Here is a 57,671-nt window from a genome sequence, read left to right on the forward strand (position 1 = left end):
GAATGGCGAGCGCCATATCAAGATTTCCTGAAAAACTAACGTATCCAACTGCTCCGGCGTATACATTTCTTTTTTCATTCTCTAGCTCATTTATAATTTCCATCGCTCTAATTTTCGGAGCTCCCGACACTGTTCCTGCTGGTAGGCAATACGCTAATGCATCAAATCCGCTCATTTGTTTCCGCAATATTCCGTAAACTTCAGATACAATGTGCATAACGTGAGAGTATTTTTCTACTTTCATATATTTATCTATCGTAACCGAGCCGATTTCGCTCACTCTACCAATATCGTTTCGCCCAAGATCTACAAGCATCATATGCTCTGCTCGCTCTTTCTCATTGCCTAACAGTTCTTTTTCGATTTCCTCATCTTCCCTTTTCGTTTTCCCCCTCGGTCTTGTACCAGCAATTGGATTCGTCATCACTTTATTCTCTCTTACTGATAGCAAACTTTCCGGTGAAGAACCGAGTACAACATAATCTTGAAAATCGATATAGAACATATATGGTGATGGATTTGCAATTCGAAGTTTTCGGTATAACGCGAATGGATCACCAATACATTCACTTTGTAAACGCTGTGACAGTACGACTTGGAATATGTCTCCAGCTCTTATATGTTCTTTCGCCATTTCTACCATCCCACAAAACTCTTTTTCCGTTATAGAAGAAGTGAATGATAATGTGGATTGTATTGCATTTACTTCAGTTTCTTCTCCTTGTAGCACTTCCTCTTTGTATACTCGTAGCCTTTCGTATACTTCCTCATAATCTGCTGAATCATCTTCCCTGCATACATATACAAACGACAACCTTTGGCGTAAATGATCGTAAACGATAAACTCACGATATAGTAAGAGGTGTACTTCCGGAATATTTAATGGGTCGTGTAAATCCGCTCCAATGTTTTCATACTGCCGAATGACATCATATCCAATATAACCAACTGCTCCTCCGCAAAATGGAAATGGGCTGTCTACTTGTGATGGTGCGATTATTTCTTCTAACACTTGTAGTACGTTACCTTGTAACTTTTCTGCCCGGCCGAAAATCGTTCGTTCTACTTCCGTACCAACGCTTTTTACTTCTTCATAAGGATTACATCCTAAGTAAGAATAACGCCCTTTATCTTGATGAAGCTGTGAACTTTCTAATAAAAATTTCTTCTTTCCTTTCATACGTCTATATAAAGAAATTGGCGTAATGCTATCTCCTTCTTCTTCAGTAATTACTAAAAATGTCTTTCTCTCTCTTTTTTGTTTTATAAATTCTTCTTTCGTCATCATGTCCTTCACCTCACTCTGAAAAATAAAAAAGTCCCCTACATATCGAAAATATGTAGAGGACGATAAATATACCGCGGTACCACCTCGTGTTGGATGCAAAAGCATCCCGCTTTGTTCAGGTACAAATTTTATACCTTATCCTTGTAACGGCGGAACCCGGGTTGCCTACTAAAAATAATTGTTCAGCATACCTCTCGTAAGCCCATTCCGTATATGGCACCGTACCGGGCTCCCACCTATTCCCGGCTCTCTGTAACGTCTCCAATATACGTACTCTTCTTACTTAAACGATTTCATTTATTTAATTTTTTATACACAAAAAGGGAGTACTCATCCTATAGAAAGGACGGGTACTCCCGTGGTGCCACCTTAATTCGTTACAAATGTAACGCACTTTACCGTATCAAAAACAATACGTGTCTCTTGTATCGATGAGATCATGTCGCCAAAGCCTACTTCTTTCGTTTCGGTTTGGAAGCTCCGAAGCCCATTCCACATCAATTCCATACTGATTCGCACCAACCATCAGCTCTCTGACATGTTCATCATGTGTACTCTTCTTCATCAACGCTTGCATTTTTTTAAGTTGCACTCATTATAGACCTGACTTTTTTCACAAGTCAATACTTTTTTAAAAATTTTATTTTTCTTTCCTTTCAATATTATATTGACAAAACAACCTCTTTTTATGTAAATATAATAAATACTCTATTAAAAATAAGGTTTTTTGTATGAATATTATATATTAAAAAAGTAAAATAACATCAAAAAACGCTTACATTTCTGAAAATTCGTATTTCTATATGGATTTTTCAGAATAATCATGATAGATTATAAAGTGAAACTTTAATCAGTAGGGGTTTTGTTCATCCCCCACTTATTATTAGTTGAACTAATCGGGCATTTACGGGCAGTTGATCTCCCACCTAACTTCCTTGCCCATCCAATTTTAAGGTGGGAGTTTTACTGCCCGTTCATGCGGGATAAATATGCATAACGCATCAAAAGACATGACAAAAGAAAGGGGAACTACATGAGTACGCAGATGTTAATTTTAACTTCTATCTCTATTTACATGCTTGGGATGCTAATTATCGGCTATTTCGCTTATAAGCAAACATCCAACTTAACAGATTATATGCTTGGCGGGCGTACACTAGGCCCCGCAGTAACAGCATTAAGTGCTGGAGCAGCTGATATGAGTGGTTGGCTTTTAATGGGCTTACCCGGTGCAATGTTTAGCGTTGGATTAAGTAGTAGCTGGATTGCGATTGGCCTAACATTAGGCGCATATGCAAACTGGCTTTATGTCGCTCCTCGCTTACGTACCTACTCTGAAATTGCAAATAACTCTATTACTATCCCAGAATTTTTGGAACACCGTTTCCACGACAAATCCCATATGCTACGTTTAGTATCTGGACTTGTTATTATGATATTTTTCACGTTTTATGTAGCTTCAGGATTTGTCTCTGGTGCTGTATTATTCGAAAATTCATTTGGACTCAATTACCATGTTGGTCTTCTTATCGTTGGTGGAGTTGTCGTAGCTTACACATTATTTGGTGGATTTTTAGCTGTAAGTTGGACAGACTTCGTGCAAGGAATCATTATGGTAGTCGCTCTTATTCTTGTTCCAGTCGTAACAATTATGCACGTAAATGGACTTGGTCCAGCATTTGAAACAATTAAATCTATCGATCCGGCATTATTAGATATTTTTAAAGGTACTTCTGTATTAGGAATTATTTCATTATTCGCATGGGGCCTTGGTTATGTTGGACAACCACATATTATTGTACGCTTTATGGCGATTTCTTCTGTAAAAGAAATTAAAAGTGCACGACGTATTGGTATGAGCTGGATGATTTTCTCTGTTGCTGGAGCTATGTTTACTGGCCTTATCGGTATTGCATACTATTCAAAAGCAGGTTTAAAACTTTCTGATCCAGAAACGATTTTCGTTGAACTTGGCACTATTTTATTCCATCCACTTATTACTGGATTTTTATTAGCAGCTATTTTAGCAGCTATTATGAGTACAATTTCTTCTCAACTTCTCGTTACTTCGAGTGCAGTAACAGAAGACTTATATAGAACATTCTTTAAGCGTGATGCTTCTGATAAAGAACTTGTATTTGTCGGTCGTATGGCTGTTCTTGTTATCGCTTTAATTGGATGTGCATTAGCGCTTAAACAAAATGATACGATTTTAGCTCTTGTTGGATACGCTTGGGCTGGGTTCGGTTCTTCATTCGGACCTGCTATTTTATTAAGCTTATATTGGAAACGTATGACGAAATGGGGCGCGCTTGCTGGTATGATTTCTGGTGCCGCTACTGTTATTATATGGACTCAATTCAAATTCTTAAAAGATTTCTTATATGAAATGATTCCAGGTTTCGCTATTAGTTTACTAGCCATCGTAATTGTTAGTTTACTAACACAACCTTCAAAAGAAGTTGAAGAGCAATTTGAGGATTTCGAAAAACAACATCGTCATAATTTATAAAAAAATCTCTGCTGTTATCGTAACAGCAGAGATTTTTACAGTTCGACAATCTTCTTATCAAATTTAACAAATTCTTTATGTTTCGTTAAATTTAACATAACACTACTCCTTTATAGTATGAGTATCAGCACTTATACAGAAAGGGGACTCCAACATGTTAGCAGCTTTCCAGCAACAACAAACACGAAAATTTTCACCTATCACAAATACTTCTGCGTCTTGTTTAAACATGCAACCTAACCCGCCTAAAATTTCAATTGCTCCTTCTGTTATTTCAGTCATCGGTGTTCATATGGAAAAACATAAATTAAAAATAAAAACGGGACAAAACATTGTGTTATCAGCTTCCATTTTGCCAATACAAGCAACGAATAAAGAGCTTATTTGGTCAAATATGAATTCTGATATCATCACCATATATCCAAAAGGTGACACCGTGACAATTACTGGAAAAAGCGCAGGTAGAGCAGTCGTAATTGTCACAACTGCTGAAGGCAAATTCCGTGACCTATGTGTCATTCATGTACAACCTTATATGACAAATCCAAAGTAAAAGAGTGGCTTCGTAGCCACTCTTTTACTTGATTTCAATATTTGAGTTTTTACTTTTTACAAGATTAATAAATTGTTCTTTATTTCTTGGAGAAATACTTTCTGTTTTATGTGTATCGTAAACAATTTCAAGTCGGTCAAATGATAATGCATGGGCTGCTATTGGATTTTTCGTATTTGAAATTTGTTTTATATCTCGTATAAAAATACGTTTTGTAACGAGACCCGATCTAATCGTAATTATTTCTTCCCGGGCAATATATTTTGCCAAAAAACAACTCCAGCTAAACAACATTGCTAATGGAATTGTAAAAAGCAAAAGAAAATATTCTCTCCCTACAAAAATTGGTGCAAAACAAGCACCCAAAACAATAAAAAAAATTGGATATAACCATGTATCTTTTTTTGATGGAAACTCCATTTCCCTTCCCCTTCTACGCCCGTATTTCTATAAAACAAAAAGAGAAGTATCACAACTTCTCTTTTCTCCCCTAACACTATAATTCCTGTGTGTACACCGGCTCGTTTACGACATTTTTTGCTGTTCGCTTTTGTTGCTGCAGTAAGAAAACAGATACACCAAACAATACGAGCATGCTACCGATAATTTGCATTGCATTTAATTTTTCTCCAAGTAAGAAGAACGCAAGTATAGATGCTCCAACAGGTTCTCCTAAAATACTCATTGAAATTGTCGTTGCATTTACATAATTTAATAGCCAGTTATTAATTACATGTGACACTGTCGGCACAACCGCAAGTAAAAGAAAAACGGTCCAATCCCACTTCGTATAACCTGTAAAGGGTACTTGCAATATGACATTATAAATCCCCATAAAAAGACCTGCGAATGCAAAGACTGTAAAGCTATAAATCCAGTGTGATACTTTCTTTACTGTCGTTTGCCCGATAAATAAATAACCGACAACTGCTATTACACTTAGAAAGGATAATATGTCTCCATAAATTGCTTGCTTACTTAAACCTAAATCTCCCCAACCAATGCACATTACGCCTAGAATAGCGATTCCCATCGTTGCAATGGCTGAATATGTTGTTCTTTCTTTAAACAGAAAAAAACCTCCAACTAAAGATACGATCGGTTGAAGTGCCAAAATAATTGTTGAACTAGCAACTGTTGTATGCTTTAAAGATTCAAACCATAAAAGAAAATGAAGTGCTAAAAAGAAACCAGATCCAATTAAAAAGCCCCAATCTTTCATTTGAATCCTATTAAATTCCTCTCTTTTTTTCCATACGATAGGCAGCATAATAAGTACGATAATCCATAAGCGGTACATACTTAATATTGAAGATGGTGCTGAGGACATCTTTACAAAAACTGCTGCAAAGGAAATAGCAATTATAGAAATAGCCAATGGTAGTGCGATTGATTTTTCTTGTTTCAAATCCTGTCTCCCCTCTCACCTGTCAAAAATCCCACTTCATTATATCCGTTTTCTTTCGTAACTTAAATACTAATTTTTTAGATTCTTCGTACCATTATGGTAAAATAGAAATTAAGGCACCAATTAGTGAATATTTATTTCCTTTTTCACTACAAGCGTCGCTCTTACAATCGTTACAGTAAATTTTTATTTAGGGGGATCTACATGAGTCAAACAATAGGGAGAATTGAAGAAATTTCATTTTATAGCGCATCACTTCAAGAAGACGTTACGCTTCTCGTTTATTTGCCAGTAAATTACACACCACTGCACAAACATACAGTTGTAATTGCACAAGATGGTAGAGATTATTTTCAGCTTGGTAAAGCGCACCGTGTAATTGAGCGCCTTCGTGAAACTGAAGAAATTGACCGTACAATTATTGTCGGTATTCCATATAAAAATGTACAGGATCGTAAAGAAAAATATTTCCCAAGTGAAGTGAAAAATGCTGCATATATTCGTTTCCTTGCTCATGAACTTGCACCATATATTGATGAAAATTATCCAACGTACCAAATGGGAAAAGGTCGTGTTTTAATTGGTGATTCTCTTGGCGGAACAGTTTCCTTTATGACTGCACTTATGTATCCGCATACATTCGGTAAAGTCGTTATGCAATCACCATTTGTGGATGAGACAGTGATGAACTTAGCAAAAGACTTCAAAGATCCACAAGCATTAGAACTGTATCACGTCATTGGTACAGAAGAAACGGCTGTAAAGCGTACTGATGGACAAGTATCTGATTTCGTAGAACCAAACCGTGAGTTAAATACACTTCTCACAGATAGAAATTTCATTACGCATTACGAGGAGTTTGAAGGTAATCATACTTGGAAATATTGGCAAACTGATTTACCGAAAGCCTTCTCTCATATTCTATCAATGAAATAATAGAGAGCAGTATTCAGAATAATTTGATATAATAGATAAAGAGATTTATTTATCTCAAAATCTAACTAGACTTACAAAGGGAGGAATTGGAACATGAAATTAGGCATTGTAATTTTTCCATCTAAAATGATTCAAGATAAAGCGAACGGATTGCGTAAGCGTTATGACCCGCACTACGCATTAGTTCCGCCACATATTACATTGAAAACACCCTTTGAGACGCAAGATGAACAATTAGAATCGATTGTAAACGAGCTACATACAATCGCAGGTAAAACGAATCCTTTCACCCTTCATGTTGGGAAAGTTGGTTCATTCGCACCTGTTAATAACGTCCTTTATTTTAAAGTAGAAAAAACACCTGAACTTACTTTCTTAAATGAAGAAATGCATGGCGGGTTATTCACACAAGAACGCGAATATGCTTTCGTACCTCACTTAACAATCGGACAAGGCTTATCAGATGCAGAGCATGCTGATGTATTGGGTCGATTACGTATGAAAGATTTCTATTATGAACAACCAATTGATCGTTTCCATCTTCTATATCAATTAGAAAATGGAACATGGACTGTACACGAAACATTCCACCTTGGAAAGGGGAACAACTAATTTGCACGCACAGATTGTACAAACGGACGAACAACTAAGAGATGCATTCTCTGTACGTAAACAAGTGTTTGTAAATGAACAACGTGTCTCTGCTGAAGAAGAGTACGATGAGTTTGAAGAAACTTCAGCACACGTTGTTATATATGACAATGATGTTCCAGTTGGTGCTGGACGTTTTCGCACCCTTGATGGTATAGGGAAAATGGAACGCATTTGCGTGCTAGGTTCCCATCGTAAAAAAGGTATCGGAAAAATTGTTATGGATGCGCTTGAAGCGTATGCAAAAGAAAATTCGCTACCAAAATTGAAACTTCATGCTCAAACACATGCTGAAGATTTCTATAAAAAACTTGGCTATGTAACGAGTTCTGATGTATTTATGGAAGCAAATATCCCGCACGTCGTAATGATAAAAGAATTGTAATTTGAAAGCAGGAGGTGACCCCTCCTGTTTTTTACATTGCTATTTTCTTTTTCTTCCGCTAAAGTTAAATGTTGATGCTATAGTTTTGAAGGTGAACATATGACACAAGAAAAATTTTCACAAAAATCGTTAACACACGCCGATATTCCGCGTGCGACATATCATATTCCGAAAACATCTACCCATTTAATTATGGAAGAAGATGTAGATGCGGCTTATTTCCGCGCTCTCGAACAACAAAATGTTTTTTTAAATGAAAAACAATTAGAAGCCGTGCGCACAACAGAAGGTCCTGTTCTCACACTAGCTGGTGCTGGAAGCGGGAAAACATCTGTTTTAACAACTCGCGTTGGTTATTTAGTAAATGTAAAACAAGTTCATCCACGAAATATTTTATTACTTACATTTACACAAAAAGCAGCTGAAGAAATCCGAAGTCGTGTTGCGAAGTTACCAGGTATGAATCATGCAGCAAGTAGCTATGTTGTTGCTGGTACATTCCACTCTGTTTTCTTAAAATTGCTTCGTAGTCAAGGGTATAATCAGCAAATTTTAGCAAATGAAAAACATAAACAAATTATGATAAAGAAAATCTTAAAAGAATTGCGTTTAAAAGACGATTATGATGCGGAAACGATACTCGCGATGATTTCACTTGAGAAAAACAAATTAAATCGTCCGAAAGATGTAAAAGCGAAAACACCAGTGGAACAAGAATTTAAAGAAGTATATGAACGTTTTGAAGAAGTAAAACAACGATACAATTATATTGATTTCGATGACATCTTATTGGAAACATATTATATGTTAGAAAATAATGCTCCTTTACTAACTCAATTACAACAACGTTTTCACTACATTGAAGTAGATGAGTTTCAAGATACATCGTATGCACAATATGAAATTGTAAAATTGTTAGCCACACCAAGAAATAATTTGTTCATCGCAGGTGATGATGATCAAGCTATCTATGGCTGGCGAGGGGCAAGTCACCAAATAATTTTATCTTTTCCAAAAGAATTTGATAACACAACAATCATTGCACTAAATACGAATTATCGATCCAATCCCTTTATCGTCGGGCTTGGAAATGAAGTTATAAAATTAAATCAAGAACGTTTTGATAAAGAGCTATACTCCGTTCGTGAGGAAGGTGTACAACCTTTTTATTCAAGACCTGCTACGACTCTTGATGAAGCAAATCAAATTTTACAGCTCATTCAAGAAAAAGTGGATAGCGGTGAACGAAACTATAAAGATTTTTGTTTACTGTATCGCACACATTCTGTAAGCCGTTCGTTACTTGATCAGCTTACCATTCATAAAATCCCGTTTATTAAACACGGGGCGAGCCAATCATTTTATGAACATTCTTTAATTAAGCCTGTATTAGATCATTTAAGACTCGTGATTGAGCCGTTTCGACTAGAATCACTTTCAAACATATTGCCGACGATGTATATCGGACGTGATGATTGTATTTCATTTATTGAGCGTGAACAATGGAAATATGGTGAAGGCCGTTTTCCTTCTCTTCTTCATTTCTTATTATTAAATCCGAGCTTAAAACCTTTTCAAGTGAAAAAAGTAAATGAGCGTATTGATTTTATTAAATTTATTAAAGAATTAGAACCGAAAAAAGCATTAAAAGAAATCATTCATGGTAAAGGAAAATATTTAGAGTACTTACAAAGTAACGATCGTTCTTCCTTTACGATGCATAAAGACATACAAGAAGAAATGTTGGAAGAATTAATGGAGTCTGCAACTCGTTTCACCGATATTCCAGCTTATTTACAATTTATTGACGAAGCAATTCAAGGTCAAAAAGAAATGGAAGCATTAAAAACAATGCCGCAAAAAGATGCCGTTTCACTTATGTCAATTCATAACGCAAAAGGCCTTGAATTTCCATGTGTCTTTTTACTTGGAGCGAGTGATGGGATCCTGCCGCATACTTCTTCTTTAAAAGATGCAAATGATCGTGTTACGGAAACTTCTGAAGCATTAGAAGAAGAACGCCGATTACTTTATGTCGCCATTACACGTGCGAAAGAAGAACTTTACATTTCTTCTCCGCAATTTTTCAGAGGAAAGAAATTAGATATATCTCGTTTTTTATATACTGTGCGAAAAGATTTACCTGAAAAGACATCCACTAAATAAGGATGTCTTTTTTTATAATGCGTTATGTACATCCCTCCTATATAAATTCCTTGTTTTTATCATAAGAATTAACGTAATATCAACCATATCCCACTCATATTGTAATAGTGTATGTCAGAACTCACGAGAAGGAGTGAACATAATGAGCTGCAATTGTAATGAAGATCATCAACATGAGTGTGATTTCAACTGTGTATCGAATGTTGTTCGTTTTATACATGAACTACAAGAATGTGCAACGACAACATGTGGATCTGGTTGCGAAGTTCCATTTTTAGGTGCACATAACAATGCATCAGTAGCTAATACACGTCCTTTTATTTTATACACAAAAACTGGAGAACCTTTTGAAGCATTCGCACCATCTTCAAGCCTTACTAGTTGCCGATCTCCTATTTTCCGCGTAGAAAGTATAGATGATGATGACTGTGCTGTATTGCGTGTATTAACTGTAGTTTTAGGTGATGGTACCGCTGTACCACCTGGTGACGACCCAATCTGTACGTTTTTAGCTGTACCAAATGCAAGACTAATATCAACCTCCACTTGCATTACTGTTGATTTAAGTTGCTTCTGCGCTATTCAATGCTTACGCGATGTTTCTATTTAAAACTAAATAATGAGTTAAGCATGGATTGGGTGGCAGATAATTCTGCCACCCAATCCATGCTTAAAGAGTATTCTTATGTAAATTTCTTAAAATTGGGAACTTGTCTAGAACATAGAACCTGTCCTTTTCATTAACTGAAAGTAGAAACAGATAAAGGAGTGAAAAACATGTTCTCTTCTGATTGCGAATTTACTAAAATCGATTGTGAGGCGAAGCCAGCTAGTACACTACCTGCCTTTGGTTTTGCTTTCAATGCTTCTGCACCTCAGTTTGCTTCACTATTTACACCACTATTATTACCTAGCGTAAGTCCAAATCCAAATATTACTGTTCCTGTAATCAACGATACAGTAAGTGTCGGAGATGGCATTCGAATTCTACGAGCTGGTATTTATCAAATCAGTTATACATTAACAATTAGTCTTGATAACTCACCTGTTGCACCAGAAGCTGGTCGTTTCTTCTTATCATTAAATACGCCAGCTAACATTATTCCTGGATCAGGTACAGCAGTTCGTTCTAACGTTATTGGTACTGGTGAAGTAGATGTATCCAGTGGTGTTATTCTTATTAACTTAAATCCTGGTGACTTAATTCAAATTGTGCCAGTTCAGTTAATTGGAACTGTAGACATCCGCGCAGCAGCATTAACAGTTGCACAAATTAGTTAGTAAAAAGCGGTATTTCTAATACAGAAATACCGCTTTTTATATAATAAAAAACACTCACAGTAGCATGAGTGTTTCATTCTTCATATTGTTTTATTGCGTTCTTCTTTTTCCCACAATTGCATCCCTTTTTCTTCACAAATCCTTGTTGTTGTAATTGTTCTTGATATGCCTGTTGTTGTGCTTGGTGTTGTTGCTGTATATGATACCACTGCTGCAGGTCATATGAATTTTGCCTTGGATTATTGCTCACAGCAAACATCTCCTCTACTGTCAATTCTGTCTATTTACTATATGAACAACTCTTTATTTCCGTTCCCTGATTCTTTTAAACTCCGCTTTTTCTCTTATTATGAAAAAATATTATTCTCCCATAAAATATCCTGTAACTGTTTCAATGATTGCTGCTGCACCTGCAATGGCTAATAATGCAAGTAACGGCTCCGCAATGATAGGAATCCAATTATATAAAACTAATAAAAAAGCACTAACCCATACACCTGTACACCAATAACAGCTTAACAATTCACCAATCCACTTTCTTAATCCTTTACCTTTTACTTTTGTAAATGTTGATACACTTCCATCCGGCTCCGTAATCTCTAATTCATCAATAAATGGTCTTCGCAAAAAGGCTGTTATTTTATCATATACAATTAAACGAGTGAGCCTAAAAGCAGCTAACGCAAAAATAAAAAATAAAAGCCAGCTTGTAAACAGCATAATTCCACCTTCCCTTATCCTCTTTCGCCTATTTAAAAAAAAAGGTCTTGAGATTGTGACCAAATCTCCTCGACTCCAATATCTTATTAATGTAAATACAAACAAGAAGATAAGGAGTGACATTAATGAGTTGTAACGAAAATAAACACCATGGCTCTTCTCATTGTGTAGTTGACGTTGTAAAATTCATCAATGAATTACAAGATTGTTCTACAACAACATGTGGATCTGGTTGTGAAATCCCATTCTTAGGTGCACACAATACTGCATCAGTAGCTAATACACGCCCTTTTATTTTATACACAAAAACTGGAGAACCTTTTGAAGCATTCGCACCATCTGCAAGCCTTACTAGCTGCCGATCTCCAATTTTCCGTGTGGAAAGTGTAGATGACGATAGCTGTGCTGTACTACGTGTATTAACTGTAGTTTTAGGTGACAGTTCTCCGGTACCACCTGGTGACGATCCAATTTGTACGTTTTTAGCTGTACCAAATGCAAGATTAATATCTACAACTACTTGTATTACTGTTGATTTAAGCTGTTTCTGTGCAATTCAATGCTTACGCGACGTTTCTATCGTTAAGTAAACTAAAAAACTATTGGGGTGGTAGAAGCTTTCTACCACCTTTACATATTTAAAAGCCAGCCATACTAATCGATTGGATATCATCTATAGACAACCTAATATCTCTCATACTATTTTGCGGCATAATAGATACAATGCCATTACGATACGATATGATCGATCCAACATAAGAAACTGTAGCTGTTTTTATTCTGCACCTTACTTTCGGAATATAATGAGGGCGGTTTAATAAAAAATGAATTTTTTCATCATTATTCATATCCTTAAATGATTTATTATACGGGACAGTTCTTACTGGTTCTTGTTGTTCTTGCTCTTCTTGTTCTGCGTGTTCTTCTTTTTCTTCTTCTATTTTTTCTTCCCCTTGCTGCTCTTCTTGTTGTTCTTGTTGTTCTTGTTCTGTTACCTCTTCCACAGCACCGCTTACAATATTTTCATGTCTATTACTTTGCTCTTTTTGATCTTCATTTTCAAAGTTTGTCAGGATAATCCTTTTTATTTTCGGTGCAGCAAGTTCTAAACTTACTTGCGCAATATATAACAACGGTTTTCCAACTGTTGAACTTTTATTTTTATTCTTCACACTCGTCCCTCCCACTTCCATACGTAGCTGAATAAATCGTGTACTATTATAGTTATATTCATCACGTGGTAAGAACTTTCGTTAAAAATCGTTCTTTCTCAGAACAAATAAAAAGGACAATCTCAGCATTTAGAGATTGTCCTTTAAAAATTAATATTCTATTTATCCTAGGATATGATACCCTGAATCAACGTGAATGTTTTCTCCTGTTACTCCACGTGCTAAATCACTGAATAGGAATACTGCTGTATCGCCAACTTCTTCTGGAGTTGTTGTACGACGAAGTGGTGCGCGCTCCTCAATTTCTCTTAAGATTGAGTTGAAATCGCCTACACCTTTTGCAGACAACGTACGAATTGGTCCTGCAGAAATAGCGTTGACACGAATACCATGTTGACCTAAATCGTTCGCTAAATATTTCACGCTCGCTTCTAATGAAGCTTTCGCAACACCCATAACGTTATAATTTTTCACAACGCGCTCGCCGCCAAGGTATGTTAACGTTAAAATATTTCCGCCTTCTGTCATTACTTTTTTTGCTTCTCTTGCTACAGCTGTTAAAGAGAATGCACTAATATTTTGTGCAAGTAAAAATCCATCGCGAGAAGTATCTACAAATTCACCTTTTAAGTCATCGCGATTTGCAAAAGCAATACAATGTGCTACACCGTGAATAGTACCTACTTCTTGTTTAATTGTTTCAAAGCAAGCTGTAAGTTCCTCATCATTCGTTACATCACAAGGTAATACAAGTGATTCTTGTCCTTCTAATGTGTCCGCTAATTCACGAACGTTTCTTTCTAAACGTTCTCCTGCATATGTGAATATTAATTTTGCACCTGCATTATGCAAAGAGCGAGCAATTCCCCATGCAATACTTCTTTGGTTCGCAACGCCCATAACAACAAATGTTTTCCCTTGTAATAGTTCCATGATATATCCTCCCAGAAATACTTATACTTGTTATTAGTACCTGATACTATAATTATAGTACCATAAAACCGCTTAAAGGCAAACAAAAAAGTCATTAACAGAAATTTGTTAATGACTTTTGGTTTCTATAAAAAACCGCTCTAATCCTTCTTCCCAAGAAGGCATTTGTGAAAAACCATTTAATCGTAGCATGTTGTGTTGAAAAATAGAATATTTGGGCCTCGCAGCTGCAGCCCCGAATTCTTCCGTTGAAACAGGTAATACATTCACTTTCATATTTGCATACGAAAATATCTTTTGTGCAAATTCAAACCAAGAGCATGAGCCTCTGTTTGATACGTGGTATGTACCGTATAAAGAAGTATGAATGAGCTTATTAATAACCATATTTAAATCCGCCACATACGTAGGCGAGCCAACTTGATCCGCTACAACAGATATTTCATCTCTTTCTTTTCCTAATCGCATCATCGTTTTCACGAAATTATTTCCATATTTACCATATAGCCACGATGTGCGAACGATAAAATATTTATTATGTAACTCTTTGACGAACTGCTCCCCCGCATACTTAGAGGCTCCATATATATTTATCGGCGCTGGACTATGAAATTCGTCGTATCCATCTGGTCTGGCACCTTGAAATACATAATCAGTACTAATATAAACTAGCTTCGCCCCTACTAATTGTGAAGCAACCGCTACATTTCTAGCTCCGATTGCATTTATTCTATATGCAAGATCCTGTTCTTTCTCCGCATGATCTACTTTCGTATAGGCAGCACAATGAATAATTATATGTGGTTTTATTTCTTGTACCACTTGTTGTATTCGGGATATATTTGTCACATCTAATAACTTTTTATCAAATGGATATATATCATATTCTTCAGAGTTTAACTCTTCAAATAGTTGCTTTCCTAATTGACCGTTTGCTCCTGTTATGATAACCCTCTCTTTCATGTAACATGCCCCTTACTGGTCTTTTAGTGGTTTCCACCATTCCTTATTCTTTTCATACCATTTCACCGTCTCTTGTAATCCTTGTTCAAACGTATATTTCGGTTCCCAATCAAATTCATTCTTCATTTTCTCTGCATCAATCGCATAACGACGATCGTGCCCTAAACGATCTGTAACATATTCAATGTCTTTTTTTGTTTTTCCTAAAAGAGTAATAATTTGTTCCACAACTTCTACATTTGTTTTTTCATTATTTCCACCTATATTATATACTTCTCCTACACGTCCCTTATGCAAAACAACGTCAATCGCACTGCAATGATCCGTTACATGTAACCAATCTCTTACATTTAAACCATCACCATATAACGGTAGTTTTTTTCCTTCTAGTGCATTCGTAACCATTAATGGAATTAATTTTTCAGGATACTGGTACGGTCCATAATTGTTAGAACAACGCGTTACTATAACCGGTAATTGATATGTTTTATAGTAAGATAGAGCTATCATGTCCGCGCTCGCCTTACTTGAAGAATATGGACTATTTGGAGCTAACGGCGTTTTCTCTGTGAACTTCCCTGTTTTTCCTAAAGAGCCATACACTTCATCCGTTGATACTTGCACAAATTTTATATGCGAATATTTTTTAACTAGTTCTAATAAAGTGACCGTCCCAATTACATTTGTATCATAAAAAGGAATCGGATTTTCAATACTACGGTCCACATGTGATTCAGCTGCAAAATTTACAATCACTTGTACGTCCCGCTCTTTTATAACGTGTTCTAATAGCTCTCCATTTTGAATTTCTCCCTTTACAAAAAAGTAATTCGGGTGATTCTGAAGAGATTTTACATTATTTAAATTCCCGCTATATGTTAATGCATCGTAATTAATAATTTTATATGTTTCATAACTTTGTAGCATGTAATGAACGAAATTACTTCCAATAAATCCAGCCCCACCTGTTACTAATATATTCATAAACAACGCTCCTACTTAAAAACTATCTTCATATTCCTCTAATAATGGTAATATCTGATCCTTATCGGACAATATAGGATCGGTTACTGGCCAAGGAATTGCTAAATCTTTATCTTCCCAAAGTAATCCAGAGTCATGCTCTGCGCTATAATATTCATCTACTTTATACATAACGATAGTATGCGGGACAAGCGTGCAAAATCCATGTGCAAACCCTCTTGGCACTAGTAATTGCCGATGGTTATCTGCACTTAAAATATACCCTTTCCATTGTTTAAATGTTGGTGATTTTTTTCGTAAATCAACGATAACATCATAAATTGCCCCTTGCATAACTTGAATGAGTTTCGTTTGTGCTTTCGGTTTTTTTTGAAAGTGTAGTCCTCGAATCGTTCCAGCCTTAGCCGAATAAGATACGTTATCCTGTACAAATGAATACGTAATCCCTAATGTTTCTAGCACCTGCTTATTATAACTCTCTGAAAAAAAACCACGCTCGTCTCCAAATAACCTCGGTTCTAACAATTTTGCATCGGTAAAATTTGTTTCTATAACTTTCATATTCTCACCTATTCTCCGTTAAACTGTTTCCCAAAGTTAATATCCCGTGCTAACGTATTCGCCTTTTGAAGCGAAGCATGAGTTCCCGCATCAGTCCACCAGCCGCTCATTTCATTATAAGTAAGTACCCCTCGTTTTAAATACCAATTATTTATATCTGTAATTTCAAGTTCTCCCCGTGCAGAAGGTTTTAATTCTTTAATATAAGAAAAGACTTTCGAATCATACAAATAAATTCCCGTAACCGCATAAGAACTTTTCGGCTCTTTCGGCTTTTCTTCAATTTCAACTATTTTTCGATTTTGAATATGTGCTACGCCAAATCTTTCGGGATCTTCTACAGATTGTAATAGCACTTTCGCACCTTCTTTTTGATTTGCAAACTCTTCAACATACGGAAGAATATCATCTGAAAAAATATTATCCCCTAATATAACTACCATACGATCATTCCCGACGAAATCTTCACAAAGCCCTAACGCCTGTGCGATCCCGCCCGCTTTATCTTGCACACGATACGTAAAGGACACTCCAAATTCATGACCACTCCCTAAAAAGCTAACAACATCCCCCATATGCTCTTTACCTGTAATAATCATAATATCTGTAATATCGCATTGTTTTAGCTTATATACCGCATGATAAATCATCGGATACCGACCAACAGGAAGTAAATGTTTATTCGTTACTTTCGTTATTGGATATAATCTCGATCCAGTACCACCTGCTAAAATAATTCCTTTCACTTTGCATCTCTCCTTTATGATGGAGATAATATATCTTTGTAATGTTCTACAAACACTTTCCGGTACTTCTCATATGTATCCGCATCAAACTCATCCCCGTTGTAATGAATACACCATAAATTTGCTTGATTTGGGATACCGATTAAATAACCAGCCCTTTGAAACTCTAAAGACTGTGATATATCATAAAAGTGAAACCCTTGAAACAAATCTTCTCGCCACGGAATATCATACTGCGTTGCCATAAATAAACCATCAATTGCCTGAACTGACAAAAATGGTTGATTACCATAAAAAACCTGATCTAAATTTAATAATTGATAATTCTGTCTTCTATACTCAATCACTTTCCCTACTAAATTTTTTCCTTCCCACCATATCCCGTTATTCGGTAAAAACTGAGCCCCAGCGACTCCTATTAAACCAAGCTTTTCATTTTCTTTAAAAAGAGATATAAGTGTAGAAAACATGTCTCGATTAATAAGATATGTATCTTGATGTATATACACTTTGTATTTCGCTGGATATGAAAGGGCTCGGTTGTATGCACTTGCCATACTTTGCGCATCTCGTATCGGAAAAATTTGCACGACATAACCAGGGGGAACAAAAATGTTTCTTATTTGGCTCTCACATTGTTTGAAAAGCTCCTCATTATTTACACAAACAACGACTAATATTGTATGATCTTTCATTTTTGTCCCCCCTTTTATTCTTCCTTATTTACATCTGACATATAGTGTTCCACAAATATTTTTCGATACTTTTCATAGTTCGTCATATTCACATCAAAATGATAATGGATACACCAAGCATCGCGCTGTACAGGCACACCGACTGTATATCCTGCTTTTTTAAATTCAAACGATTGAGATACATCATAAAAATCAAATCCGTCAAATACGTCTTCTCGCCACGGAACATCATATTGTGTCGCCATTAATAAACCGTCAATACATTCTACAGGAATAAATGTTTTTGATTCATGATACGGTTGTTCTAAACTTGCCATATAAAACAAATCATTCATATAACCAATGACCTTCCCTACAATTCCACGCCCTTCGTTCCATACACCAGTCGGAGGAACATATTGCGCTCCAACCATCCCAATCATCCCAAGGTGTTCATGTTCCTCAAATAATTGAAGTAATCCGTATAAAAAAGCCCTATTTATAATAAAAACATCTTGATGTAAATAAACTTTATACTTCGCAGGATGCGAAATGGCTTGATTGTATCCACTCGTCATACTTTTCGCATTTCGAATCGGCATAAATTGGACAATATATCCTGGCGGTACTAACAATTGCAATATATGTCGCACGCAGTTTGCATACAATTTCCGATCATTTATACATGTAACAAATAATATTGTTTTGTCTGCAGCACTCATAATTGTGATTTTTCAGCTTCAATAATATACTGAAATACAACTGTCTCAGCCATGAAGCCACTTCCAAGACGATATTTTTTACAAATTCCATATAACTCCTCAATAAGTGGTTCATACATTTTATGATCAACATATACACGATCTACTTTACTAATTGAATATCCTGCTTTTAAAAACATTCTTAGCATTTCATTGAATGTAAAGAAACGAATATGTGTTTTATCTAATAAACCATATTCTGTATACGTCCAATTTCCAGCAAGTAAGGGAGCTAATACTGAAATATGAGCAACGTTTGGTATACTTGCTAAAATCACACCATTTTGCTTTATATATGGCTTTACTTTTTCTATTACAGCCCACGGATCAAATAAATGCTCTAATACATCCCCAAATATGACGCAATCAAATTGCCCCTCCTCATAAAGAAGATCTATTTTTTCTATATCCCCTAAAATAACATGATCTAGTCTTTCTTTCGCTTTTTCTGCCGCCTCTGGAAATGCCTCAATTCCTGATACACGTGTACCATTTTCTTTAATAGCCGCTCCCAATGCACCGCTCGAGCAACCAATATCAAGAACTTCTTTCCATTCCTTTTTTATATGCTTTAATAAATTCGGATTCGCTGCATTATAATAATGCTCGGATTTTTCTTCATATAAAGAACTTTTTTCGCGATTCATTTCACACACTCCTTATGCAAATTGAATTAGAAATATAAATCTCATATGAATTCTATAAAGTGCAGATTTTTTTCATCCCCCAATGATTATTAGCCCGCAAATAGCAGTATAAAATCTTTTATTTATATTGGTTACGTTACTGATACTCTAATATATAACCAATCTATTAGAGTTAGAATAGCGATAAATCATTTCTAAAAAACGAAACCTATTACACTTTATATGGTTTATCAAAAACTCCCCGAAAATATTTACGGTTATATTCAATTGCAGCATTATTCGGAACATAAGAAGCTGCTAATTCATTGTAATAATACGCTTTATCCTGCTCCCCTAACCTGCTATAACAAATACACATTTGTAAATAGGGTAGCCATGTGTAGCTAGCTGGACTATGGAAAGGGCTTTCCGTTGCCATTGGTACTTCCGTAGCAAGTTTAAACCAAAATATCGCTTCATTATATTTTTCTTGTTCCATATATATATATCCTATTCTTGTACAATTCTCTCCTCTAGGGACGTCATACCGAAACGACTTCACACAAGATTCGATTGCCTTCTCCCACATTCCGAGCTTCGCATAGCAATCTCCTAGCTTACCACATGCATAAATTTTTTCTTCATACCATCCTTCGTCTTGATTAAGAAATGTTTCATATAGAAGAACTGCATCATCATATTTTTGGTTATCCGTAGATTCATTTGCGTAATAAAATAAATCTCTCGGACTCAATTCTTCACCTGCAGCTACAGTATTTTGAAAAATTTTCAAATTACGATCTGTTACTTTTTTTTCTTTTTTATGTGTAATAGCAACATTACTACTAAAAACCTCACCAGAAATAGCTAAATACTCATGAACCTTTCCAAACCATTGAAATTGTTTTTCACGCTTTACAAGTCGATTTCTTTTTGTACAATATAAAGGTTTCCCGTTAGAATCCATTGCAAGATGATAAGGCATCGAAACAGCATCAATTTTAGGATCTAATTCTCTTTTTAAAAATTTCAATGCTTCTTGAGCATCTTCTAATAAGACGTCATCTGCATCTAGCCACAATATATACTCTTGCGTCGCTTTTGAAAAAGAAAAATTTCTTGCTGCTGCAAAATCATCAATCCACTGGAAATCATATATGTTAGAAGTGTAGTTCTCTACGATTTCTTTCGTTCGATCGACGGAACCTGTATCAACTACTATAATTTCATCCACAATTTTTTCAACTGTTTCTAAACAACGGGCTATTGTCTCCTCCTCATCTCGAACAATCATACATAAACTAATTGTAATTCCTTGCTTGTTCAACATAATCACCCTCTTCCAAATCAATCATATGTTATACATATACTAAACTTTCCATTTTTTTAAATTGTTCAAGTAGTTTAAGATTTCTTTTCAATAATTCAAATGTCCGTGTCATTTTCTTTCGGTTTTGCATCTACTATATAATGAACGCTTTATGGAGGTGAATTTATGTCAAATAATAATTATTCAAATGGATTAAATCCCGATGAATCTTTATCTGCTAGTGCATTTGACCCTAATCTTGTAGGACCTACATTACCACCGATACCACCGTTTACCCTTCCGACTGGGCCAACCGGGCCTACTGGACCGACTGGACCTACGGGGCCGACTGTACCTACCGGGCCAACTGGACCGACTGGACCTACGGGGCCGACTGGACCGACTGGACCGACTGGACCGACTGGTGTCACTGGGACTACTGGACCTACGGGGCCGACTGGTGACACTGGGGCTACTGGACCTACGGGGCCGACTGGTGACACTGGGGCTACTGGACCTACGGGGCCGACTGGTGACACTGGGGCTACTGGACCTACGGGGCCGACTGGTGACACTGGGGCTACTGGACCTACGGGGCCGACTGGTGACACTGGAGCTACTGGACCTACGGGGCCGACTGGACCTACGGGACCGACTGGACCTACTGGCCCATCCGGACTAGGACTTCCAGCAGGATTGTATGCATTTAACTCCGCTGGAATTTCTTTAGATCTTGGACTTAATGCTCCAGTACCATTTAATACTGTTGGATCTCAGTTTGGTACAGCAATTTCTCAATTAGATGCTGATACTTTCGTTATTGCTGAAACTGGATTCTATAAAATCACTGTTATCGTATATACTGCGGCAATAAGTGTATTAGGAGGGCTTACAATCCAAGTAAATGGGGTATCTGTACCAGGTACTGGGGCTACTTTAATCTCAGTTGGAGCACCTATCGTTGTTCAAGCAATTACGCAAATTACGACAACTCCATCATTAGTTGAAGTAATCGTTACAGGACTTGGGCTATCATTAGCTCTTGGTACAAATGCATCTATTATTATTGAAAAAGTTGCTTAATTTTTTACTTAGCAGTAAAACTGTTATCAGTTTTACTGCTTTTTCAATTTTAAATTCAATCATGAAACATTCGCTATCTACATAATCATATTGTTGTATGACATTTTGCAGGAGGCACAAATATGGAAAGTAAATCTGCTGTTCAGCTTTATCTCGAATTGCTAAAGAAGACAATTTTATTTGAAATATGGTTGGAATATGAGGCATACTTACCCGCATCTCTACATATTTCGAAAGAACTAGAATTCGAACCAGTTACAGTCCCCCTCCCTTTATTCATTAAGCAATATGCTGAAAACCATAACTTAAAAATTGTAAAACCAAATGTTTCAAAAAGTGAACGTCATGATGGAATGGATTGGCCAAGAGCAGCACATAGCATGATTGGTCGAGAACGTATGAACCAATTACAAGAGGCAATGGAAACCGTTGTTCGTGAAAATATAGAAGGAGATTTTATTGAAACAGGTGTATGGCGCGGAGGATCATGCATTTTTATGAATGGTTTTTTACAAGCAAACAACATTACGAATCGTAATGTGTGGGTCGCAGATTCATTTGAAGGTTTGCCAGCACCGAATCTAGAACAATATCCAAAAGATTACGGTGATTATTTACACACATTCGATTACTTACGCGTCTCTTTGGAACAAGTACAAGAGAATTTTAAAAAATATGATTTACTAAATGATCAAGTGAAATTTTTAAAAGGCTGGTTTAAAGATACTTTACCAACAGCACCAATTGAAAAAATAGCAATTGCACGGCTTGATGGTGATATGTACGAATCTACAATGGATGGTCTCGTGAACTTATATGATAAAGTTTCTAAAGGTGGCTATATAATTATCGATGACTACGGGCTACCGCCATGCGCTGAGGCTGTGACAGACTTTAGAAACCAACGAAATTTAAAAGCCCCTATTACTAAAATTGATGTATTTGGCGTTTATTGGAGAAAAGAATAAAAAAAGATTTAATCTATAGGGGATTCTATTTTCATTCATCCTTCTCTCACTTCTAATCCAATTAAGTATTCTTTTTCGGAATCTCCTTACATATAACAATTGTTTTCCTGTGTTCTCTCACTAAAAATTGAAAATTTTATTAATAGATTTACTGCATCTTCTCATACAAGAAAGGGGTATACTCATGAGCGAACTTAACAAAGAAATGACTTTACTCCCCCCTCCTGAACTCGTCCAATATGTAGGTGGTGACTTCAAAAAAGTTGGAAAAGAATTCCTAAAGCATTTTATTCAAATTGGCGCTTTAAAATCAAATGAAAAAGTATTAGATGTAGGCTGCGGCGTCGGCCGAATGGCTGTACCATTATTGAATTACTTAAATGATGATGGAGCGTATTATGGATTTGATTTGTTTAAAGATGGAATTACTTGGTGTCAAAATAACATTTCAACTATGCGTAATAATTTTCACTTTGAACATGTTGACATATATAATCAATTCTATAATCCAGAAGGAAAAGAAGATGCCTCTCAATATCGTTTTCCCTATGAAGACGGGACATTCGATTTTATCTTTTTAACTTCTGTATTTACGCATCTTCTCCCAAAAGAATTAGAACATTACGTATCTGAAATTGTACGTGTATTAAAAAAAGACGGGAGATGTTTCATTACATTCTTTCTTATAAATCCTGAATCGTCCTATTATTTAAATGCAGGACAAAGTACATTAGGTTTTTATCATCGAATTGAAAATTGCTACGTTGTGAATAAAGATATTCCGAATTTTGCAGTTGCTTATCCTGAGACAGATATTTGCAATCTATTGAATAAGTACGGCCTAGAAATAATTAATAAGCCGCATTACGGTTTATGGTGCGGCAGAAATGAATATACAAGTTACCAAGATATTGTTCTTACAAAAAAAAGCTTCTGAAAGGAAGTTATGTATGATGAATGAAAAAAATCCACCTCTCGTTTCCATCCTTATTCCCACTTATAATCGGCCTCATTATTTTAAAATCGCTCTAGAAAGTGCATTGGCACAAACTTATTCAAATATTGAAATCATCATCGGAGATGACAGCACAAATGATGAAACAGAAACTTTAATACGCGAACAATACTTACCAAATTATAAAAATATAACATACATTCGAAATATCCCTACTCTAGGACAATTTCACAATGACCTTATGCTCATAGAAAAATCAAATGGTGAGTATATAAATTTTTTAATGGACGATGACGTGTTTTATAAGCATAAAATACAAAAAATGATGGCCTATTTTGAGCAAGATCTCAATAAAAATCTTGCTCTTGTTACTTCTTATCGAGTACGTATTGATGATCATGGAAATCTAATAGGTGATTCCCATCCAACCCAAAGGTTATATAGTGAAGACACTCCATTAAACGGAATATTTTTAGGTAATTGGATGTTAAAGGGCGGGCACAACATTATCGGTGAGCCTACAACTACTTTGTTTCGAAAAGAATTGCTCACGGATCCTTTTGGTACTCTTAAAAAGCGACAATATTCTTGTAGTGTTGATATGGCCTCATGGATTTCTTTACTTTCTAAAGGAAATGCAATATACATTTCTGAGCCTTTAAGTCAATTTCGCTACCATGCTGGACAACAAATACACAATAAGCTCCTTCAAGGTTGTGAAGATTTCACACACCTCGTTATAACAGCAAAAGAATATGGCTTTTTACAAAATACTACGGACTATAGAGCAGCTCTACTTAGTGCTTACCAATGGTGTAAAAGTTCCTTAAAATACTATCTTCATCAACTAGATATTTTTCCTGACGCACATGTACGTCTTTCCCATTGTTTGGATATAATTATTAAAGAGTTAAACAATTAAATTACTCTGCAAAATTAAAAGTGTATGGGCTATATGCGAATCATTCGTATAGTTCATACATTCTTTCTCATACTATAAAATCCATTACTATAAAGAGCATTAGAAAGGAATACCTACATTGAAAGATCCAAATTCTCAATATCAAATAGACTACGTATTGCTATTTATTTTATTTGCCATTGGGATTGTTAGTTGTTGTGCTATTGCAAGTGCGCAAGCCTCTTTACCGCCATTTTTACAAAACGTCAATTTTGTACTAAAGCAAATCCAATGGTATTTCATTGGATTTATAGCCATTGGTGTTATTATGATTATCGATTTCGATCGTTATCAAAAAATTGCTTGGTATTTGTATAGCTTTGCAATGGTACTACTTATTGGACTAGAACTTCAAGTACCAGGTGCCGTTACAATTAAAGGCGCTACCGCTTGGTACAGGCTCCCAGGCATCGGGAATTTTCAGCCTTCTGAAATTATGAAATTGTTTTTAATTATCGTCATTGGAAGAATTATAGCAAATCATAATGAGAAATATTTTCCCCGAACAATGCGTGATGATTTTTTATTACTTGGAAAAATATTTGCGACAAGCTTGCCACCACTACTACTTATTGCAAAAGAACCAGATTTAGGAAACACAATGGTCATTTCAGCGATGCTTGCAGCAATGATACTAGTTTCTGGCATACGATGGCGTTTTATTTTCGGATTAGTTTCAGGTACTTTCGTTGCTGGATCTACATTAATATATATTTTTTTTACTCACACAGATTTCTTTAAAGCACACATTTTAAAAGAATATCAATTAAATCGCTTCTACGGATGGTTAGCACCTTACAAATATGATGCACAAGGCTATCAATTAAGACAAGCATTCTTAGCGACTGGATCCGGAGAAATGCAAGGAAAAGGGTGGGAAAATGGACAAGTATATTTTCCAGAACCACATACAGATTTTATTTTCACTAATGTCGCTGAACAATTTGGATTTCTAGGCGCAAGTGTCATTATTTCTCTTTTTTTCTTACTCATTTTTCGAATGATTCATATTGCTTTAGAAAGTAATGACCCTTTCGGTAGTTACATTTGCGCTGGTACAATCGGAATGTTTACTTTCCAAGTATTCCAAAATATCGGGATGACAATCGGATTACTTCCCATTACAGGGATAACATTACCTCTTATGAGTTACGGAGGAAGTTCACTGCTTACATACATGATTGCGATTGGATTCATTTTAAATGTTCGCTCAAGAACGAAAATCTTTATGTTTAAATGAACAACACAAAAACGCTATATTTTTATCTCTATCCTTTTTTAGATATACTAATGAAAAATACGATGGAGGTTTAAATATGAAATATGACATTATAGGAGATATTCATGGATGCTTCCAAGAGTTTCAAAATTTAACAGAGAAGCTAGGATATAACTGGAGTAGCGGTCTACCGGTTCACCCTGACCAACGTAAACTTGCATTCGTTGGCGATATTACAGACCGTGGTCCTCATTCATTACGTATGATTGAAATTGTATGGGAACTTGTCATACATAGAAAAGAAGCTTATTACGCTCCTGGAAATCACTGTAATAAACTATATCGATTTTTCCTTGGGCGTAATGTAACAGTCGCTCACGGACTTGAAACAACTGTTGCTGAATATGAGGCACTTCCTTCTCATAAGCAAAACATTATAAAAGAAAAGTTTATCACTCTTTATGAACAATCACCGCTCTACCACATACTAGATGAAAAAAGAGTAATCGTATGTCACGCTGGGATTCGGCAAGATTACATAGGAAGACGAGATAAAAAAGTACAAACCTTTGTATTATATGGCGATATTACAGGAGAAAAGCATGCCGATGGCTCACCTGTCCGTCGCGATTGGGCGCAAGAGTACAAGGGGCAAGCTTGGATTGTATATGGACATACACCAGTAGCAGAACCTCGATTCGTCAATCAGACAGTCAATATTGATACTGGTGCTGTATTTGGTGGCAAATTAACCGGATTACGTTATCCTGAAATGGAGACTATCTCTGTCCCTTCTTCGTTACCTTTTGTCGCTGAGAAATTCCGTCCAATTTCATAACTACCTTACTTAGCATTATTTAGGCAGATTTCATATAAAACTAGGTAAAGTAATTAAAAAAAGATGCAATAAAGTGCATCTTTTTTTAATTACCCTACATATAATGTCGCAGGAGGTGACAGAATGAAGAAAAAATCTTCTAAACAAAAAAGAAAATTTCCCCCTTTATATCTGCCCATGTACGGAATTAACAACTGGTGTAGTATTCGGGCTGCAGCGATAGAAGAACTGGAAGAACAAGAGTCATCAAAAAAAAGCAAAGTAAAACCAACATATGTCTCTTTAGAAAATGCTGTGATGAGCCACATAATCGATCGTAAAAAAATAAAGATGAAACAAAAAAATAAACAGCTCTCAAATCAAAATGAACAGGTACTACATTCTAACCAAACAGAAGAAAAGGCCGAAGAAAATATTTCTGTAGCAATAAATAAAAAAGTGGAACCAGAAATTCCAGCTGCTATTATAAACAAAGTAAAAAAAATAAAAGAGGCATTGGCTTCATCGAATGATATACAAACTGAAAAACCACTCATAATTGAGACACCTACACCTGAAAATACAAAAGTTAAAAGGGGCGGCCGATATGCATATGCGGAGGGGCTTCACTCTCATGCGGAGGGCATGGCAGCACATGCGGAAGGCTTATTAACACACGCAAAAGGTTCTTTCTCTCATGCAGAAGGATCAAACTCAAAAGCAACCGGACATAGTTCGCATAGTGAGGGAAGTGAAACGACAGCAAGCGGTGCTTATTCTCATGCGGAGGGTAAACAGACGATTGCTTTAGGCGAAGCAGCACACGCAGAAGGAACCGCAACTATCGCTAACGGATCCTCTTCTCATGCGGAAGGTCATCATACATCAACAGCTCATTTTGCAGGTAGCCATATTATGGGGCGCTTCGGCACTGCAGAAGAAGCTTATTCTTGGTTTATTGCAAATGGTGTAAACGACACCGACCATAATATCGGGGCTAAATGGCTTGCCCATAATGGAGAAATGTACATTGAGGGCGCGTCTTACAATGCAAGCGGAACGGATTTTGCACAAATGTTTGAAACAGAAGGTCATAAACCTATTGATGTCGGTTATTTCGTTACATTTAGTAGCGAAGAAAAAATTCGGATAGCTACTTCACACGATTCTTTCATTTTAGGAATATCTAGTGCAACCCCTGCACTTATAGGAAATAGCGGGGCTTTAAGTTGGCAAAAACGCTATAAAACAGATAACTTTGGAAAACGCCAATATGTATGGACGGAAACAGAAGAAATACAACCTCTTTTAAATACAGAATGGGATCCAGCTTGCAAATATGTAGCAAGAAAAGATCGCGCCGAGTGGCTTCCTGTCGGATTAATTGGACAAATGTTAGTACGTGATGACGGCACTTGCGAAGCACATGGATATTGTCGTCCAAATGGCAATGGCATTGCTACAAAAGCCGAAAGTGGATTTTTCGTTATAAAGCGTACGGGTGAAAACCAAATTTTAATATTATTCCGCTAAGAAAAAAGGGAACAAAATTCTTTATAATATAAGAATTTTGTTCCCTTTTTAAGTATGCGGCAACACTTCTTGCATATCGCTTGGAAGCTTTATAGTGAAAGACATCTCTTTCTCTAAAATAGGATGATAAAACGTCAAAGATTTACTATGAAGTGCTTGCCGTTTCATTTCATCCCTTCTCCCTCCATATAAGCTATCACCAAGTAATGGATGTCCTATATGAGCCATATGCACACGAATTTGATGCGTTCTTCCTGTCTCAAGCTCAAGCCCTACATGTGTCTTATCATATGTACTATCAATTACTTTAAAATGAGTAACTGCCCTTTGTCCATCTTCACAAACCGTTCGCTCAATAATGCTATCAGATTTTCGACCAATTGGTGCATCAATCATTCCTTCTCGTTCTACAATCTTTCCGTGAACAATTGCTTCATACGTTCGTTTCACAGCTTTTTGTTGATGCTGCTTCGATAAAAGATGATGCACGAAACGATTTTTTGCAATAAGCATAAGCCCTGAAGTATCACGATCTAACCGTGTTACAATGTGCACTGTACTTGCAAGATGCTGCTTATCATAATGAGATAAAATCGCATTGGCAACACTCCCTGTCGGATGTTCTCTAGACGGAATCGTTGACATGTTCGCCTCTTTATCAATGATAAGAACCGCATCATCTTCATATACAATGCATAAAGGGATATCTTCTGCCATCATCCCTTCACTTCTTTCCTCGACTGGAAAAAAGACACTTAATTCTTCACCAGCGCGCAACTGATGACGAACACTCGCATGTTGACTATTTACTTCAATTGCCCCGCCGTGAAACTTTATATCCGTTAAAGCGGCTTTAGAAATACCTTTCGTTTTCAAAAATTCCCTAACTAAAGTTCCCTCTTCAGCCAGCCCTATATCCCATTTCAATGTAAATCTGTTCAAATATATAACCCTTTCTATTTATCTGCAACAAACGAGTCACGAACTCGTTTCCAGAACGGGAACGGGCGGAAACGAACAAATCGTACTTTCTCGTTTGCGACGCGATACTGGATTGATTTCACATCTTGATGGACCATTGTTAAATGATCCACTGTAATTTGTAAGTTCATTCCTGCAGCCGGCTTTAACACACATGTATGATGCTTCGGCAATACGAGTGGCGATCCTACAGTACGAAACACACGATTGTTAATGGACGCCATTTCTGCAATTTGAATCGCTTCAATAGATGGGTGAATAATTGCTCCGCCAAGCGCTTTATTATACGCAGTACTTCCTGAAGGAGTAGAAATACAAAGACCGTCCCCGCGGAATGTTTCAAAATATTCTCCACGTATTTCTACTTCTGTTACTAATGTACCTTCTGCACTTTTTACAGTCGCCTCATTCATCGCTAAATACTGTGACTCTTTACTTCCATTCACATAGCGAATAATAACTTCTAAAAGCGGATATTCCACCACTTGGAATGGTGTTTTTGCAATCGCAATTACTAATTTCTCTACTTCTGTCGGTAACCAATCTGCATAGAAACCTAAATGTCCTGTATGTACACCAACAAATGCTGTTTCATCCAATCGATTATAATAACGATGAAACGCATACAAAAGCGTTCCATCTCCCCCAACAGAAATTACAATATCGGGTTCCTTTTCATCCATTATAAATCCAAAATCTAGCAAGTACTCTTTCATCGTGCTTGCCAGTGTATCTGATGATTGATCTCCCTTTGACATAATTGTAAATTTCATCGCCCAACACCCTTTAGTTTATGATTCGGAATCTTTCGTTTCTTGCTTTCTTGAAAAAGCCTTTTGCGCTTCTTGAATTTCAAGACGAATAGAAGACATTTCTTCATCTAATAAAAACGCCGCTTCAGCTGCACGTTGCAAGCGTATTTTAATATCTTCAGGAAAACGTCCACTATATTTATAATTTAAAGAATGCTCAATTGTTGCCCAAAAGTTCATTGCTAGCGTGCGTATTTGGATTTCTACCAATACTTTTTGTTCACCCTGAATCGTTTGAACAGGATAACTAATGACAACATGATAAGAACGATAACCGCTATCTTTCTTTTGCGTGACATAATCACGTTCTTCCACGATTTCAAAGTCATTTCGTTTTCGAAGATATTCTACAACAGGCTTAATCTCATCAACAAATTGACACATCATTCTAAGCCCAGCAATATCCTGCATATCTTCTCTCAATCGGTCTAGCGGTACATTTCTCTTCTCCGCTTTATCAATAATACTTGCAACCGACTTTACCCTTCCTGTTACAAACTCAATTGGAGAATGCTCTGTTAACATTGCAAATTGAGTACGCATTCCTTTTAGTTTCACTTTCAGCTCTGCCACCGCTTGGTGGTAAGGTGCTAAAAATTCTTCCCAATTTCGATTCATTTCAACCACCACCAAAATCAATCCATTTGCTTATAGAAATACTTTTTCTACAGCAGTTACTAATTCTTCTCCGTAATTTGCATTACCTTCAATATTTTCAACTAAATATTCTACTTCTTCTTTTAATCCTTCTAATTCCATTTCAATGTCATTCACGCTAACGAACATAACCACATCGTTATTCATCGCTTCATGCATTGCTTCCCAGCATGTGTGCGGAATACTTACATAAATAAAAGATGATTCATTTTCTAAGATATATAAAAATGATAAATTGTCTGAGTCTACAAGTACGTGATTACGTGCACTTAACTCCTTTACCTCTATTTCACTATTTTCCGCACAAAAAATAAGAGCATTCTCTCTCTTTTCTACGCTCTTAACTTGGATTTTATTTTGCATGCTCTAACTCCTCCATCTCAACTTCCTGTCTTACTTAACAGTATTATTGTATCATAACATGGACGCAAACAAATAAAACATTGAACCAAATTTATGAAAAAGCGATAATGTGTAAAGAATTATTTTTCAAAAGGAGATTATACAATGACACAAGAAATTGAAATTGAATTCAAAAATATCGTTACAAAAGAAGAATTCGATACATTATGCAAATCGTTTTCTATTGAAGCATTTACGAAACAAGTGAATCACTACTTTGAAACACCTGACTTCTCGTTAAAAGAAGCTGGCTCTGCACTTCGTATTCGTCATAAAGGAGAAACTTATACGTTAACGTCGAAACAACCTGCAGAAATCGGTTTATTAGAAACGCATCAAATCGTAACAGAAGACGAAGCAAAAATGATGATGGAAACAAACACAATCATTCAAGGAGCAGTAGTAGATCAATTACACAAATTACAAATTCCTGTTTCTGCTTTAACATATATGGGTAGTTTAACAACAGAAAGAGCAGAAACATTATTTAAAGGCGGAACGCTTGTCTTTGATCATAGTTTCTATTACAATCACGATGATTATGAAATTGAATTTGAAGTGCAAGATGAAGAAACAGGAAAAGCTGCATTTATTCATTTATTAACGCAACATAACATACCTGTTCGTCATACAAATAACAAAGTAAAACGCTTTTTCCTTGCCAAACAAAACAAAGCACGCTAAAGTGAAAATTCCACTAGTGAATATGTTTCGCTAGTGGATATACCTCACTAAAAAATTTACATCCGTAGAATAGGCAAAGAATCTTTGAGAAGGCTGTTTATTTGCCCTCTCGAACATTCCATTGCTACAATAGATATACATTTCATGGAAAAAGGAGTTTATAAAGGATGAGCAAGCAACCGATGACACCATTTGAAGCAATTGGCGGTGAACAATGCATTGCAATATTAGTAGATACATTTTATTCCTATGTCAGTAAACACCCTGACTTATCTCCCATCTTCCCGGAAGATTTAACAGAAACCGCTAGGAAGCAGAAGCAATTTTTAACACAATATTTAGGTGGTCCTAATTTGTACACTGAAGAACATGGTCATCCTATGTTAAGAGCACGCCATCTTCCGTTTGAGATTACTCCAAAACGAGCAGAGGCTTGGCTATCATGTATGGAGCAAGCAATGGATGATACTGGAGTGCATGGTCATATAAGAGAGTTTGTTTTTGAACGTTTAGCATTAACCGCTCAGCATATGGTTAATACTCCAAACGAAACAGGTGAAGTGTAATGGATAAGCAGGAAGCAAAGCATATAAATATGCCATCTCCTTCCGCATGCGAGCATAAGTCTGTAGAAGCATATTTATTTATTGATCCACTTTGTAAAGATTGCTGGGAAATTGAGCCTTTTATTATTAAACTATGGCTTGAATACGGGAAATACTTCTCTATTCGTCATATCGTAACAGGAAAAGTGGATGGAACGAACGCTTCCTCACACAAATGGAATAAACCTGCTAATATTCGATTTGTGTGGGAAAAGACAACAAGTTTACAAGGTTTTTCATGTGATGGAAAGGTACATATGCAAGAAGCATCGTCAACACCATATTTAGTTTCGATGGCGATTAAGGCAGCGGAGTTACAGGGCCGAAAAGCAGGTTCGAAGTTTTTGCGAAAACTCCAAGAATACATTTTCCTTGAAAATGTATCAACCCCTGACTGCGAACTATTACTTGCATGTGCGAAAGATAGCAATATTGATGTAGAAGAATTTAAAAAAGATCTACATTCTGCTAGTGCAAAAAAAGCTTTCCAATGTGACTTGAAATTCACGAATGAAATGCATATTACAGAAATACCCTCCCTCGTCTTTTTTCATGCGAACTCAGATGAAGAAGGTATTAAAATCGCTGGAAATTATTCCTACGATGTATACGTACAATTATTGAAAGAACTTGTAAAATGTGAAATTGAGCCAGAACCATTACCACCTTTAGAAGTGCTACTAGAAGCAACACAATTTATATCTTCAAAAGAAGTAGCATTTATTTATGACTGTCCGCAACAAGAAATTGAGCGCGAGCTTAAAAAATTACAACTGAAACGAAAAGTACAAATGATTGAAGTAAAATGCGAACGTTATTGGAAATGGATAGCAAAAGAAAAAGACCTGGTGTAAACACCAGGTCTTCTTCTTTACGGCTTATAAAAATATTAAAGGGGATGGGAGAAATTTTCACGTTCAAACAAAGGGGTATATGTTTGTATGTGAATTCGTTCACGCTTATTATATTACAAGATTCGACGTCAGATGACAACCCCTTTTGTCGAATTTCACACTTTTGTCACATTCTAAACGTTTTCATTTTTGAATAAGCTATAAAAAAGGTCATTTAGGGGGTTTATTTATGAAAAAATCTTATATTGCTCTTCTCTTTCTAGCTGTCATCATTTCTTTTTTCTTGTACATCCTCTCTCTACTACAAGCTTTTCCTAAAATTATTGCCTTACCTCTTTTATTCGGAATCATCGTTATCACTCTCTCTTATTTCAATCATAAAAAACGATTTAAAGGGTTTTAATTTCAAAAATCAGCCATAAAACTATCCTTTCAGTTAGAAAAACAAAGAAATTCACCTTGTTTTTTCGACATATATCGACATTTAATCTATTCAAAAAAAGACGAGGATACAATCCCTCGTCTTTTTTCATTACTTTTCTTCAAATAATAATGCTTCTAATTCATTTAATTTCTCTTCAAATACTTGTAGTGCCTCTTTTACTGGTTCAGGAGATGCCATATCTACTCCTGCTTTTTTCAGCACTTCAATTGGGTAATCAGAGCTTCCTGCTTTTAAGAACTCGTTAATATAACGTTCTACTGCTGGTTGTCCTTCTTCTAAAATCTGTTTAGATAGAGCTGTCGCTGCACTAAATCCTGTTGCGTATTGATATACGTAATAGTTGTAGTAGAAGTGTGGAATACGAGACCATTCTAAACCAATCTCTTCGTCGATTACTAAAGCGTCACCGAAATATTTCTTATTTAAATCATAGTAGATTTCCGTTAGCATATCTGGCGTAACAGCATGTCCTTCTTGTACTTTCTTATGAATAATATGTTCAAACTCTGCAAACATCGTTTGACGGAATACAGTACCACGGAATCCTTCTAAATAATGATTTAATAAATATAGACGCTCTTTCTTATCTTCTGTCGTTTTTAATAAATAATCATTTAGAAGCGCTTCATTACAAGTTGATGCCACTTCTGCTACGAAGATGGAATAATCACCATATACGTGCGGTTGTGTTTTTCTTGTATAGTAACTATGCACCGAATGGCCAAACTCATGAGCAAGTGTAAATAAATTATTTACATTATCATGCCAGTTCATTAAAATATACGGATTTGTTCCATATGCACCAGATGAGTATGCCCCGCTTCGTTTTCCTTTATTCTCATACACATCTACCCAGCGATTTTCATATGCCTCTTTCAAAATATCAACATATTCATCACCAAGTACGTTTAAAGATTTTAATAAAAGGTCTTGCGCTTCTTCGTATTTCACATTCATTTTCACTTCTGGTACAAGTGGTGTATATAAATCATACATATGAAGCTCATCAAGTCCTAATGCACGCTTACGAATATCGATGTAACGGTGTAATAAATGTAAGTTGTCATTTACCGTTTCAACGAGTTGATCGTATACTGCTTCCGGAATATTATTATTGCTCAGTGCAGCTTGGCGAGCAGAATCATATTTACGAACACGCGCATTGAAATTATTACGTTTTACTGCTCCACTTAACGTACTTGCGAATGTATTTTTAAATTTCCCATACGTTTCATATACAGCTTTAAATGCATCTTTGCGAACACGAGGATCATCACTTTCTAAAAACTGAATGTAACGACCATGTGTAATTTCTATTTCTTCTCCGTCTTCACCTTTAATAGATGGGAATTTTAAATCTGCGTTATTCAACATACCGAATGTATTGCTTGATGAACTCATTACTTCAGATGCTTCCGCTAATAAAGCCTCCTCAGCTTCTGATAATACGTGCGGGCGTTGACGTGTAATTTCTTCTAATGCATGTTCATATACACTTAAATCTCTATTTTCCTTCAAGAATGTTTGCAGTGTATCTTCTGAAATCGATAAAATTTCAGGCACAATATACGCTGTGCTACTAGATACTTGTGAATATAAATTTGTTGCGCGATCATTTAATGCTTGATATACAGAGTTTGTTGTATCTTGATCGTAACGCATATGAGCATATGTATATAGCTTACCTAATCGCATTGAAATTTCATCTTCATATTGCAATGCCTCAAGTAAATTGTCCGCAGAGTCACCAAGTTTCCCTTTAAATTCAGTTAACTTCGGTAATAGCTCTTTAATAGCCTGGAATTCTTTTTCCCATTCTGCATCCGTTTGGAAAATATCTTCTAATCGCCACGTACTTGCTTCTTCAATCTCGTTGCGATCTGGTAATGCTTTCGCTTTGTTTTGTTCAGACATTCTTTAAGCCCTCCTTTAAATATCTCTACTTAAGTACAATTCGTTTTTTCTTATGTAATTCCTTCACAATCATTCTTTATTATATCCCCTTTTCCTCCTCTCATGTTAAAATTTGCCTCAAATAAAGATAGCGCATGTATTAAGCAAATCTCATCATGTTTCATAATTTCCTCCTCTGTTTTTAACATCACGGCATCCCTTATTTTTCGGTACGTATAACTTCCCACTTTATGCAATACACCTATATAGCATAAAAATGTCATATATTCAGTAACTGCCACTTTCCATGTGTGCTGTGAAAAGTACGGAAGTATCCGCCTTTTCGTATACCTTTTTACATAACTACACACATATTGAAGAGAAATACACTCTCCTACTGCAAGCCCCCCTATACACTTCATATATAGAAAAGCTTGCCATATAAATGTGTTTGTTTGAAAAGCAAATCCAGAAGGGAGTGGAACACCAATTTCAGAAGGAAAGCTCGCTGGGGTAAATTTAAATTGATATAAGAGGCGTAATAATGACTTATAGTTATAATTCCAAATAGGCAGAGCGTTTTGCCGAAAATAATCCTTTCGCTTCTTCCATTCTCGTTCTAATATTTCCTTTTTGAAAGGAACAGGAGAAAAAAGCATTTCAAAAGTAGTCGTTTCAATTGGTAAATATATAATATGTGAGAAAGAGACGCTTGTAGAAAATGAAGTGATAAATGCACATTTCATAAATGATTTTTCTTTCGAACAGAAGAAAATAAGAAATGGTTGAGGATAAGATTGTAAGGAGAAAGCCATAAGTGAGGAGAATTTCATCCAATATGCCGATTGCTTTTTCAATTGATTTCCACCAACGATCCAAATGACCTGTATACCAGCTCGCCAATATGAATAGGTTCTTTTGTACAGCTGCTCTATAGCAAGGTTTGCACATTGGTATTCAATTGCAATTTTTCTGCCCGCCCTCTCTACAAAAATATCTGGTCGTTGCTTAATTTCCGGAAGGTAGTACTCAATATCCACCTGAAAGTTTTGACGTTTGAACCATCTATATAACAATTCTTTACCGTGCATATGATACGTTGATTCCGCTTCATAAAAGGCAAGACATGAATCCACTTTTTTATGAGCAAAATGCCAACTTTTTTGTTTCCCTAATTTCATTTGCACTTCCTTTCCACAAGCTACACAAAAGAATCGTTCCTGTTGGCGCATACGGCGCAAAAGCTCTTCATTACAATTATAGAGTAAATGAATTTTTTCTCCGTTTTCTCTTTTAGCTATAAATATCGGAATCACACCCTTTCAGCTCCTTATATTCTACAATTTATTACAAATTCCTTTTAAAAAAGAGATGTCCCAATTTCGGACATCTCTTTTTATAATAATGGCGATAATAACCGGTACGTTGATTCAACAATTCGTCTATGCAGACGCCTTTTATGAAAACGATCGACGTGAATTTCACTAGATTCTTCTAAATCGTCTTTAAAGTCTTGAACAAGTCTTTTAATGCTATCTGTATCATATAAAAAGGCATTTACTTCAAAATTCAAATGAAAACTTCTCATATCCATATTAGCTGTCCCAATTGAAGCTAAATCAGAATCAACGATGACAATTTTACTATGAAGAAAGCCTTTTTCGTATTCATATATCTTTACTCCTGCGTCTAAAAGCTCCGGGAAGTACGATCTCGATGCGTAAAAGACAGTACGCTTATCAGGTTTACTCGGCATTAATAAACGAACATCAATACCAGCAAGTGCAGCAACCTTTAATGCGGATAAAATATCATCATCCGGAATAAAATACGGCGTTGCAATCCAAATAGATTTCCGAGCAGAAGCGATCATTGCGAAATATAAATGCTTAATCGTTTCCCACTTATTATCGGGGCCGCCTGCGACTAGCTGTACTCCTCCCCAATGATCACCCTCAACTGCTTTTGCTTGTAAATATTCCGGAGCTAGCACAGCCTCTCCAGTCATATAAAACCAATCTTGAAGGAAAATAAGCTGTAAACTTTGAACCGCTTCACCACGTAAATACAAATGCGTGTCTCGCCAAAAGCCAAAATATTTACTTTTTCCTAAATACTCATCACCGATATTTAATCCGCCTACAAACCCTTCGTTCCCATCAATCACAACAATTTTCCTATGATTTCGATAATTAATCTTATCGTTTAAAATCGGAAAGCGCACAGGAAAGAACGGAATCATTTCTACACCTGCATCGTTTAATTCTTCAATATACGATTTCGATAACTTAAAACTTCCAACCGCATCATATAAAAAGCGAACAACAACGCCCTCTTTTGATTTTTGTATTAAAATATCTTTAATTTCTGTTCCTAATTTATCATCACGCACAATGTAATATTCCATATGAATGTGATGTTTCGCTCGTTTTAACCCATTTAAAATGGCCTGAAACGTTTCATCTCCATTTGTTAATGTCCTCGTTTCAGTTTGAAATGAAATATTTAAAGCACCTAATCGATCCGCTAAACGAAATAACAATTCTTGATGCTTATGATTGCGTAAAATTCGTTCTTCGTAATCTTCATGCCCTTTATATTGTAAAAACGCCTGTTCATCAAGTAACGCCTTCTTTTGAAACATTCTTTTTCTCCGAAAATTTTGTCCAAATAATAAATAAGCAAAGAAGCCAAATACCGGAAAAATCCCTAACACAATTAACCATGTAAGTGTTTTAGATGGATGGCGATTTTCTAAGAAAATAACGCAACCAATTAAAAACGCAGATACTGTAAATAAAATACTAATAATACCTAAAATCGAAACATCTTTTATCCCAATCACATCTGAATAAAATGCTACATCAATAAACATACGTAACGAAACAAATAATGCGAACAATAGCAGGATAAAGAAAATCAGCTTTAACGTATTTTTCATCTCTTACCTCCTAACTAAGAAAGCTTTCCTATTCTTCATATAAAAAGCCGATTTCATACTACAGAAATCGGCCTACGTTTTAGCAGGAAAATTATTGCGAATCGTTTCAAGCGCATGCTCTTTCACAATTTGTTTTCCATACTCACTTACACGATGAATTGTTAAAGTTGATTCTTCCCCATATTCTAAAACAATACTTAAAATACGATCGATTTCTTCTTCATCATGTAGCACTTCATCGAATTCCACATATACATAATAGCGGTCCTCAAATGAATACAGCTCATCTTTTATATCTTCAAAGATAAGACGATGACTTAATGAAATGACATCTTCAAAATCATTAAATTTAATTAAAAAGCCAAACGTACCATCTTCATTAAAGTTTGTTCCTGTTTGTTCTTCTACCTCTTCGACTAACTCTTGTTGGAATAATGATTCGATGCCTTCATCTAGAGGAATATCTATAATTTTGTCTACCCCTATCGGTAGTTCCAGCTTTTGTCCGTCCTTTGAAAGCTCTGCTTTCGTGACAAGTACTTCAATCCCTTTATCGACTGCTTGCACTTGAATCCATAACGGCCCATCAATAAAGAAATCGTCATGATCACGAGCTTCGTCCATCATCTCCCAAAAGAGCTCTTCACTTCGTTCGCGATCATACCAAATTTCTTCACGATTAAATCCTCTATCCTCTATATCAATGTACGTAATAAAAAATTTCATCGTATGATCATTAATTCTTTCAATATCCAAAATACAACTCTCCCTTCCTGCTTAGAATTGTTATGAAGGGATTCCCCACTCATATGACAAATCAATAGATTCTTGTACTCTCATTTTATGATAAGATTCTCCAGAATGGAAATAAAATCGATTTATTTTACAAAAATAGTTATATGCCTATCTTTACTCGATTAACTACATAAATATATTATTATAGCGATTTCTTACTTACAAAAAATTTGGACATACATTTCCACATTCCCCCGTACACTGTAATAAAGTGAAACTTCTATTGAAAGAGATTATTTAACAACAACTTTCTGCATCACATACATACAGTTCGCTTATTAAAACATCATAAATGGAGGCAGACGAATGGACTTAGAGTTTTTAACATCCGTACTAATGATTGTCGGTATCGATGTTGTATTAGGTGGTGACAATGCAATCGTCATCGCACTAGCTAGCCGAAATTTACCTGAATCGAAACGAAATAAAGCTATTTTGATCGGTACTCTTTTAGCAATCGTACTAAGAATTATCCTTACTATACTAGCTGTCTATTTACTCGACATTCCATTCCTACAATTGATTGGCGGGGTTTTACTTACATTAATTGCAGTCAATTTATTAACTGATGATAGCAACGACCTTTCTGCCATTCAAGGAAAAACAACTTTATTTCAAGCAGTGCGGACAATTGTTTTCGCGGATCTCGTTATGGGGTTTGATAATGTTATTGCCATTGCAGGTGCAGCTCACGGGAGATTTTTACTCGTCATAATCGGCTTACTCATTTCTATCCCTATTATTATTTGGGGAAGTAAACTTATTTTAATACTTATGGAACGATTTCCATTCCTCATTTATTGCGGTGCAGCAATTCTTGCCTATACTGCAGGGAAAATGGTTACACATGAAGACAGACTTGCTACCTTTTTTCATAACAACCCAAGTTTCACTGCAAGCATTCCTTATTTGTTCATTTTCACTATTTTATGCATCGGCTTTATCGTAAAACAAGTTCGATTACGCAATGTGAAACATTAAAAAAAACCTTCTACTATATAATAGGTAGAAGGTTTTCATATTATTATAATTAATTTACAAGACGTTGTGCTTCACGTAATTGGAACGTTCTTACTGTACGTGGTAAGAAACGGCGAATTTCGTCTTCATTGTAACCAACTTGAAGGCGTTTCTCGTCAATCATAATTGGACGACGTAAAATCCCCGGATAGTCACGAATCATCTTATATAAATCTTGAAGTGGTAAAGATTCTAAGTTTACATTCAATTCTTGGAAAACTTTCGAACGAGTAGAAATAATCTCATCCGTTCCGCTTTCTGTCATACGTAAAATCTCTTTAATTTCCTCAATCGTTAATGGATCTGAGAAAATATTACGTTCTGTATAGGGAATATGATTTTCCTCTAGCCATAATTTCGCCTTTCTACAAGACGTACAGCTTGGAGAACTATATAATGTTACCATACAAAGCTCACTCTCCTTAAAGAGTACAAATTCTGTACTACATACAGTTTTAATTTCTAACTTAAGCAATTTTTCGCGATAACTTGTCTTATTGAAAAGTACAAAAATCGCATTTCATGTAAGCAACAACTTATAATAAACAACAATTACTTTTAATAAGTAACTTCTATAATCATTATACAATAGATTTTGCAAGAAATATACAGTAAATTTCCTGCTAGTTGAGAAAACTCTTCCGTGTATTCCACTGCTATGTAACATGATTACGCTCAATTTAGCTGTACTTGAACAATAACTTTCAACCCTTTTAGTACTCACTTCCTCTAGATTCTTCATATAATATATAGTTATTTATCTATAATCTTCCCTATGAAAAAGAGAACGTTTTCTTACTTTTTCCTGATAAATCAATTAAGAAATGTAAGACTATACAAATGAGAATGAAAAGGAACATTTGTTCTTATTCTAACAAACATTCTCTCTCCTGTCTACACGATTTCTAAAGTAAATTAAATATTTTTCTGACATTTCTTTCTTTTTCATTTTTTATCTCATACAATAAACATACAGACAGGCAAAGGGGGAGTTTTCAAATGATTGCGTTTTTTATTGATTTTATTACGGTTGCTACCCTCATCATCGGAATAACAGCATTAATCGGTGTCATTACAAATAGCATCGGCGAAAAGCTCTTTGGTGGAAAAGAAAAAATGAAGTTTGTTAACAAAAGTTTGGATGTGCAATCCGGCTGGAATCAAGTTGGCGGAAAAGGCATTTATAAGAAACGAACGTATTAAAAAAAGCAGGTGGTTAGCCTGCTTTTTTTAATTTCCTAGGGATGCCCATTTGAAGCTCACATCGGGGCCATATTTATGGTTGTACATATCTTTAATTGTTTCTCTTTGTAAGTATGCTCTACCACGTTGGTATACTGGAACAATCGCAGCGTCATCAAGTAACATTTTTTCTGCCTCAAGTAAGTTTTTCCAGCGAGCATTTACATCGCTTCCATCTTTTTTCGCTTTCATAATGATTTCATCGTATTTCGGATTAGAGTACTTCATCTTATTTTGTGACCCATCTGTTACAAACATATCAAGATATGTAATCGGATCTGGGAAGTCTGCCCCCCATCCAGAGAATGACATGACATAATCACCCGCATCTTCTAATTTTAGTTTTTGTGCGAATGGTTGTTGTTTAATTTTCACTGTTAAACCTGGTAAATTTTTTTCTAATTCACCTTTTAAATATTCACCAGTTTTCTTAGATAACTCTACATCTTCATTTAATAATTCTAATTCGATTTCATTTTTACCAAGTTCTTTTTTGCCAGCTTCCCAATATTTCTTCGCTTCTTTCACGTTTGGTTTTACAATATCCCCGTTTACAGCACGGAAATCTTTTTTATCTGGTCCTTTAATGAAGTTATCAGGAATTAATCCTGTCGCTGCCTTAGAACCGTTATTTAATAATGTATCAACGAACGGCTTACGATCAAAAGCAAGTGAAATTGCTTTACGAATATTTTTATTTGCTAAAGCTGGATCTTTTTGATTTAAGCGTAGGAAAAATACAGATGTCTCTTCTACTGTTTTGAAATCTGGTTTTCCTTTATATTTATCGATGAACTCTGCTAATAACGTCGCTCGATCGATTGCATTTGTTTCATATAAGTTAATTGGCGTAGATGTATCTTTTACAATATTAAAGTTTACTTCTTCAAGCTTCACTTCTTTATTGTCCCAATATGATGAGCTCTTTGTCATTTTAAAACTGCGTTCATGCTGCCAATCGCTTAATGTAAACGGTCCGTTATAAAGTGTTGTATTTGCTTCTAAACCAAACTTCGCACCTTGCTCTTTCACAAATTTCTCATTTACAGGATAAAAGATTGGATATACCATTAAATCTACAAGATATGGAATAGAATTGTCTAATTCTACTTCTAATGTGTAATCATCAATTGCTTTTACACCTAATTGATCAGGACGCATCTCTTTTTTATTAATTTTCTCTGCATTTTTTATATCATACATAATGTATGCTGATTTCGCAGCTGTGTCTGGATTGATCGCTCTTTGCCATGCGTATACAAAATCTTTCGCTGTTAAAGGCTCACCGTTTGACCATTTCGCGTCTTCACGTAATTTAAATGTATATTTTTTACCGTCTTCTGACTTTTTAAATTCTTTTGCTACACCTGGAACTAACTTATCATCTTTTCCAAGGCGGTATAGACCTTCCATCGTGTTGTTCATTACTTTTGAAGAAACTGCGTCAGCTGATAATGCTGGGTCCATCGTTGGAATTTCTTGTGTTTCAATTAAATTAAGAACTTGCTTCGCATCGCTTTTCCCGCTATCCCCTTTTGCGTTTGCTTGCGGTTCATCTTTTTGATAGCTACATGCCCCTAACATCATGCTCATTGCTACTGTTGATACTACAAAAACTGGTATCTTTTTTTTCATACTTCCACCCTCCAAAAAAATGTTAGCCCTTTCATTTTCAAACAGAAAGAAATATATATATGTTCTAACAATTCATATTATACACACAAATATATTTCTTGTATATTTATATTTCTATTTCATTAAAATTTTCTGTTAAAAAATATATGTTTGTAAACGTTTTATACTGCTAATTATCCTTACTAAAGTGCCGAAAATAATTATTTTTATATTTTTCTAAATTATCAAACAAAAACAAATTTTATATTTCATAATACTTTATGTATAATTATCCCACCCTTTTTAACATAAAATAGCAAGCCCTTCATATTAAAAATATGTAGGCTAAAATGAGTGCAAAGGATAAGAAAGTATGTTACGATACATTTTGCTAAAAATAGATATCGGTAAAGAGGGGACGGACATGACAGCAATTCAGGCAAAAAATGGGCCGGCAGAAAAATTAAGTTTATTCTTATTAACATGGCCTATTTTTCTAGAAGTTTTTCTTTTTATGTTGATGGGGATCGCTGATACTTTCATGTTAAGTGCATTATCAGACGATGCTGTATCTGGGGTTGGTGCAGCGAATCAATATCTTCATATCGCGATTTTGGTATTAGAAGTCATCGGGAACGGCGCTGCTATCGTTGTATCTCAATACCTCGGTTCCAAACGCTTTATGGAGGCATCTAAAATATCAGCATTAGCCGTCACATTAAATTTAATAGTCGGGCTCGTTATAAGCGCTGGTTTTCTTTTATTTTCGAAACATATGATGCTCGCAATGAACTTACAAGGCGATGTACTAACGTATGCACAAAACTACTTATCTATCGTCGGAGGGGCTATCTTCCTGCAAGCTATTATTAACTCATTAGCCGCAATTATCCGTGTACACGGTTTTACAAAGCAAGCGATGTTTATTTCACTCGGAATGAATATTATTCATATCGCTGGAAACTACGTACTCATTTTCGGGAAATTTGGTTTCCCTGAGCTCGGTGTACAAGGAGCTGCAATTTCTTCCGCTATCAGTCGATTGATCGCACTTATTGTTTTCTTCTGGTTACTATACCGCGTTATGGAATATCGCGTGAAATTACAATATTACTTCACTTTATCCAAAGAATACATTGGGAAAATTTTAAAAATCGGTATTCCATCTGCATTTGAACAAGTGATGTATCAAGCTTGTCAAATCGTCTTCCTTTATTACGCAACGTACTTAGGAACGGAATCATTAGCTGCTAGACAATACGCTACTAACATTTCCATGTTCACTTATTTATTTGCAATTGCGATTGGTATGGGAACAGCCATTATTATTGGCCGCCTTGTTGGTGGTGGCGAAAAGGATGAAGCATACGAACGCTTATGGAAAAGTGTAAAATGGGCGATTGGTGTAACTCTATGTATGGTCGCTCTCGTTATTACATTCCGTACACAATTAATGGGACTGTTTACAGATAATCCGCACATTATCGGGTTAGGCGCAAGTGTTCTTTTACTAAGTGTACTACTTGAAACGGGACGTACGATGAATATCGTCATCATTAATTCGCTTCGTGCAGCTGGTGATGCAAAATATCCTGTTTTAATCGGTGCATTCTCTATGGTGTTAATGAGTTTACCACTAGGTTACTTTTTCGCCTTTCATTTAGATATGGGGCTCGTTGGTATTTGGCTAGCGATCGCCATCGACGAATGGACGCGTGCCATTATTATGTTCTTCCGCTGGAAAAGCAGGGCGTGGGAACGTTACGCACTTGTGAAACCAGAAGAGCAAGACGAGATTGGTTCTGTTCAGGCACAGTAGTACTTGTTTGATCATGATGTAGTTATTAATAAATGCAATTTATATCGACTTACCGACAACTCATTTATATAGTATAGAAAAAAGCCATCCTTCCTTAAAGAATGGCTTTTTTTATTATTGATAAATCTCTTTATATTTCTTATACTCTGCTTCAGAACATAGTACGAAATGCCCTGGGCGAATTTCACGCATTGTTGGCACTTCGCTACCGTAATCATGCTGCGATGGATCGTATACGATACGTTTACGATTGCGCTCATAATCTGGATCTGGTAGCGGAATTGCTGATAATAGTGATTTCGTATATGGATGAACTGGATTCGCATATAACTCTTCACTTGTTGTTAGCTCAACGATTTGACCACGGTACATTACACCGATGCGGTCACTAATGTATTTTACCATTGATAAATCATGGGCAATAAATAAGTATGTTAGACCTTTTTCTTTTTGTAGCTTTTTCAGTAAGTTTACAACTTGCGCCTGAATCGATACGTCAAGTGCTGAGATCGGCTCATCCGCAATGATAAATTCTGGTTCTACAGCAAGCGCTCGAGCGATACCGATACGCTGACGTTGTCCACCTGAGAATTCGTGCGGGAAACGGTTTGCGTGCTCTTTATTTAAACCAACTGTGTTTAATAGTTCATGAACACGGTCCATGCGCTCTTTTTTACTTTTCACTAATCCGTGAATATCAATACCTTCTGCGATAATATCCCCTACTGTCATACGAGGATTTAATGATGCGTATGGATCTTGGAAAATCATTTGCATTTTACGGTTGAATTTCTTCAATTCTGCGCGTGATTTCTTACCATGTACGTTTTCACCATCGAACAATACTTCACCAGCAGTTGCATCATATAAACGAATAATCGTTCTTCCAGTTGTTGATTTACCACAACCTGATTCTCCTACAAGACCAAATGTTTCTCCGCGGTAAATATCAAATGAAATATCATTAACCGCTTTGACAACACCACCACTCACGTCGAAGTGCTGCTTTACATTTTTTACTTCAATTAATTTCTCACGTTGTTTAGTCATGTTGTTCACCTGCTTTCATTTGAAGAATGCGTTTTTCAACGACTGCCGGTGGTTTTACTTCTGGAGCTTGCTCGTGAAGTAACCAAGTTGCCGCATAGTGTGTATCACTTACTTTAAATAAAGGTGGGTCCATTTCAAAATCAATTTTTAATGCCTGTGGGTTACGTGGTGCAAAAGCATCACCCTTCGGCGGCTTCAATAAATCCGGAGGCGTTCCAGGAATTGCGTATAACTCTTCCTCTGAGCCATCTAAACTTGGCATAGATGCGATTAAGCCCCAAGTATATGGATGTTTCGGATTATAGAAAATTTCATCTACAGTTCCAATTTCAACAACTTTACCAGCGTACATAACTGCCACTCGGTCAGCAACGTTTGCTACTACACCTAAGTCATGCGTAATGAAAATAATTGCCGCTTCTGTTTTTTGCTGAATGTCTTTCATAAGTTCTAAAATTTGTGCCTGAATCGTAACGTCTAGCGCTGTTGTCGGCTCATCGGCAATTAATAATTTCGGGTTACAAGCTAACGCCATCGCAATAACTACACGCTGTCTCATACCACCTGAGAACTGGTGAGGATATTGTTTTAAACGAGCTTCTGGATTTGGAATACCTACAAGGTCGATTAATTCTAAAGCAACTTTACGTGCGTCTGCTTTACTCATCCCTTGGTGTTTAATAAGGCCTTCCATAATTTGATTTCCAATTGTCATCGTTGGGTTTAATGATGTCATTGGATCTTGGAAAATCATCGCGATATCTTTACCACGTACTTGCTGCATTTCTTTTTCTGTTAATTTCGTTAAGTCACGACCTTCAAATACGATCTCACCATTTTTAATGCGTCCAGGAGGATTCGGAATTAATCCCATTAACGCTTTAGAAGTAACTGATTTCCCTGAACCAGATTCTCCTACAATCGCCAATGTCTCTCCTTTTTTCAAATCAAAAGTAACGCCGCGTACAGCTTGCACTTCACCTGCATGTGTATCAAAGGAGACTTGTAAATCTTTTACCTCTAACAATGTTTTCATCTTTGCCTCTCCCCTCTTTTACTTACGCATTTTTGGATCTAACGCGTCGCGTAATCCGTCTGCCATTAAGTTAAACGCTAAAATTAATATACTGATGACAACCGCAGGGATGAACATCATATGCGGATACGTTTGAATAGATTTATAACCATCATTTACAAGAGAACCTAGTGACGCAAATGGTGGCTGAATTCCTAAACCGATGAAACTTAAGAACGCTTCACCAAACACCGCTGATGGAATTGTAAACATTGTCATTACGATAATAGGTCCCATTACGTTTGGAATTAAATGTTTCACAATTAATTGTGTATTTGTTGCACCTAATGTACGAGATGCTAATACATATTCTTGGTTTTTTAATTTCAGGATTTGTCCACGAACGATACGCGACATCCCTATCCAACCTGTAATTGCCATTGCGAGTGTAATTGACCATATACCAGATCCCATAATGATTACCATTAAGATAACGATGATTAAGTATGGAATACCGTTAATAATCTCCATAATACGTTGCATAATATTATCTACTCTGCCGCCATAAAACGCCGAAATACCTCCGTATGCAACCCCAATTACTAAGTCAATTGCTGCTGCTAAAAGAGCGATATATAATGATACGCGTGTACCTTCCCATGTTCTTGTCCATAAATCACGACCAAGATCATCTGTACCAAACCAGAAGTACTCTTTAATATCACGTTTTTCATATTGGTCAACACCATATTGATCTGTACCGTCAAATGGTAACCAATGAACATTTTCAATAACTGGAATTTTGGGTGGCATTTTCGCACGACCTAAATCTTGCTCTTTATACGAGTGTTTACTTACCATCGGTCCAAAAATCGCTAGTAATATAATAAGGCTTAATAATACGAAACCAATCATCGCACCTTTATGTTGGAATAAACGTCTTCTTACATCTTGCCAAAACGTTAAGCTTGGACGGGCAATGACTTCATTATCAACATTATTTTGATTGGCTTGTTGAAATAAATCTGGAGATAATTTTTGTACATCTTTCATCATTTTTTCCCTCCCGCTAAACGAATACGAGGATCAATAATTCCGTATAAAATATCGACAATGAAAATAACTAAAATGAAGATAGCACTATAGAAAATCGTAGTTCCCATAATAACTGTATAGTCATTCACTGTAATAGATTTAACGAATTGTTCCCCAAGCCCTGGTACAGCATAAATTTGCTCGATAACAAGTGTTCCTGTAATTAATGCCGCAACCATTGGTCCTAAAATTGTTACTACTGGAATTAATGCGTTACGAAGTGCGTGTTTGACAATGATAACGCCTTGGCTAATTCCTTTTGCTTTTGCTGTTAAAATGTAATCGGCTTGCATAACTTCAATTAATTCTGCACGAGAGAAACGTGCGATTGTTGCGATAACTGCCATCGATAAAGCAATTGTAGGCATTACTGTAAACTCTGGTCCTTTCCAGAACGCTACTGGGAACCAACCAAGTTTTACCCCTACGAAATATTGTAGTAAAGCGGCGAATACGAATGATGGTACCGACATCCCGAGTACGGAAATAATTGTCGCTCCATAATCGACCCACGTATTGTTACGAAGTGCCGCAACGATTCCTAAAATTAAACCAATAAATGTTCCTAATATAATCGCTTGTAAACCAAGTTGTGCTGATGGTCCAATGCGATCCACAATCATATCTGTTACTGGACGGTTATCATATTGGAATGATACCCCTAAATCACCTTTTGCTAAGTTACCTAAGTAACGCGCATATTGAACTGGTACTGGATCATTTAAACCATATTTTTCAAGAATGATTTCTTTTTGTGCCGGTGATAGCTTCTCCTGGTTTTTAAGCGGAGAACCCGGAAGTAATTTCATCAAAAAGAAAGTCAGCGTAGTAATTAAAAATAATGTCAAAGCCATGTACACGAAACGTTTTAATACATAACGTCCCATAGTCAAGCACCTCCCCGTTTTTCTCAAAAGCAATAAGATAGTTTAAAATATTCTTACTTTTATTTTTTTAAAATAAGAGCATATGCCCATCATAGGCATATACCCCTGTAAACGATGGAAAAAAAGATTATTTTTGTTCAACAGATGCCCATTTGTAAGTTAATCTACCACCATAGTTGATTGGTATAATATCTTTTACAGCATCTTTTACTATATATGCTGAACCTTTTTGGAAGATTGGAGTGATAACTGCATCCTCTTTAATTAACATCTTCTCTACTTCTAAAAGGTTGTTCCAGCGTGCTTGTAAATCTTTTGTATCTGTTTTAGCTTTTAGAATTAACTCATCATATTTCTGATTAGAATACCCTGTTTTATTTTGAGAACCATTTGTAACAAACATATCTAAATATGAGATTGGATCTGGGAAATCTGGGCCCCAAATACCAAACGCAATATCATATTGCTGAGAATCTTCTAATTTATTTTTTTGTGCAAATGGCTGCTGTTTAATTTTAATTGATAAACCAGGTAAGTTTTTTTCCATCTCACCTTTTAAGAATTCACCAACCTTTTTTGCATCTTCATTATCAAAGTTTAAGAATTCTAGTTCGATTTTATCAGCGCCAAGCTCTTTCTTCGCTGTTTCCCAAAGCTTTTTCGCTTCTTTTGGATTCGTTTCAACTAGCTTTCCATTTTCAGATCGGAAATCTTTTTTATTCGGACCTTCAGCGAAATCTTTTCCAACAAATCCATAAGCTCCAATCGCACCATTATTTAAAATAACTTTCGCAATGTTATCACGATCAAAGGACATTGAAATTGCTTTTCTTAAGTTTTTATTACTTAAGTATTGATTACTTTGATTAAATCTTAGGTAAGCAACCCCTGCTTCTTTTCTTGTGTGGAATTCTGAGCTTTGTCTAAACTTATCAACAAATTCTGAAGTTAGAGCCGCACGATCAATCGAGTTTGTCTCATATAAATTTACATCAGTTGACGTATTTTTTACAATATTAAAGTTAATCTCTTCGATTTTAACCGTTTTATTATCCCAATATGATGGGTTCTTCTTAAACTGGAAGCTTTGCTCATGTTTCCAATCACTCATAACAAATGGCCCATTATATAATGTTGTATTTGCCTCTAACCCAAACTTATCACCTTGTGCTTTTACAAAGTTTTCATTTAGTGGGTAAAATACCGGATAAACTGTTAAATCAACAAAGTAAGGAACGGGATTGTCTAATTCCACTTCTAATGTATAATCATCAATCGCTTTTACACCTAATTGGTCAGCAGGTAATTCTTTTTTATGAATTTTCTCTGCATTTTTAATATCAAACATAATGTACGAATACGTCGCTTTTGTATCTGGATTTACTGCTCTTTTCCATGAATACACAAAGTCTTTTGCTGTTACAGGCTCCCCATTAGACCATTTTGCATCTTTTCTTAATTTAAATATGTATTTCTTTCCGTCATCTAGCTTTTGAACATCTTCTGCAATTCCAGGCACTCTCTTTTGATCTTTGCCGATACGATATAAACCTTCCATCGTATTATTTAATGCTGTAGAAGATGCAGAGTCAGATGCTAGCGATGCATCCATTGACGGAATTTCAGATAACTCTGTTAAATTAAGAACCTGCTTTCCGTTACTACTACTCGTAGTGTTTTCTTTCCCTTTTGCTTTTGCGTCATCTTTTTGGTAGCTACACGCACCCAGCAACATACTTGCAGTTAAAGTCGATGCAAGTAATAACGGTATCTTTTTCTTCATGTTGTGTTGCCTCCCCTAATTGCACTCCCTGTACCCTCACTTGTTAAAAAGTAGAATTGAAAGAATAATCTCCAAGTTTCTACAATTTTCATTATACATATAATATAACAATTGTGAATATAGTTTTTTGTTTTTTTGTTAAAATTTTTAATAAAATGTTTATATTTTTATTTTTTTGTAAAGGGATACGTTAACATTGATACCATCATCTTGAAATCAGACCTTTAATTGCGTATAATTTTCAAAAAATTAATTCTAGTACATATTATAGCTTTTATAGTATAATAATTCTAGTAATATTTTGACGGAGGGGAACATTTTGAATAAAGTTTTTTTTCATACTTGTATACTAATTTTCATAGCGATAATCGCTTCTAGTATTGGCGCATTCCTCATTTCATCGCAATTTTTGTTGAATTTTGTCAACATCTTGTTTTATATTGCACTGTTTTTTATTCTTATCGGCGGTTTTTTATACATATTTCAAAATGGTTTTTTCAATGTAACCATTTACGCATTCCAAAGAGTATTTGGTACGAACAAAAAGATTGACTCTTTAATTGAAGAAGTCGAGGAACCTACAGATAAGAAAGAACGTATTTATAAAACATATTCATTCAAATGGACATATCCAATTTGTATTACAGGTATCGTTCTTGGGTTGTTCTCGACCCTTATTAGCTTTACTATTTTGATGTAGTTTGCAAACACTATCCCATATGATATAATAATCAGCAAAACATTTTGTTATAAAACTTTAGTTCTTTCATATTAAAAGAGCTCAAGTAACAATAAATAAATTTATATGTATGCGATGATAAAGAAGAGTACATATTGAGGCAATTTCAGAGAGCTTGTGGTCGGTGTGAACAAGCAATTGTACAGTATGGAATGGGCTTTTGAGCACCAAACCGAACCGAAAGTAGTAGGCTTTGGCGTTATATCCAAACGTTATTATGGATTAGAGAGATTTCACAGTAGTGAAATAATTAGGGTGGTACCGCGGTCCATTCGTCCCTATAGTTTTTGGGATGAATGGGCTTTTTTGTTTACCTTCTCTTCCCCCATCACGCATTCAATTTTAGGAGGAATTACTTATGTCAGTTATCTTTTCTGGTATTCAGCCAAGTGGAACGATTACACTTGGAAACTATTTAGGAGCAATGAAGCAGTTTACAGAGCTCCAAAATGAACACGACTGTTATTTCTGTATTGTAAACCAACATGCGATTACAGTACCTCAAGATCCCGTACAACTTCGTAAAAACATCCGCAGTCTTGCTGCACTTTATGTGGCATGTGGCATTGACCCTGAAAAAGCTACTTTATTTGTACAATCAGAAGTACCAGCACACGCTCAACTAGGTTGGATCATGCAATCTGTTGCTTACGTTGGAGAATTAGAGCGTATGACGCAATATAAAGATAAAGCTTCTGGTAGAGATTCAGTTCCAGCTGGATTACTTACGTATCCACCACTAATGGCTGCTGATATTTTACTATACAATACTGAAATCGTGCCGGTTGGTGATGATCAAAAGCAACATATCGAATTAACACGTGACCTAGCAGAGCGTTTCAACAAACGTTACCGTGAAATCTTCACAATGCCTGAAATTCGTATTCCAAAAGTAGGAGCTCGCGTTATGTCCTTAACAGAACCTACGAAAAAAATGAGCAAATCTGATCCGAATCCAAAATCAATGATCAGTATGCTTGATGAGCCAAAAACAATTGAAAAGAAAATTAAGAGTGCTGTTACTGACTCTGAAGGTATTGTGAAATTTGATAAAGAAAACAAACCTGGTATCTCTAACTTATTAACAATCTACTCTTCATTCTCTGGAAAAACAGTTGAAGAAATTGAAGCAATGTACGAAGGAAAAGGATACGGTGACTTCAAAGGCGACCTAGCGCAAGTAGTCGTAGATGCAATTCGTCCAATCCAAGACAAATACAACGAACTAATCAGCTCACCAGAACTAGACGAAATTCTAGACAAAGGTGCCGAAAAAGCAAACCGTGTTGCATTCAAACAACTACGCAAAGTAGAAAATGCAATGGGGTTAAGTAGAAAACGTAGGTAACATATAAAGCGAAGGGCTAGGAGCCGGAGCTGGATTTCATATAAAGCGGAGGGCTTGCTACCGGAGCTAGGTTACTACAAAATTAAAAAACCGCCAATTGGCGGTTTTTTAATTTACCTTTTGCTCGTTTTCCATTTCCCATAACTTTTCAAAAAATGGCTGTCCTTTTACGAGACGCTCGCATAATTGTTCGTGTTTCTCAGACCAACCAGCTTTCGCTTCATCATACAGTCTAGCCCAAATATCCTCGAACTCCATATGTTGAACCGTTCCATATGCTGATGGATCCCACTCTGTGTACCAATAGCGAATCTCTGCTGTATTTTTCGTTGTATGTAATTGATCTAACGCCATAAATAATAATTGTTTTAGCTGTCTTTCTTTACGAGTCAAGCCATTCATAATGAAAGGCGATGGTGATAAAATGTGATGTTCTTTTTCTGTTTCTTCTACTTGGAACTCATACTTTTCTGCTTGTACGTTTTCTACCATCTCATATACCATCTGCTCTTGGCGTGGTATAAGTCTGCTTTTGCGAATTGGTACATTGTAACCAATTGTGTCAATCGCAATAATTCCTTTTCCATCTGTAACAACAAAGCAATACTCTTGCTGCAAACGTTCATGATTTTTACGAATATAAGCCTTATGATGTACGTCTTCCAGCATTTTTTGCGGAAGCTCTAACAATTCGTTCTCGATGTAATGATATAATGTGGCATCTACTTTTAATAATGGCACTTGATCTAATAGCTCAATCGTATCATCTTTCCGCCATTCGTAAAAATGACAAACGTTATACCCATTTTCTTCACCTTCAAACCAATTTACCCATACATCATGTAGATATAACATTCACTACCCCTCACTTCACTACTGTTTGTACCAATCATTATGTTCATTTTTGCTTAACTTTATTCCACTTGAGGAAATATATTCTAATTATTATTTTTTCTTCTATTAATACTAAAAAAAACAGGAAATAGAGCCCCTGTTTTTTTATATATGAAATGTATTTGCTTTATTCAATATTTCTTTTGCATCTATAGATAATAAAGAAAGTGTATCTTCTCCTTCCAAAGTTACACAATCTTTGACAATATGAAATCCAAGCGCATAGCCAAGCATCTTCGGATAAGAGTGAAAGCCATTTAATAAGATGTCATGTTCCCTTGTTCCTCGTTTTATACTTATTCTTTCATGTACAACATTTTTCCAATAATAAATAGCCTCTTCTTTTGAAAGATACTCCGTCCACGGTGCATTATTTTTTTCTGTATACCTTTCTGTTACTGCTTGCTCAGCTAGCCCTTCCATAATCATTGTATCAAGTAATGTATATTCTGTTTCTTTCGTCTCAATTTGATGTAACCTGCATATGTGATGGTATTCATGCGCCAATAACACTTTTAATTCTTCTACCGAATTCCGTCCACATACGAATAAGAAAATAACATGACGCATAGATAATCCAGCTCTACCGTTATACTCTTCTTGCACAGTTCGATTATAGGAATCTGATAATAAAATAAAGACAGGGACATCCGGACCTTTTAACCAATTTTTCAGTTTATCATACTCCAGGCTCAACTCTTTCCAAATTTCCTTTTCCTCTAATTCTTTAATTTCCTTTTCCCCGCGCATGATCGGGCGATACATCCCTTTTGAAATTAAAAAGCGATACAACCTTTCTTTTGGCAACGGAATATACTTCGTAAATTTCTCACAAAGTTTCTCTGGCCGTCCATAATATAAATGTAGCCATTCAGCTGTTTCAACAATCCCCATCTTTATCCCTCCTTTTTCTTATGTATATGCTACAGGAGAAAAAGACGTAAAAATAAATAAGGAGTTTTTTCGCAATATCTTGCGGAAAAACTCCTTATTTTATCTATTATTTATATGATTTAAATACTAACACTGCGTTATGACCACCGAATCCTAATGAGTTACTTAATACTGCATTTACTTCTTGGTGTCTCGCTTGATTCGGTACGTAATCTAAGTCACATTCTGGATCTGGTGTCTCATAGTTAATTGTTGGAGGAATTACTCCGTCTGTAATTGATTTAATAGAGAAAATCGCTTCAACAGCACCAGCTGCTCCTAATAAGTGACCTGTCATTGATTTCGTTGAGCTAATTGCTACTTTATACGCATGCTCACCGAAAGTTTCTTTAATTGCCATCGTTTCATATTTTTCATTCGCATCCGTACTTGTACCATGCGCATTAATGTAATCAATATCTTCTGGCTGTAGGCCTGCATCAGCTAAAGCTTGACGCATTGCACGCACTCCGCCTTCACCACCAGGAGCAGGCATTGTAATATGGAACGCATCACCAGTTGCACCGTAACCAGCGATTTCCGCGTAAATGTGAGCACCACGAGCTAATGCGTGCTCTAATTCTTCAAGAATTAAAATACCTGAACCTTCACCCATTACGAAACCGCTACGGTTTTTATCAAACGGACGGCAAGCCGTTGCTGGGTCTTCATTAAATGTTAATGCTTTCGCTGAGCTAAATCCTGCGAATGCCATACTTGTTAGCGGCGCTTCTGCTCCACCTGTAATCATTGCATCAGCATCACCACGCTGAATTGCTTTAAATGCATCACCAATTGAGTTTGCACCAGATGCACAAGCCGTTACAGAACAAGTGTTAATTCCTTTTGCTCCTGTTGCGATTGATACTTGACCTGCTGCCATATCTGGAATCATCATCGGCACGAAGAATGGGCTCACGCGGCGTGGGCCTTTCTCAGTAAAAATCTTAAATTGTTCTTCGTATGTTTCCATACCACCAATACCAGATCCAATCCATACACCAATTCGAGGTCCGTTTTCTTCTGTAATTTCAAGCTTTGCATCTGCAACTGCCATTTTCGCTGCTGCTACTGCATATTGTGTAAAGCGATCCATACGGCGCGCTTCTTTTTTATCAATATATTTCTCGACTTCAAAGTCGTTAATTTCCGCTGCTACTTTTGCTGGAAATAGTTCTGGATCAATTCTTGTAAGTCGCCCGATTCCAGATACACCCTTTTTAATGTTTTCCCATGCTGTTTCAACATCTGTTCCGACCGGTGTAACAGCTCCTAGTCCTGTAATTACGACCCTCTTTTTTTCCATACAAAATACACTCCTTTTTTTCTCTCAGTCCTTATTTACCCCAACGAAGAGCGACCGCTCCCCATGTTAATCCGCCGCCAAAACCAACAAGTATAATTAAATCACCATCTTGAATACGTCCATTTTGCAATTCCTCTACCATTGCAATCGGAATGGAAGAAGCTGATGTATTACCAAACTTTTCAATTGTCATACTCATTTTTTCTTGTGGTAAATTTAATCTCTCTCTTGCAGATTCCATAATACGAATATTCGCTTGATGCGGTACTAAGAAATCCACATCTTCTTTCGTAAGACCAGCTTTATCTAAAACACGAAGACAAGATTCACCAAGTTGACGAACGGCAAATTTAAAGACTTCTCTGCCATTCATCATAACATACTCGTCTTGATATAGATGCTTGCCGCCGCTTCCGTCTGCTCCTAATTCGAAAGATAGAACGCCTCTTCCTTCTGAAACTGCTCCCATTACGATAGCACCGGCTCCGTCTCCAAATAATACCGCTGTATTTCGATCATTCCAGTCTACAATTTTAGATAGCTTATCACTACCAACTACTAATACGTTTTTATAAGTCCCCGTTTGAATAAATTGCTGCGCTGTAATCATTCCGTACATAAAACCAGCGCATGCTGCACCTACATCCATTGCAGCTGCATGTTTCGCTCCAATCGCTTCTTGAATGACACAAGCTACTGCTGGAAACGCACGATCTGGTGTTACTGTCGCTACTAAAATAAGATCGATATCTTCTCCGCTAACCCCTGCATCTTCAAGTGCTTTTTTTGCAGCCTCTACGGCCATATATGAAGTATCTATTGTATCATCGGCAATGCGTCTTTCTGCAATTCCCGTTCTCGTACGAATCCATTCATCGGATGTATCCATTATTTTTTCTAAATCGTGATTTGTGACTACTTTTTCTGGCACATATCTTCCGATCCCTAAAATGCCCACGTTCACATCGCAGCCCTCCGTTTTATATCAATTATTATGACTTGGTACTAATTTTAAAACATAAATGTATTTTTGTCTAGAATATATTTCGCATAAAACAGAAAGCTAACGCATTATCCACTTTATTTTTCATTAAAAGAAACAGAATCATACCTTTTCGTGTTTCATTCCAAATAAAAAGGCCCGAACCGCTTCTACTCACGATTCGAGCCTCCCCTCCATCAAAAAAGAAGGATTTTATTCTTTATCTGCTTTCCCAAGCTCATAAGCTTCGTTCATAACTTTCATTAACAACTCTAACACCGGCTGTGCCTTCTCCATATCAAGTGCAATTCCGTTATCATCTAAAATTGCCTTCGCTTCCGGTAAATGCTTCATTGCGATTTGTAAAAACTGCATGCTTTTTTCGTTCATATTATACTCTTCCTCTCCATTAAAACTTTCACATACAATAGTGTAACACGCGTGCTACTCTTCGTATAACTCTTTATATTTTTTCATGTGTGCCAGTTGCTTATTTAAACCGTATTCTAACGGAGTATTTCTTTTTATCGAAATGACTTCAATAGCCTCATCTCTTATTTCATTATTATTTTTATTTACTTTATCATCCGCGCGTAAAAGATTCATACCTTTTTCCCATAATGACTGTTTACCACTAAGTAAATTGTATATACCAAGATGCGCCCCGTTCGTTCCATTTTCCCATAAGTATTCACATACATCTTCAATGT

Annotated in this window: 61 protein-coding genes and 3 other annotated features (2 of these 64 only partly in view); of the genes, 25 read left to right on the top strand and 36 right to left on the bottom strand. The window is 36.1% G+C overall.

Features of this window, described 5'->3' with window-relative positions; translation table 11 throughout:
• Positions 1-1,288 carry the 5' portion of an anthranilate synthase component I gene (gene trpE / locus BUA87_RS11310; RefSeq protein WP_002093911.1) on the bottom strand. Its footprint begins 131 nt before the window's first position, so 1,288 of the gene's 1,419 nt are visible here — the first part of the coding sequence; it begins with the start codon at positions 1,286-1,288; the stop codon falls past the left edge of the window.
• Positions 1,289-1,340: 52 nt separating this feature from the next.
• Positions 1,341-1,585 (bottom strand) — a binding site (T-box leader).
• Between the two features lie 42 nt (positions 1,586-1,627).
• Positions 1,628-1,865: a binding site (T-box leader), on the bottom strand.
• 456 nt (positions 1,866-2,321) lie between these two features.
• Between trpE and putP the strand changes: the two genes are divergently transcribed.
• Both putP and BUA87_RS11325 read left to right on the top strand, forming a co-directional pair.
• Complete coding sequence (gene putP, locus BUA87_RS11320; RefSeq protein ID WP_000107190.1) at positions 2,322-3,800, top strand: sodium/proline symporter PutP; 1,479 nt, start codon at positions 2,322-2,324, stop codon at positions 3,798-3,800.
• A 154-nt stretch (positions 3,801-3,954) separates the two neighbouring features.
• Positions 3,955-4,353, top strand: coding sequence for an Ig-like domain-containing protein (locus BUA87_RS11325; RefSeq protein ID WP_000878735.1), 399 nt, complete (start codon positions 3,955-3,957; stop codon positions 4,351-4,353).
• A gap of 24 nt (positions 4,354-4,377) precedes the next feature.
• Here BUA87_RS11325 and BUA87_RS11330 read toward each other — a convergent pair whose 3' ends face one another.
• The gene (locus BUA87_RS11330) at positions 4,378-4,773 is read right to left on the bottom strand and encodes a PH domain-containing protein (protein WP_016513133.1); all 396 of its coding nucleotides are present in this window, start codon (positions 4,771-4,773) and stop codon (positions 4,378-4,380) included.
• A 76-nt stretch (positions 4,774-4,849) separates the two neighbouring features.
• Entirely contained in the window at positions 4,850-5,761 is a 912-nt protein-coding gene (locus tag BUA87_RS11335) for a DMT family transporter (protein WP_000806939.1), read from the bottom strand.
• A gap of 204 nt (positions 5,762-5,965) precedes the next feature.
• On the opposite strand from BUA87_RS11335, the gene BUA87_RS11340 reads away from it, so the two are divergent.
• From BUA87_RS11340 to exsF, 6 genes are all read left to right on the top strand, one after another.
• Positions 5,966-6,697, top strand: coding sequence for an alpha/beta hydrolase (locus BUA87_RS11340; RefSeq protein ID WP_000084015.1), 732 nt, complete (start codon positions 5,966-5,968; stop codon positions 6,695-6,697).
• A gap of 93 nt (positions 6,698-6,790) precedes the next feature.
• The gene (locus BUA87_RS11345) at positions 6,791-7,309 is read left to right on the top strand and encodes a YjcG family protein (protein ID WP_000765871.1); all 519 of its coding nucleotides are present in this window, start codon (positions 6,791-6,793) and stop codon (positions 7,307-7,309) included.
• Between the two features lies 1 nt (position 7,310).
• Complete coding sequence (locus BUA87_RS11350) at positions 7,311-7,733, top strand: GNAT family N-acetyltransferase (RefSeq protein WP_072939699.1); 423 nt, start codon at positions 7,311-7,313, stop codon at positions 7,731-7,733.
• Positions 7,734-7,832: 99 nt separating this feature from the next.
• On the top strand, positions 7,833-9,899 hold the full coding sequence (locus BUA87_RS11355) for an ATP-dependent helicase (protein ID WP_072939702.1): 2,067 nt from the start codon (positions 7,833-7,835) through the stop codon (positions 9,897-9,899).
• A gap of 142 nt (positions 9,900-10,041) precedes the next feature.
• Positions 10,042-10,509: a spore coat protein CotY gene (gene cotY, locus BUA87_RS11360; protein WP_001277719.1), complete on the top strand. Its 468-nt coding sequence runs from the start codon at positions 10,042-10,044 to the stop codon at positions 10,507-10,509.
• A 167-nt stretch (positions 10,510-10,676) separates the two neighbouring features.
• A complete protein-coding gene (gene exsF, locus BUA87_RS11365; protein WP_000492939.1) occupies positions 10,677-11,180 on the top strand; it encodes an exosporium protein ExsF in 504 nt (167 codons plus the stop codon).
• A 73-nt stretch (positions 11,181-11,253) separates the two neighbouring features.
• Here the strand turns inward: exsF and BUA87_RS11370 are convergent, their stop codons facing one another.
• Positions 11,254-11,439 (bottom strand): hypothetical protein, encoded by a 186-nt coding sequence (locus BUA87_RS11370; protein ID WP_023521433.1) that lies wholly within the window; start codon positions 11,437-11,439, stop codon positions 11,254-11,256.
• Between the two features lie 101 nt (positions 11,440-11,540).
• Positions 11,541-11,900 (bottom strand): DUF1360 domain-containing protein, encoded by a 360-nt coding sequence (locus BUA87_RS11375; protein ID WP_000899660.1) that lies wholly within the window; start codon positions 11,898-11,900, stop codon positions 11,541-11,543.
• Positions 11,901-12,025: 125 nt separating this feature from the next.
• On the opposite strand from BUA87_RS11375, the gene exsY reads away from it, so the two are divergent.
• Complete coding sequence (gene exsY / locus BUA87_RS11380; protein ID WP_001277740.1) at positions 12,026-12,490, top strand: exosporium assembly protein ExsY; 465 nt, start codon at positions 12,026-12,028, stop codon at positions 12,488-12,490.
• Positions 12,491-12,538: 48 nt separating this feature from the next.
• On the opposite strand, the gene BUA87_RS11385 is transcribed toward exsY, so the two are convergent.
• The 10 genes from BUA87_RS11385 to BUA87_RS11430 all read right to left on the bottom strand — a co-directional run bounded on the left by BUA87_RS11385 (position 12,539) and on the right by BUA87_RS11430 (position 20,650).
• On the bottom strand, positions 12,539-13,093 hold the full coding sequence (locus BUA87_RS11385) for a spore coat CotO family protein (protein WP_072939705.1): 555 nt from the start codon (positions 13,091-13,093) through the stop codon (positions 12,539-12,541).
• A gap of 141 nt (positions 13,094-13,234) precedes the next feature.
• On the bottom strand, positions 13,235-14,005 hold the full coding sequence (gene fabI, locus BUA87_RS11390) for an enoyl-ACP reductase FabI (RefSeq protein WP_000421885.1): 771 nt from the start codon (positions 14,003-14,005) through the stop codon (positions 13,235-13,237).
• A gap of 108 nt (positions 14,006-14,113) precedes the next feature.
• Complete coding sequence (rfbD, locus tag BUA87_RS11395) at positions 14,114-14,968, bottom strand: dTDP-4-dehydrorhamnose reductase (protein ID WP_000664659.1); 855 nt, start codon at positions 14,966-14,968, stop codon at positions 14,114-14,116.
• Positions 14,969-14,980: 12 nt separating this feature from the next.
• Positions 14,981-15,952, bottom strand: coding sequence for a dTDP-glucose 4,6-dehydratase (gene rfbB / locus BUA87_RS11400; RefSeq protein WP_001024177.1), 972 nt, complete (start codon positions 15,950-15,952; stop codon positions 14,981-14,983).
• A gap of 15 nt (positions 15,953-15,967) precedes the next feature.
• The gene (gene rfbC / locus BUA87_RS11405; protein WP_000864165.1) at positions 15,968-16,513 is read right to left on the bottom strand and encodes a dTDP-4-dehydrorhamnose 3,5-epimerase; all 546 of its coding nucleotides are present in this window, start codon (positions 16,511-16,513) and stop codon (positions 15,968-15,970) included.
• 8 nt (positions 16,514-16,521) lie between these two features.
• Entirely contained in the window at positions 16,522-17,259 is a 738-nt protein-coding gene (locus BUA87_RS11410; RefSeq protein WP_000676160.1) for a sugar phosphate nucleotidyltransferase, read from the bottom strand.
• A gap of 14 nt (positions 17,260-17,273) precedes the next feature.
• Positions 17,274-17,954 (bottom strand): glycosyltransferase family protein, encoded by a 681-nt coding sequence (locus tag BUA87_RS11415; protein WP_000651522.1) that lies wholly within the window; start codon positions 17,952-17,954, stop codon positions 17,274-17,276.
• A gap of 14 nt (positions 17,955-17,968) precedes the next feature.
• Complete coding sequence (locus BUA87_RS11420; RefSeq protein ID WP_001271186.1) at positions 17,969-18,655, bottom strand: glycosyltransferase family protein; 687 nt, start codon at positions 18,653-18,655, stop codon at positions 17,969-17,971.
• Positions 18,652-19,341, bottom strand: coding sequence for a class I SAM-dependent methyltransferase (locus BUA87_RS11425; protein WP_072939707.1), 690 nt, complete (start codon positions 19,339-19,341; stop codon positions 18,652-18,654). The genes BUA87_RS11420 and BUA87_RS11425 overlap by 4 nt, the downstream gene beginning before the upstream one ends.
• Before the next feature lie 211 nt (positions 19,342-19,552).
• Positions 19,553-20,650, bottom strand: a complete 1,098-nt coding sequence (locus tag BUA87_RS11430) for a glycosyltransferase (protein WP_000932916.1) — start codon at positions 20,648-20,650, stop codon at positions 19,553-19,555.
• Positions 20,651-20,815: 165 nt separating this feature from the next.
• On the opposite strand from BUA87_RS11430, the gene BUA87_RS11435 reads away from it, so the two are divergent.
• From BUA87_RS11435 to BUA87_RS11465, 7 genes are all read left to right on the top strand, one after another.
• Complete coding sequence (locus BUA87_RS11435) at positions 20,816-21,712, top strand: BclA C-terminal domain-containing protein (protein WP_072939710.1); 897 nt, start codon at positions 20,816-20,818, stop codon at positions 21,710-21,712.
• Positions 21,713-21,834: 122 nt separating this feature from the next.
• Positions 21,835-22,680 carry a TylF/MycF family methyltransferase gene (locus BUA87_RS11440; protein WP_000444386.1) on the top strand — a complete coding sequence of 282 codons (846 nt, stop codon included), beginning with the start codon at positions 21,835-21,837 and terminating at the stop codon, positions 22,678-22,680.
• Positions 22,681-22,864: 184 nt separating this feature from the next.
• Positions 22,865-23,617 carry a class I SAM-dependent methyltransferase gene (locus BUA87_RS11445; protein ID WP_001292839.1) on the top strand — a complete coding sequence of 251 codons (753 nt, stop codon included), beginning with the start codon at positions 22,865-22,867 and terminating at the stop codon, positions 23,615-23,617.
• 13 nt (positions 23,618-23,630) lie between these two features.
• On the top strand, positions 23,631-24,557 hold the full coding sequence (locus tag BUA87_RS11450; protein ID WP_071713727.1) for a glycosyltransferase family 2 protein: 927 nt from the start codon (positions 23,631-23,633) through the stop codon (positions 24,555-24,557).
• 118 nt (positions 24,558-24,675) lie between these two features.
• Positions 24,676-25,836, top strand: a complete 1,161-nt coding sequence (locus BUA87_RS11455; RefSeq protein WP_000654698.1) for an FtsW/RodA/SpoVE family cell cycle protein — start codon at positions 24,676-24,678, stop codon at positions 25,834-25,836.
• Between the two features lie 76 nt (positions 25,837-25,912).
• Positions 25,913-26,653 (top strand): bis(5'-nucleosyl)-tetraphosphatase PrpE, encoded by a 741-nt coding sequence (prpE, locus tag BUA87_RS11460; RefSeq protein ID WP_000872702.1) that lies wholly within the window; start codon positions 25,913-25,915, stop codon positions 26,651-26,653.
• Between the two features lie 123 nt (positions 26,654-26,776).
• The gene (locus tag BUA87_RS11465) at positions 26,777-28,165 is read left to right on the top strand and encodes a peptidase G2 autoproteolytic cleavage domain-containing protein (protein ID WP_071713716.1); all 1,389 of its coding nucleotides are present in this window, start codon (positions 26,777-26,779) and stop codon (positions 28,163-28,165) included.
• Between the two features lie 48 nt (positions 28,166-28,213).
• Here the strand turns inward: BUA87_RS11465 and BUA87_RS11470 are convergent, their stop codons facing one another.
• From BUA87_RS11470 to BUA87_RS11485, 4 genes are read right to left on the bottom strand one after another with little or no spacing between them, the layout of a single operon-like run.
• Positions 28,214-29,107, bottom strand: coding sequence for an RluA family pseudouridine synthase (locus tag BUA87_RS11470; protein ID WP_071713717.1), 894 nt, complete (start codon positions 29,105-29,107; stop codon positions 28,214-28,216).
• A 14-nt stretch (positions 29,108-29,121) separates the two neighbouring features.
• Positions 29,122-29,919, bottom strand: a complete 798-nt coding sequence (locus BUA87_RS11475) for an NAD kinase (RefSeq protein WP_000673190.1) — start codon at positions 29,917-29,919, stop codon at positions 29,122-29,124.
• An 18-nt stretch (positions 29,920-29,937) separates the two neighbouring features.
• Positions 29,938-30,576 carry a GTP diphosphokinase gene (locus BUA87_RS11480; RefSeq protein ID WP_001081482.1) on the bottom strand — a complete coding sequence of 213 codons (639 nt, stop codon included), beginning with the start codon at positions 30,574-30,576 and terminating at the stop codon, positions 29,938-29,940.
• Between the two features lie 30 nt (positions 30,577-30,606).
• A complete protein-coding gene (locus BUA87_RS11485) occupies positions 30,607-30,978 on the bottom strand; it encodes a UPF0738 family protein (protein WP_001180005.1) in 372 nt (123 codons plus the stop codon).
• A 144-nt stretch (positions 30,979-31,122) separates the two neighbouring features.
• On the opposite strand from BUA87_RS11485, the gene BUA87_RS11490 reads away from it, so the two are divergent.
• The 4 genes from BUA87_RS11490 (at position 31,123) to BUA87_RS31305 (ending at position 33,563) form a co-directional block, all read left to right on the top strand.
• On the top strand, positions 31,123-31,701 hold the full coding sequence (locus BUA87_RS11490) for a CYTH domain-containing protein (RefSeq protein ID WP_071713718.1): 579 nt from the start codon (positions 31,123-31,125) through the stop codon (positions 31,699-31,701).
• Positions 31,702-31,868: 167 nt separating this feature from the next.
• Positions 31,869-32,267, top strand: a complete 399-nt coding sequence (locus BUA87_RS11495) for a globin domain-containing protein (protein WP_000043386.1) — start codon at positions 31,869-31,871, stop codon at positions 32,265-32,267.
• Positions 32,267-33,160, top strand: a complete 894-nt coding sequence (locus tag BUA87_RS11500; RefSeq protein ID WP_000360660.1) for a ClpXP adapter SpxH family protein — start codon at positions 32,267-32,269, stop codon at positions 33,158-33,160. The genes BUA87_RS11495 and BUA87_RS11500 overlap by 1 nt, the downstream gene beginning before the upstream one ends.
• Before the next feature lie 229 nt (positions 33,161-33,389).
• The gene (locus BUA87_RS31305; protein ID WP_000750352.1) at positions 33,390-33,563 is read left to right on the top strand and encodes a hypothetical protein; all 174 of its coding nucleotides are present in this window, start codon (positions 33,390-33,392) and stop codon (positions 33,561-33,563) included.
• A gap of 129 nt (positions 33,564-33,692) precedes the next feature.
• Here the strand turns inward: BUA87_RS31305 and pepF are convergent, their stop codons facing one another.
• The 4 genes from pepF to mecA form a co-directional block, all read right to left on the bottom strand.
• The gene (gene pepF, locus BUA87_RS11505; RefSeq protein ID WP_000003348.1) at positions 33,693-35,519 is read right to left on the bottom strand and encodes an oligoendopeptidase F; all 1,827 of its coding nucleotides are present in this window, start codon (positions 35,517-35,519) and stop codon (positions 33,693-33,695) included.
• A gap of 50 nt (positions 35,520-35,569) precedes the next feature.
• Positions 35,570-36,814: a competence protein CoiA gene (locus BUA87_RS11510; RefSeq protein ID WP_072939713.1), complete on the bottom strand. Its 1,245-nt coding sequence runs from the start codon at positions 36,812-36,814 to the stop codon at positions 35,570-35,572.
• A gap of 80 nt (positions 36,815-36,894) precedes the next feature.
• Entirely contained in the window at positions 36,895-38,439 is a 1,545-nt protein-coding gene (locus BUA87_RS11515; RefSeq protein WP_000799191.1) for a cardiolipin synthase, read from the bottom strand.
• A 72-nt stretch (positions 38,440-38,511) separates the two neighbouring features.
• On the bottom strand, positions 38,512-39,195 hold the full coding sequence (mecA, locus tag BUA87_RS11520; RefSeq protein WP_000350715.1) for an adaptor protein MecA: 684 nt from the start codon (positions 39,193-39,195) through the stop codon (positions 38,512-38,514).
• A gap of 345 nt (positions 39,196-39,540) precedes the next feature.
• Between mecA and BUA87_RS11525 the strand changes: the two genes are divergently transcribed.
• The gene (locus BUA87_RS11525; RefSeq protein ID WP_000362604.1) at positions 39,541-40,215 is read left to right on the top strand and encodes a TerC family protein; all 675 of its coding nucleotides are present in this window, start codon (positions 39,541-39,543) and stop codon (positions 40,213-40,215) included.
• Between the two features lie 49 nt (positions 40,216-40,264).
• On the opposite strand, the gene spx is transcribed toward BUA87_RS11525, so the two are convergent.
• Entirely contained in the window at positions 40,265-40,660 is a 396-nt protein-coding gene (gene spx / locus BUA87_RS11530) for a transcriptional regulator Spx (protein ID WP_000258267.1), read from the bottom strand.
• A gap of 593 nt (positions 40,661-41,253) precedes the next feature.
• Between spx and BUA87_RS11540 the strand changes: the two genes are divergently transcribed.
• A complete protein-coding gene (locus BUA87_RS11540; RefSeq protein ID WP_000559974.1) occupies positions 41,254-41,457 on the top strand; it encodes a hypothetical protein in 204 nt (67 codons plus the stop codon).
• Positions 41,458-41,484: 27 nt separating this feature from the next.
• Here BUA87_RS11540 and BUA87_RS11545 read toward each other — a convergent pair whose 3' ends face one another.
• Positions 41,485-43,131 (bottom strand): peptide ABC transporter substrate-binding protein, encoded by a 1,647-nt coding sequence (locus BUA87_RS11545; protein ID WP_072939715.1) that lies wholly within the window; start codon positions 43,129-43,131, stop codon positions 41,485-41,487.
• A 352-nt stretch (positions 43,132-43,483) separates the two neighbouring features.
• Between BUA87_RS11545 and BUA87_RS11550 the strand changes: the two genes are divergently transcribed.
• Positions 43,484-44,929, top strand: coding sequence for an MATE family efflux transporter (locus BUA87_RS11550; RefSeq protein ID WP_002153302.1), 1,446 nt, complete (start codon positions 43,484-43,486; stop codon positions 44,927-44,929).
• A gap of 114 nt (positions 44,930-45,043) precedes the next feature.
• Here BUA87_RS11550 and BUA87_RS11555 read toward each other — a convergent pair whose 3' ends face one another.
• The 5 genes from BUA87_RS11555 to BUA87_RS11575 form a co-directional block, all read right to left on the bottom strand.
• Complete coding sequence (locus BUA87_RS11555; RefSeq protein ID WP_000166351.1) at positions 45,044-45,979, bottom strand: ABC transporter ATP-binding protein; 936 nt, start codon at positions 45,977-45,979, stop codon at positions 45,044-45,046.
• The gene (locus BUA87_RS11560) at positions 45,972-47,015 is read right to left on the bottom strand and encodes an ABC transporter ATP-binding protein (RefSeq protein WP_000854346.1); all 1,044 of its coding nucleotides are present in this window, start codon (positions 47,013-47,015) and stop codon (positions 45,972-45,974) included. The genes BUA87_RS11555 and BUA87_RS11560 overlap by 8 nt, the downstream gene beginning before the upstream one ends.
• An 18-nt stretch (positions 47,016-47,033) precedes the next feature.
• Entirely contained in the window at positions 47,034-48,050 is a 1,017-nt protein-coding gene (opp3C, locus tag BUA87_RS11565; protein ID WP_000974103.1) for an oligopeptide ABC transporter permease, read from the bottom strand.
• On the bottom strand, positions 48,047-48,976 hold the full coding sequence (opp3b, locus tag BUA87_RS11570) for an oligopeptide ABC transporter permease (protein ID WP_000534166.1): 930 nt from the start codon (positions 48,974-48,976) through the stop codon (positions 48,047-48,049). Before opp3b ends, opp3C begins: the two co-directional genes overlap by 4 nt.
• 127 nt (positions 48,977-49,103) lie before the next feature.
• Entirely contained in the window at positions 49,104-50,759 is a 1,656-nt protein-coding gene (locus BUA87_RS11575; RefSeq protein ID WP_000727214.1) for a peptide ABC transporter substrate-binding protein, read from the bottom strand.
• 319 nt (positions 50,760-51,078) lie between these two features.
• On the opposite strand from BUA87_RS11575, the gene BUA87_RS11585 reads away from it, so the two are divergent.
• Together BUA87_RS11585 and trpS are read left to right on the top strand one after the other, a co-directional pair.
• The gene (locus BUA87_RS11585) at positions 51,079-51,459 is read left to right on the top strand and encodes a DUF3899 domain-containing protein (protein WP_001044985.1); all 381 of its coding nucleotides are present in this window, start codon (positions 51,079-51,081) and stop codon (positions 51,457-51,459) included.
• A 105-nt stretch (positions 51,460-51,564) separates the two neighbouring features.
• Positions 51,565-51,781 (top strand) — a binding site (T-box leader).
• Positions 51,782-51,856: 75 nt separating this feature from the next.
• Entirely contained in the window at positions 51,857-52,846 is a 990-nt protein-coding gene (trpS, locus tag BUA87_RS11590; RefSeq protein ID WP_000110989.1) for a tryptophan--tRNA ligase, read from the top strand.
• A 108-nt stretch (positions 52,847-52,954) separates the two neighbouring features.
• Here the strand turns inward: trpS and BUA87_RS11595 are convergent, their stop codons facing one another.
• The 6 genes from BUA87_RS11595 to BUA87_RS11620 all read right to left on the bottom strand — a co-directional run.
• A complete protein-coding gene (locus BUA87_RS11595) occupies positions 52,955-53,701 on the bottom strand; it encodes a YjbA family protein (RefSeq protein ID WP_000966129.1) in 747 nt (248 codons plus the stop codon).
• A 144-nt stretch (positions 53,702-53,845) separates the two neighbouring features.
• Entirely contained in the window at positions 53,846-54,634 is a 789-nt protein-coding gene (locus BUA87_RS11600; RefSeq protein ID WP_000513280.1) for a DUF2268 domain-containing putative Zn-dependent protease, read from the bottom strand.
• A 106-nt stretch (positions 54,635-54,740) separates the two neighbouring features.
• On the bottom strand, positions 54,741-55,979 hold the full coding sequence (gene fabF / locus BUA87_RS11605; RefSeq protein ID WP_000412656.1) for a beta-ketoacyl-ACP synthase II: 1,239 nt from the start codon (positions 55,977-55,979) through the stop codon (positions 54,741-54,743).
• A gap of 31 nt (positions 55,980-56,010) precedes the next feature.
• Positions 56,011-56,943: a beta-ketoacyl-ACP synthase III gene (gene fabH / locus BUA87_RS11610; RefSeq protein ID WP_001100533.1), complete on the bottom strand. Its 933-nt coding sequence runs from the start codon at positions 56,941-56,943 to the stop codon at positions 56,011-56,013.
• Between the two features lie 231 nt (positions 56,944-57,174).
• Positions 57,175-57,351 (bottom strand): ComZ family protein, encoded by a 177-nt coding sequence (locus BUA87_RS11615; RefSeq protein ID WP_001986215.1) that lies wholly within the window; start codon positions 57,349-57,351, stop codon positions 57,175-57,177.
• 54 nt (positions 57,352-57,405) lie between these two features.
• Positions 57,406-57,671, bottom strand: the 3' portion of a protein-coding gene (locus BUA87_RS11620; RefSeq protein WP_000487723.1) for an NAD-dependent epimerase/dehydratase family protein. The gene runs 607 nt beyond the window's last position; only the last 266 of its 873 coding nucleotides appear in the window; the start codon falls outside the window, past its right edge; the stop codon is at positions 57,406-57,408.

It is taken from the genome of Bacillus sp. bc15, assembly GCF_900142585.1.
GTDB lineage: Bacteria > Bacillota > Bacilli > Bacillales > Bacillaceae_G > Bacillus_A > Bacillus_A cereus.

Coding starts and splice junctions, on each gene's coding strand:
- BUA87_RS11440 (WP_000444386.1), top strand. CDS start 21,835: ATGGAAAGTAAATCTGCTGTTCAGCTTTATCTCGAATTGCTAAAGAAG.
- BUA87_RS31305 (WP_000750352.1), top strand. CDS start 33,390: ATGAAAAAATCTTATATTGCTCTTCTCTTTCTAGCTGTCATCATTTCT.
- BUA87_RS11375 (WP_000899660.1), bottom strand. CDS start 11,900: ATGCTGTTTACAAGCTGGCTTTTATTTTTTATTTTTGCGTTAGCTGCT.
- BUA87_RS11595 (WP_000966129.1), bottom strand. CDS start 53,701: ATGTTATATCTACATGATGTATGGGTAAATTGGTTTGAAGGTGAAGAA.
- BUA87_RS11485 (WP_001180005.1), bottom strand. CDS start 30,978: ATGCAAAATAAAATCCAAGTTAAGAGCGTAGAAAAGAGAGAGAATGCT.
- BUA87_RS11555 (WP_000166351.1), bottom strand. CDS start 45,979: ATGACTAAACAACGTGAGAAATTAATTGAAGTAAAAAATGTAAAGCAG.
- BUA87_RS11370 (WP_023521433.1), bottom strand. CDS start 11,439: ATGTTTGCTGTGAGCAATAATCCAAGGCAAAATTCATATGACCTGCAG.
- rfbD (WP_000664659.1), bottom strand. CDS start 14,968: ATGAAAGAGAGGGTTATCATAACAGGAGCAAACGGTCAATTAGGAAAG.
- cotY (WP_001277719.1), top strand. CDS start 10,042: ATGAGCTGCAATTGTAATGAAGATCATCAACATGAGTGTGATTTCAAC.
- BUA87_RS11515 (WP_000799191.1), bottom strand. CDS start 38,439: ATGAAAAATACGTTAAAGCTGATTTTCTTTATCCTGCTATTGTTCGCA.
- BUA87_RS11575 (WP_000727214.1), bottom strand. CDS start 50,759: ATGAAGAAAAAGATACCGTTATTACTTGCATCGACTTTAACTGCAAGT.
- BUA87_RS11560 (WP_000854346.1), bottom strand. CDS start 47,015: ATGAAAACATTGTTAGAGGTAAAAGATTTACAAGTCTCCTTTGATACA.
- BUA87_RS11600 (WP_000513280.1), bottom strand. CDS start 54,634: ATGGGGATTGTTGAAACAGCTGAATGGCTACATTTATATTATGGACGG.
- BUA87_RS11340 (WP_000084015.1), top strand. CDS start 5,966: ATGAGTCAAACAATAGGGAGAATTGAAGAAATTTCATTTTATAGCGCA.
- BUA87_RS11465 (WP_071713716.1), top strand. CDS start 26,777: ATGAAGAAAAAATCTTCTAAACAAAAAAGAAAATTTCCCCCTTTATAT.
- rfbB (WP_001024177.1), bottom strand. CDS start 15,952: ATGAATATATTAGTAACAGGTGGGGCTGGATTTATTGGAAGTAATTTC.
- opp3b (WP_000534166.1), bottom strand. CDS start 48,976: ATGGGACGTTATGTATTAAAACGTTTCGTGTACATGGCTTTGACATTA.
- putP (WP_000107190.1), top strand. CDS start 2,322: ATGAGTACGCAGATGTTAATTTTAACTTCTATCTCTATTTACATGCTT.
- BUA87_RS11475 (WP_000673190.1), bottom strand. CDS start 29,919: ATGAAATTTACAATTATGTCAAAGGGAGATCAATCATCAGATACACTG.
- BUA87_RS11325 (WP_000878735.1), top strand. CDS start 3,955: ATGTTAGCAGCTTTCCAGCAACAACAAACACGAAAATTTTCACCTATC.
- rfbC (WP_000864165.1), bottom strand. CDS start 16,513: ATGAAAGTTATAGAAACAAATTTTACCGATGCAAAATTGTTAGAACCG.
- BUA87_RS11430 (WP_000932916.1), bottom strand. CDS start 20,650: ATGTTGAACAAGCAAGGAATTACAATTAGTTTATGTATGATTGTTCGA.
- BUA87_RS11545 (WP_072939715.1), bottom strand. CDS start 43,131: ATGAAAAAAAAGATACCAGTTTTTGTAGTATCAACAGTAGCAATGAGC.
- BUA87_RS11495 (WP_000043386.1), top strand. CDS start 31,869: ATGAGCAAGCAACCGATGACACCATTTGAAGCAATTGGCGGTGAACAA.
- trpS (WP_000110989.1), top strand. CDS start 51,857: ATGTCAGTTATCTTTTCTGGTATTCAGCCAAGTGGAACGATTACACTT.
- BUA87_RS11540 (WP_000559974.1), top strand. CDS start 41,254: ATGATTGCGTTTTTTATTGATTTTATTACGGTTGCTACCCTCATCATC.
- BUA87_RS11490 (WP_071713718.1), top strand. CDS start 31,123: ATGACACAAGAAATTGAAATTGAATTCAAAAATATCGTTACAAAAGAA.
- pepF (WP_000003348.1), bottom strand. CDS start 35,519: ATGTCTGAACAAAACAAAGCGAAAGCATTACCAGATCGCAACGAGATT.
- exsY (WP_001277740.1), top strand. CDS start 12,026: ATGAGTTGTAACGAAAATAAACACCATGGCTCTTCTCATTGTGTAGTT.
- BUA87_RS11500 (WP_000360660.1), top strand. CDS start 32,267: ATGGATAAGCAGGAAGCAAAGCATATAAATATGCCATCTCCTTCCGCA.
- BUA87_RS11435 (WP_072939710.1), top strand. CDS start 20,816: ATGTCAAATAATAATTATTCAAATGGATTAAATCCCGATGAATCTTTA.
- BUA87_RS11330 (WP_016513133.1), bottom strand. CDS start 4,773: ATGGAGTTTCCATCAAAAAAAGATACATGGTTATATCCAATTTTTTTT.
- BUA87_RS11420 (WP_001271186.1), bottom strand. CDS start 18,655: ATGAGTGCTGCAGACAAAACAATATTATTTGTTACATGTATAAATGAT.
- BUA87_RS11450 (WP_071713727.1), top strand. CDS start 23,631: ATGATGAATGAAAAAAATCCACCTCTCGTTTCCATCCTTATTCCCACT.
- BUA87_RS11345 (WP_000765871.1), top strand. CDS start 6,791: ATGAAATTAGGCATTGTAATTTTTCCATCTAAAATGATTCAAGATAAA.
- exsF (WP_000492939.1), top strand. CDS start 10,677: ATGTTCTCTTCTGATTGCGAATTTACTAAAATCGATTGTGAGGCGAAG.
- prpE (WP_000872702.1), top strand. CDS start 25,913: ATGAAATATGACATTATAGGAGATATTCATGGATGCTTCCAAGAGTTT.
- BUA87_RS11615 (WP_001986215.1), bottom strand. CDS start 57,351: ATGAACGAAAAAAGCATGCAGTTTTTACAAATCGCAATGAAGCATTTA.
- BUA87_RS11550 (WP_002153302.1), top strand. CDS start 43,484: ATGTTACGATACATTTTGCTAAAAATAGATATCGGTAAAGAGGGGACG.
- BUA87_RS11355 (WP_072939702.1), top strand. CDS start 7,833: ATGACACAAGAAAAATTTTCACAAAAATCGTTAACACACGCCGATATT.
- BUA87_RS11525 (WP_000362604.1), top strand. CDS start 39,541: ATGGACTTAGAGTTTTTAACATCCGTACTAATGATTGTCGGTATCGAT.
- opp3C (WP_000974103.1), bottom strand. CDS start 48,050: ATGATGAAAGATGTACAAAAATTATCTCCAGATTTATTTCAACAAGCC.
- BUA87_RS11385 (WP_072939705.1), bottom strand. CDS start 13,093: ATGGAAGTGGGAGGGACGAGTGTGAAGAATAAAAATAAAAGTTCAACA.
- spx (WP_000258267.1), bottom strand. CDS start 40,660: ATGGTAACATTATATAGTTCTCCAAGCTGTACGTCTTGTAGAAAGGCG.
- BUA87_RS11445 (WP_001292839.1), top strand. CDS start 22,865: ATGAGCGAACTTAACAAAGAAATGACTTTACTCCCCCCTCCTGAACTC.
- BUA87_RS11480 (WP_001081482.1), bottom strand. CDS start 30,576: ATGAATCGAAATTGGGAAGAATTTTTAGCACCTTACCACCAAGCGGTG.
- BUA87_RS11425 (WP_072939707.1), bottom strand. CDS start 19,341: ATGAATCGCGAAAAAAGTTCTTTATATGAAGAAAAATCCGAGCATTAT.
- fabI (WP_000421885.1), bottom strand. CDS start 14,005: ATGGAACTATTACAAGGGAAAACATTTGTTGTTATGGGCGTTGCGAAC.
- fabF (WP_000412656.1), bottom strand. CDS start 55,979: ATGGAAAAAAAGAGGGTCGTAATTACAGGACTAGGAGCTGTTACACCG.
- BUA87_RS11415 (WP_000651522.1), bottom strand. CDS start 17,954: ATGAAAGATCATACAATATTAGTCGTTGTTTGTGTAAATAATGAGGAG.